Origin of the sequence: Williamsia deligens, assembly GCF_024171765.1 — a bacterium.
GTDB lineage: Bacteria > Actinomycetota > Actinomycetes > Mycobacteriales > Mycobacteriaceae > Williamsia_A > Williamsia_A deligens.
The window spans coordinates 1,309,658-1,365,248 of record NZ_JAMTCI010000001.1; the positions used below are offsets into that span (position 1 = coordinate 1,309,658).

At 70.6% G+C, this 55,591-nt stretch carries 57 protein-coding genes and 1 pseudogene (2 of these 58 cut by a window edge); 26 read left to right on the top strand and 32 right to left on the bottom strand.

All coding sequences use genetic code 11. The annotated features are described in order from the left end of the window. A protein-coding gene (locus tag LX14_RS06305; RefSeq protein WP_253646388.1) for a MarR family winged helix-turn-helix transcriptional regulator crosses the window boundary here: on the bottom strand, positions 1-220 show its start. It extends 236 nt beyond the left edge of the window; only the first 220 of its 456 coding nucleotides appear in the window; its start codon is at positions 218-220; the stop codon falls past the left edge of the window. Between the two features lie 44 nt (positions 221-264). Between LX14_RS06305 and LX14_RS06310 the strand changes: the two genes are divergently transcribed. Continuing rightward, positions 265-621 (top strand): Fe-S protein, encoded by a 357-nt coding sequence (locus tag LX14_RS06310; protein WP_253646389.1) that lies wholly within the window; start codon positions 265-267, stop codon positions 619-621. 3 nt (positions 622-624) lie between these two features. Here the strand turns inward: LX14_RS06310 and LX14_RS06315 are convergent, their stop codons facing one another. Next, entirely contained in the window at positions 625-1,449 is an 825-nt protein-coding gene (locus tag LX14_RS06315; protein ID WP_253646390.1) for an SDR family oxidoreductase, read from the bottom strand. Next, positions 1,449-1,880 carry a GtrA family protein gene (locus LX14_RS06320; RefSeq protein ID WP_253647912.1) on the bottom strand — a complete coding sequence of 144 codons (432 nt, stop codon included), beginning with the start codon at positions 1,878-1,880 and terminating at the stop codon, positions 1,449-1,451. Before LX14_RS06320 ends, LX14_RS06315 begins: the two co-directional genes overlap by 1 nt. 157 nt (positions 1,881-2,037) lie before the next feature. Here LX14_RS06320 and LX14_RS06325 point away from each other — a divergent pair, with 157 nt between their 5' ends. Beyond that, positions 2,038-2,907 (top strand): aldo/keto reductase family oxidoreductase, encoded by an 870-nt coding sequence (locus LX14_RS06325; protein WP_253646391.1) that lies wholly within the window; start codon positions 2,038-2,040, stop codon positions 2,905-2,907. Between the two features lie 86 nt (positions 2,908-2,993). On the opposite strand, the gene LX14_RS06330 is transcribed toward LX14_RS06325, so the two are convergent. Continuing rightward, positions 2,994-3,629: a LysE/ArgO family amino acid transporter gene (locus LX14_RS06330; RefSeq protein ID WP_253646392.1), complete on the bottom strand. Its 636-nt coding sequence runs from the start codon at positions 3,627-3,629 to the stop codon at positions 2,994-2,996. A gap of 70 nt (positions 3,630-3,699) precedes the next feature. Between LX14_RS06330 and LX14_RS06335 the strand changes: the two genes are divergently transcribed. After that, positions 3,700-4,608 carry a LysR family transcriptional regulator ArgP gene (locus LX14_RS06335; protein ID WP_253646393.1) on the top strand — a complete coding sequence of 303 codons (909 nt, stop codon included), beginning with the start codon at positions 3,700-3,702 and terminating at the stop codon, positions 4,606-4,608. Positions 4,609-4,615: 7 nt separating this feature from the next. Here LX14_RS06335 and LX14_RS06340 read toward each other — a convergent pair whose 3' ends face one another. Genes LX14_RS06340 through LX14_RS06350 form a run of 3 tightly spaced genes read right to left on the bottom strand, consistent with a single transcriptional unit; the run spans position 4,616 to position 7,358 of the window. Next, positions 4,616-5,455 (bottom strand): aldo/keto reductase, encoded by an 840-nt coding sequence (locus LX14_RS06340; protein WP_253646394.1) that lies wholly within the window; start codon positions 5,453-5,455, stop codon positions 4,616-4,618. Next, entirely contained in the window at positions 5,452-6,801 is a 1,350-nt protein-coding gene (locus LX14_RS06345; RefSeq protein WP_253646395.1) for a flavin monoamine oxidase family protein, read from the bottom strand. The genes LX14_RS06340 and LX14_RS06345 overlap by 4 nt, the downstream gene beginning before the upstream one ends. A gap of 23 nt (positions 6,802-6,824) precedes the next feature. After that, positions 6,825-7,358 carry a PaaI family thioesterase gene (locus LX14_RS06350; protein WP_253646396.1) on the bottom strand — a complete coding sequence of 178 codons (534 nt, stop codon included), beginning with the start codon at positions 7,356-7,358 and terminating at the stop codon, positions 6,825-6,827. A gap of 216 nt (positions 7,359-7,574) precedes the next feature. Between LX14_RS06350 and LX14_RS06355 the strand changes: the two genes are divergently transcribed. From LX14_RS06355 to LX14_RS06370, 4 genes are all read left to right on the top strand, one after another. Further along, complete coding sequence (locus LX14_RS06355; protein WP_253647913.1) at positions 7,575-8,732, top strand: alpha/beta hydrolase family protein; 1,158 nt, start codon at positions 7,575-7,577, stop codon at positions 8,730-8,732. After that, complete coding sequence (locus LX14_RS06360; protein WP_253646397.1) at positions 8,729-9,931, top strand: alpha/beta hydrolase family protein; 1,203 nt, start codon at positions 8,729-8,731, stop codon at positions 9,929-9,931. Before LX14_RS06355 ends, LX14_RS06360 begins: the two co-directional genes overlap by 4 nt. Positions 9,932-10,002: 71 nt before the next feature. Beyond that, positions 10,003-11,709 carry a dihydroxy-acid dehydratase gene (gene ilvD, locus LX14_RS06365; RefSeq protein ID WP_253646398.1) on the top strand — a complete coding sequence of 569 codons (1,707 nt, stop codon included), beginning with the start codon at positions 10,003-10,005 and terminating at the stop codon, positions 11,707-11,709. Positions 11,710-11,729: 20 nt separating this feature from the next. Further along, the gene (locus tag LX14_RS06370) at positions 11,730-12,149 is read left to right on the top strand and encodes an SRPBCC family protein (protein ID WP_253646399.1); all 420 of its coding nucleotides are present in this window, start codon (positions 11,730-11,732) and stop codon (positions 12,147-12,149) included. Here LX14_RS06370 and LX14_RS06375 read toward each other — a convergent pair. Then, on the bottom strand, positions 12,130-12,744 hold the full coding sequence (locus LX14_RS06375) for a hypothetical protein (RefSeq protein WP_253646400.1): 615 nt from the start codon (positions 12,742-12,744) through the stop codon (positions 12,130-12,132). The two genes, LX14_RS06370 and LX14_RS06375, sit on opposite strands and share 20 nt — an antisense overlap. After that, a complete protein-coding gene (locus LX14_RS06380; RefSeq protein ID WP_253646401.1) occupies positions 12,741-13,892 on the bottom strand; it encodes a zinc-dependent alcohol dehydrogenase in 1,152 nt (383 codons plus the stop codon). The genes LX14_RS06375 and LX14_RS06380 overlap by 4 nt, the downstream gene beginning before the upstream one ends. 145 nt (positions 13,893-14,037) lie before the next feature. Between LX14_RS06380 and LX14_RS06385 the strand changes: the two genes are divergently transcribed. Continuing rightward, positions 14,038-14,913: a crotonase/enoyl-CoA hydratase family protein gene (locus LX14_RS06385; protein ID WP_253647914.1), complete on the top strand. Its 876-nt coding sequence runs from the start codon at positions 14,038-14,040 to the stop codon at positions 14,911-14,913. Between the two features lie 19 nt (positions 14,914-14,932). On the opposite strand, the gene LX14_RS06390 is transcribed toward LX14_RS06385, so the two are convergent. After that, positions 14,933-15,379 (bottom strand): DoxX family protein, encoded by a 447-nt coding sequence (locus LX14_RS06390; protein WP_253646402.1) that lies wholly within the window; start codon positions 15,377-15,379, stop codon positions 14,933-14,935. 57 nt (positions 15,380-15,436) lie between these two features. Then, on the bottom strand, positions 15,437-16,741 hold the full coding sequence (locus tag LX14_RS06395; RefSeq protein WP_253646403.1) for an alpha-hydroxy-acid oxidizing protein: 1,305 nt from the start codon (positions 16,739-16,741) through the stop codon (positions 15,437-15,439). Between the two features lie 178 nt (positions 16,742-16,919). Between LX14_RS06395 and LX14_RS06400 the strand changes: the two genes are divergently transcribed. Beyond that, the gene (locus LX14_RS06400) at positions 16,920-18,149 is read left to right on the top strand and encodes an EAL domain-containing protein (protein ID WP_253646404.1); all 1,230 of its coding nucleotides are present in this window, start codon (positions 16,920-16,922) and stop codon (positions 18,147-18,149) included. Between the two features lie 58 nt (positions 18,150-18,207). Next, complete coding sequence (locus LX14_RS06405) at positions 18,208-18,717, top strand: MarR family winged helix-turn-helix transcriptional regulator (protein WP_253646405.1); 510 nt, start codon at positions 18,208-18,210, stop codon at positions 18,715-18,717. Here LX14_RS06405 and LX14_RS06410 read toward each other — a convergent pair. The 3 genes from LX14_RS06410 to LX14_RS06420 all read right to left on the bottom strand — a co-directional run bounded on the left by LX14_RS06410 (position 18,708) and on the right by LX14_RS06420 (position 20,747). Continuing rightward, positions 18,708-19,454, bottom strand: a complete 747-nt coding sequence (locus LX14_RS06410) for an SDR family NAD(P)-dependent oxidoreductase (protein WP_253646406.1) — start codon at positions 19,452-19,454, stop codon at positions 18,708-18,710. The two genes, LX14_RS06405 and LX14_RS06410, sit on opposite strands and share 10 nt — an antisense overlap. A 70-nt stretch (positions 19,455-19,524) precedes the next feature. Next, positions 19,525-20,163: a trimeric intracellular cation channel family protein gene (locus tag LX14_RS06415; protein ID WP_253646407.1), complete on the bottom strand. Its 639-nt coding sequence runs from the start codon at positions 20,161-20,163 to the stop codon at positions 19,525-19,527. Further along, positions 20,160-20,747, bottom strand: a complete 588-nt coding sequence (locus tag LX14_RS06420) for a TetR/AcrR family transcriptional regulator (RefSeq protein WP_253646408.1) — start codon at positions 20,745-20,747, stop codon at positions 20,160-20,162. The genes LX14_RS06415 and LX14_RS06420 overlap by 4 nt, the downstream gene beginning before the upstream one ends. Before the next feature lie 116 nt (positions 20,748-20,863). Between LX14_RS06420 and LX14_RS06425 the strand changes: the two genes are divergently transcribed. Further along, positions 20,864-21,928: an aldo/keto reductase gene (locus tag LX14_RS06425; protein ID WP_253646409.1), complete on the top strand. Its 1,065-nt coding sequence runs from the start codon at positions 20,864-20,866 to the stop codon at positions 21,926-21,928. 4 nt (positions 21,929-21,932) lie between these two features. Beyond that, on the top strand, positions 21,933-22,736 hold the full coding sequence (locus LX14_RS06430) for an alpha/beta fold hydrolase (RefSeq protein ID WP_253646410.1): 804 nt from the start codon (positions 21,933-21,935) through the stop codon (positions 22,734-22,736). 56 nt (positions 22,737-22,792) lie between these two features. On the opposite strand, the gene LX14_RS06435 is transcribed toward LX14_RS06430, so the two are convergent. The 4 genes from LX14_RS06435 to LX14_RS06450 all read right to left on the bottom strand — a co-directional run bounded on the left by LX14_RS06435 (position 22,793) and on the right by LX14_RS06450 (position 28,699). Continuing rightward, positions 22,793-24,301, bottom strand: coding sequence for a flavin-containing monooxygenase (locus LX14_RS06435; protein ID WP_253646411.1), 1,509 nt, complete (start codon positions 24,299-24,301; stop codon positions 22,793-22,795). Positions 24,302-24,351: 50 nt separating this feature from the next. After that, positions 24,352-27,183, bottom strand: a complete 2,832-nt coding sequence (locus LX14_RS06440; protein WP_253646412.1) for a DUF2232 domain-containing protein — start codon at positions 27,181-27,183, stop codon at positions 24,352-24,354. Between the two features lie 143 nt (positions 27,184-27,326). Further along, positions 27,327-28,118, bottom strand: a complete 792-nt coding sequence (locus LX14_RS06445; protein WP_253646413.1) for a crotonase/enoyl-CoA hydratase family protein — start codon at positions 28,116-28,118, stop codon at positions 27,327-27,329. Positions 28,119-28,141: 23 nt separating this feature from the next. Next, complete coding sequence (locus LX14_RS06450) at positions 28,142-28,699, bottom strand: dihydrofolate reductase family protein (RefSeq protein WP_253646414.1); 558 nt, start codon at positions 28,697-28,699, stop codon at positions 28,142-28,144. Positions 28,700-28,717: 18 nt separating this feature from the next. Here LX14_RS06450 and LX14_RS06455 point away from each other — a divergent pair, with 18 nt between their 5' ends. From LX14_RS06455 to LX14_RS06465, 3 genes are read left to right on the top strand one after another with little or no spacing between them, the layout of a single operon-like run. After that, entirely contained in the window at positions 28,718-29,770 is a 1,053-nt protein-coding gene (locus LX14_RS06455; protein WP_253646415.1) for a crotonase/enoyl-CoA hydratase family protein, read from the top strand. 10 nt (positions 29,771-29,780) lie between these two features. Continuing rightward, entirely contained in the window at positions 29,781-30,860 is a 1,080-nt protein-coding gene (locus LX14_RS06460; protein WP_301283169.1) for a methylenetetrahydrofolate reductase C-terminal domain-containing protein, read from the top strand. Further along, positions 30,857-31,681: a class I SAM-dependent methyltransferase gene (locus LX14_RS06465; RefSeq protein WP_253646416.1), complete on the top strand. Its 825-nt coding sequence runs from the start codon at positions 30,857-30,859 to the stop codon at positions 31,679-31,681. Before LX14_RS06460 ends, LX14_RS06465 begins: the two co-directional genes overlap by 4 nt. On the opposite strand, the gene LX14_RS20910 is transcribed toward LX14_RS06465, so the two are convergent. The 3 genes from LX14_RS20910 to LX14_RS06480 are packed head-to-tail and all read right to left on the bottom strand — an operon-like array spanning position 31,651 to position 34,652. Next, positions 31,651-32,769, bottom strand: coding sequence for a glycosyltransferase (locus LX14_RS20910; RefSeq protein ID WP_253646417.1), 1,119 nt, complete (start codon positions 32,767-32,769; stop codon positions 31,651-31,653). The genes LX14_RS06465 and LX14_RS20910 overlap by 31 nt on opposite strands. 5 nt (positions 32,770-32,774) lie before the next feature. Then, entirely contained in the window at positions 32,775-33,773 is a 999-nt protein-coding gene (ku, locus tag LX14_RS06475) for a non-homologous end joining protein Ku (protein ID WP_253646418.1), read from the bottom strand. A gap of 39 nt (positions 33,774-33,812) precedes the next feature. Continuing rightward, positions 33,813-34,652 carry a LysR family transcriptional regulator gene (locus tag LX14_RS06480; RefSeq protein WP_253646419.1) on the bottom strand — a complete coding sequence of 280 codons (840 nt, stop codon included), beginning with the start codon at positions 34,650-34,652 and terminating at the stop codon, positions 33,813-33,815. Positions 34,653-34,732: 80 nt separating this feature from the next. On the opposite strand from LX14_RS06480, the gene LX14_RS06485 reads away from it, so the two are divergent. Continuing rightward, positions 34,733-35,737, top strand: coding sequence for a DMT family transporter (locus LX14_RS06485; RefSeq protein WP_308214076.1), 1,005 nt, complete (start codon positions 34,733-34,735; stop codon positions 35,735-35,737). On the opposite strand, the pseudogene LX14_RS20915 reads toward LX14_RS06485, so the two are convergent. The 5 genes and pseudogenes from LX14_RS20915 to LX14_RS06510 form a co-directional block, all read right to left on the bottom strand. After that, positions 35,713-35,880, bottom strand: a pseudogene (locus LX14_RS20915) (ferredoxin); the annotation flags it as partial. The gene LX14_RS06485 and the pseudogene LX14_RS20915 overlap by 25 nt on opposite strands. After that, the gene (locus LX14_RS06495) at positions 35,877-37,109 is read right to left on the bottom strand and encodes an NADH-ubiquinone oxidoreductase-F iron-sulfur binding region domain-containing protein (RefSeq protein ID WP_253646421.1); all 1,233 of its coding nucleotides are present in this window, start codon (positions 37,107-37,109) and stop codon (positions 35,877-35,879) included. The pseudogene LX14_RS20915 and the gene LX14_RS06495, both read right to left, overlap by 4 nt. Then, a complete protein-coding gene (locus LX14_RS06500) occupies positions 37,106-37,684 on the bottom strand; it encodes a ferric reductase-like transmembrane domain-containing protein (RefSeq protein WP_253646422.1) in 579 nt (192 codons plus the stop codon). The genes LX14_RS06495 and LX14_RS06500 overlap by 4 nt, the downstream gene beginning before the upstream one ends. Beyond that, positions 37,681-38,622, bottom strand: a complete 942-nt coding sequence (locus tag LX14_RS06505) for an FAD:protein FMN transferase (RefSeq protein ID WP_253646423.1) — start codon at positions 38,620-38,622, stop codon at positions 37,681-37,683. The genes LX14_RS06500 and LX14_RS06505 overlap by 4 nt, the downstream gene beginning before the upstream one ends. Position 38,623: 1 nt before the next feature. Beyond that, positions 38,624-38,929, bottom strand: coding sequence for a hypothetical protein (locus tag LX14_RS06510; RefSeq protein ID WP_253646424.1), 306 nt, complete (start codon positions 38,927-38,929; stop codon positions 38,624-38,626). Positions 38,930-39,120: 191 nt separating this feature from the next. Between LX14_RS06510 and curA the strand changes: the two genes are divergently transcribed. From curA to LX14_RS06525, 3 genes are all read left to right on the top strand, one after another. Next, positions 39,121-40,146 (top strand): NADPH-dependent curcumin/dihydrocurcumin reductase, encoded by a 1,026-nt coding sequence (curA, locus tag LX14_RS06515; RefSeq protein WP_253646425.1) that lies wholly within the window; start codon positions 39,121-39,123, stop codon positions 40,144-40,146. A gap of 36 nt (positions 40,147-40,182) precedes the next feature. After that, positions 40,183-40,665 (top strand): SRPBCC family protein, encoded by a 483-nt coding sequence (locus LX14_RS06520; RefSeq protein ID WP_253646426.1) that lies wholly within the window; start codon positions 40,183-40,185, stop codon positions 40,663-40,665. Between the two features lie 84 nt (positions 40,666-40,749). Beyond that, a complete protein-coding gene (locus LX14_RS06525; protein ID WP_253646427.1) occupies positions 40,750-41,469 on the top strand; it encodes a VIT1/CCC1 transporter family protein in 720 nt (239 codons plus the stop codon). Between the two features lie 48 nt (positions 41,470-41,517). Here LX14_RS06525 and LX14_RS06530 read toward each other — a convergent pair whose 3' ends face one another. Beyond that, positions 41,518-42,729 (bottom strand): MFS transporter, encoded by a 1,212-nt coding sequence (locus tag LX14_RS06530; protein ID WP_253646428.1) that lies wholly within the window; start codon positions 42,727-42,729, stop codon positions 41,518-41,520. 142 nt (positions 42,730-42,871) lie between these two features. Next, a complete protein-coding gene (locus tag LX14_RS06535) occupies positions 42,872-43,564 on the bottom strand; it encodes a phosphatase PAP2 family protein (protein WP_253646429.1) in 693 nt (230 codons plus the stop codon). 82 nt (positions 43,565-43,646) lie between these two features. On the opposite strand from LX14_RS06535, the gene LX14_RS06540 reads away from it, so the two are divergent. After that, on the top strand, positions 43,647-45,080 hold the full coding sequence (locus LX14_RS06540; protein ID WP_253646430.1) for an ATP-binding protein: 1,434 nt from the start codon (positions 43,647-43,649) through the stop codon (positions 45,078-45,080). On the opposite strand, the gene LX14_RS06545 is transcribed toward LX14_RS06540, so the two are convergent. After that, positions 45,056-45,730: a response regulator transcription factor gene (locus LX14_RS06545; protein ID WP_253646431.1), complete on the bottom strand. Its 675-nt coding sequence runs from the start codon at positions 45,728-45,730 to the stop codon at positions 45,056-45,058. The genes LX14_RS06540 and LX14_RS06545 overlap by 25 nt on opposite strands. Positions 45,731-45,804: 74 nt before the next feature. On the opposite strand from LX14_RS06545, the gene LX14_RS06550 reads away from it, so the two are divergent. From LX14_RS06550 to LX14_RS06560, 3 genes are read left to right on the top strand one after another with little or no spacing between them, the layout of a single operon-like run. Further along, positions 45,805-46,275: a DUF2231 domain-containing protein gene (locus tag LX14_RS06550; protein WP_253646432.1), complete on the top strand. Its 471-nt coding sequence runs from the start codon at positions 45,805-45,807 to the stop codon at positions 46,273-46,275. Between the two features lie 42 nt (positions 46,276-46,317). Further along, on the top strand, positions 46,318-48,699 hold the full coding sequence (locus tag LX14_RS06555; RefSeq protein WP_253646433.1) for an ATP-dependent DNA ligase: 2,382 nt from the start codon (positions 46,318-46,320) through the stop codon (positions 48,697-48,699). 11 nt (positions 48,700-48,710) lie between these two features. After that, positions 48,711-49,451 carry a metallophosphoesterase gene (locus LX14_RS06560; RefSeq protein WP_253646434.1) on the top strand — a complete coding sequence of 247 codons (741 nt, stop codon included), beginning with the start codon at positions 48,711-48,713 and terminating at the stop codon, positions 49,449-49,451. Between the two features lie 9 nt (positions 49,452-49,460). Here LX14_RS06560 and LX14_RS06565 read toward each other — a convergent pair whose 3' ends face one another. Then, positions 49,461-50,729, bottom strand: a complete 1,269-nt coding sequence (locus LX14_RS06565) for an HNH endonuclease signature motif containing protein (protein WP_253646435.1) — start codon at positions 50,727-50,729, stop codon at positions 49,461-49,463. Between the two features lie 121 nt (positions 50,730-50,850). Next, positions 50,851-52,284: an MFS transporter gene (locus LX14_RS06570; RefSeq protein ID WP_253646436.1), complete on the bottom strand. Its 1,434-nt coding sequence runs from the start codon at positions 52,282-52,284 to the stop codon at positions 50,851-50,853. A 66-nt stretch (positions 52,285-52,350) separates the two neighbouring features. On the opposite strand from LX14_RS06570, the gene LX14_RS06575 reads away from it, so the two are divergent. After that, the gene (locus LX14_RS06575) at positions 52,351-52,875 is read left to right on the top strand and encodes a winged helix-turn-helix transcriptional regulator (protein WP_253646437.1); all 525 of its coding nucleotides are present in this window, start codon (positions 52,351-52,353) and stop codon (positions 52,873-52,875) included. Positions 52,876-52,887: 12 nt separating this feature from the next. Here LX14_RS06575 and LX14_RS06580 read toward each other — a convergent pair whose 3' ends face one another. After that, positions 52,888-54,273: a DUF2252 domain-containing protein gene (locus LX14_RS06580; protein ID WP_253646438.1), complete on the bottom strand. Its 1,386-nt coding sequence runs from the start codon at positions 54,271-54,273 to the stop codon at positions 52,888-52,890. Between the two features lie 69 nt (positions 54,274-54,342). Between LX14_RS06580 and LX14_RS06585 the strand changes: the two genes are divergently transcribed. Then, positions 54,343-54,717: a VOC family protein gene (locus tag LX14_RS06585; protein WP_253646439.1), complete on the top strand. Its 375-nt coding sequence runs from the start codon at positions 54,343-54,345 to the stop codon at positions 54,715-54,717. After that, positions 54,714-55,591 carry the 5' portion of a chloride channel protein gene (locus LX14_RS06590; RefSeq protein ID WP_253646440.1) on the top strand. Its footprint extends 847 nt past the window's final position, so the window shows 878 of its 1,725 coding nt (coding positions 1-878); its start codon is at positions 54,714-54,716; its stop codon lies beyond the right edge, outside the window. Before LX14_RS06585 ends, LX14_RS06590 begins: the two co-directional genes overlap by 4 nt.

Sequence of the window (55,591 nt, forward strand, 5' to 3'; positions counted from 1 at the left end):
GGGTGGCCTGCATGCTCTGCGGGGTGACGCCCGCACGACGGGCGAGCTCGCTGTAGGACACGCCGGGATCGCGGGAGAGATGCCCCAGCGCGGACAGGTGCCGCAGGGCGATGCCATGCACGGCAAGTCGGCTCTCGATCGACTCGCGTATGCAGCGTCCGAGGGTCATGGCCAGGAACGATGCGCTCACCGGAGGAGGGGTGGGTGATGTGTCGGCCATCGGTTACAGTCTAGCTGAAACTGACTCCGGCGAGAGGGACCCCGATGGAGACTCTGCGACACGTCGTCGTTCTGGTGCACATCGTCGGGTTCGCGGTGACGTTCGGCGGATGGACGACGCTCGCCGCCTCCGGGCGCCGCGTGTTCACCCGTCCACTCGAGTACGGATTGCTGGTCTCGCTGCTGAGCGGCGCCGCGCTGGCGTTCCCCTGGCCTGCGGGCACCGAGGTGAACTACGTGAAGGTGGGCGTCAAGCTCGCGATCCTCGTCGTCCTCGGGGCCCTGCTCGGCATGGGGCGAGCCCGCGAGCGACGCACCGGCGACACCGTCCCGACCGCGGCGTTCATCGCCGTCGGGCTGTTGTCGGTGCTGGCGGCGGGCCTCGGAGTCGTGTGGCGCTAGGAATCAGCCCTGGTCGCCCCGCAGCGACCGCTGGTACCGCCGCATCCCGGAGAGCCAGCGGTCGGGATCGGCGGCCTTCTGCGCGTACATCGTCGCGACCTGCGCGTGCGGGAGGATGAGGAACCGCTCGTCACCGATCGCCTCGATCACCACGTCGGCGACAGCATCCGGGCTGAGCACCTCTCCCGCCGATCGCACCGCGTTCGCGGCGATCTCGGCCCCGTCGCGATCGCTGCGGAAACCGGCGTTCAGCAGGTCGGTGTCGACACCCATCGGGCACAGGCAGCTGACGCGGACGCCCGCGTCCCCGTAGGTCACCGACAGCCACTCGGCGAACCCGACCGCGGCGTGCTTGCTGACCGTGTACGTCGCCGACCCGATCTGCGTGAGCAACCCGGCTGCCGACGCCGTCGACAGGAAGTAGCCGTGACCGCGCTCCACCCAGTCCGGGACGAGTGCGCGCGCAGCCCGGACATGCGCGAGCGTGTTGACCTCGAGGGCGGTGTGCCAGGCGATGTCGTCGGAGTCCAGACCCATGCCGACGGTCGTCCCCGCGTTCGCGACGTAGAGGTCGACGGGACCGAACTCGCCGCGCGCGATCTCGATGCAGCGGGAGATCAACTCCGGGTCGCTGGCGTCACCGGCGACCGCGACAGCGCGCGCACCGCCCGCCGCGTCGTTGATCTGTGCGGCGACGTCGGACACCTTGTCCGCGGCGAGGTCGGTGACGACGACGCGGGCGCCGTTGTCCACGAGTGCCCGCGCGATGGCCGCACCGATCCCGGCGCCGGCACCCGTGACGATCGCGACCGTCCCATCGATGTTCATCAGCGGATCCGGAAGATGACGGCGCGCTGGACGACGAAGTTGATGACCGTCGCCGTCCCCTGCGCGATGACGAAGGCGAACAGGCTGTACAGGACCGTCTCGTCCCACACATGCGAGAGCGCCGAGTAGATGCCGACCTGCACGGCGAACGTCACCAGGTACAGCGCCACCACTGCGATGAAGCGGGCTCGACTCGGTTCGGCGCGGAAAGTCCAGCGTCGGTTGATCAAGTACGCGGTCGTGGTGCCACAGATGAAGCCGACGGCCTTGGCCAGCCAGTACGGCGCACCGACGACGTACTGCAGCAGCAGCGTGACACCGAAGTCGAGGACGCCGGAGCCCGCGCCGGTCACGACGAAACGGATCAGCTGGGTCCGCAGATCGACGTCGGTCGACGCCTCGGCGTCGTCGAGCGGGAGTTCGATCGGCATCGGCGCATGCGGGGAGGCGAACTCCTCGTGCGAGTGATGTGGGGCGTCGGTCACGTCGATCAGGGTAGGACCCCCAGTCCCTCCTCCGGCGCGGCGTGCGCGATTAGCGTCGATGACAGCGCGGACGACCGCGACACCACGACGAAGGGAACCACCCATGTCGGACACAGCACATCCCGGCGGCACCTTCCATCTCGGCGACCTGACGGTCACGCGCGTCGGCTACGGCGCGATGCAGCTCGCGGGCCCCGGCGTCTTCGGCCCACCCGCCGACAGGGATGCGGCGATCGCCGTGTTGCGGGAGGTCGTCGAGCTCGGCATCACCCACATCGACACCTCGGACTTCTACGGCCCGTACGTCACCAACGAGATCATCAAAGAGGCGCTGCACCCCTACCCCGACGACCTGCACATCGTCACCAAGGTCGGTGCCCGTCGCGACGACGAGGGCGGGTGGCCGCACGCGCGGACACCGGACGAACTGCGACAGCAGGTGCACGAGAACCTGCAGCATCTCGGTCTCGACGCTCTCGACGTCGTGAACATGCGCGTCGGTGCGGTCGACGGGCCCGAGGCGGGATCGATCGCCGAGCAGATCGAGACCCTCGCGGAGCTGCAGAAGGCAGGCGACATCCGGCACATCGGCGTCAGCAACGTGTCCGCCGACCAGCTGGCGGAGGCGCAGGGGATCGCGTCGATCGTCTGCGTCCAGAACAACTACAACCTCGTGCACCGCGCCGACGACGCGCTCGTGGACAGCACGGCCGAGCAGGGGATCGCCTTCGTGCCGTTCTTCCCGCTCGGCGGGTTCTCGCCGCTGCAGTCGGACAAGCTGTCGGACATCGCGCAGCGACTCGACGCCACTGCGCTGTCGGTGGCGCTGGCCTGGCTGCTGCACCGCTCACCCAACATGCTGCTCATCCCGGGCACCTCGTCCGTCGCGCACCTGAGGGAGAACGTCGCCGGGGCAGGACTCGAGCTGAGCCCGGAGATCCTGACCGAGCTCGACGGCGTCGCCGCGAGCTGACATCCGTCACGAACGTCCGCTCCGCGCGGGTGGAGGGCACAGTGCCCTCTGCTCGCCTGGAGCGGACGTTGGTGACTGCGACGGGCTCACCCGGCCAGCGACGCGATCAGCACGGCACCGAAGGTGATCATGACGACGGCGATCACGGCGTCGAGGATCTGCCAGGCCCGCGGACGCGCGAACCGCGGGGCGAGACGCCCTGCACCGAAGCCCAGCGCAACGAACCACAGGACACTCGCGGCGCACGCACCGAGGCCGAACGCCCACCGCCCCGACGGTCCATGGGCGTTGGCGACGGCACCGAGCGTCAGCACCGTGTCGAGATAGACGTGCGGGTTGCCGAAGGTGAGCAGCAGCGCGGTCGCGACGACAGCAGTGCGTGTCACCTGCCGCCCCTCGTCGGTGACAGTCAGCGCCTCCCCGCCGCCGCGCCAGGCGCGAAACGATCGTCGCGCAGCGAGCAGTCCGAGGACGATGACGTAGCCGCCGCCGAGGACGGTCGCCACGACGACGAGCGACGGGTGCCCGCTGACGACCGTCCCGAGGCCGGCGACGCCACCGAGGATCAGGACGATGTCCGACGTCGCGCACACCGCGACCACCGACCGCACGTGGGTGCGGGCCACCCCGGTGCGGAGCACCATCACGTTCTGGGGACCGATCGCGACGATGAGTCCCGCGCCTGTGAGCAGGCCGGCGAGTGCGGTGGAGAACCAGGTCATGCCGACGACGTTAGGGACGGATCCACGAACAGACCAGCGAATGATTTTCACGTTTCATTAGACTTTCTTCATGTCGATCTCGAGCGACGGTCTCGCCACCCTCGTCGCGGTGGTGCGCGAGGGGACCTTCGACGCCGCGGCCGGCGCGCTGCACATCACCCCGTCGGCGGTGAGTCAGCGCATCAAGTCGCTGGAGTCCGAGACGGGTCGACTGCTCGTCCGCCGGACTCGCCCCTGCTCCCCGACCGCCGACGGCGAAGTGCTCCTGCGGCTCGCCGAGCAGTGGGATCTGTTGCGCACCAGCGCTCTCGCCGAACTTGCCGGCGAACCGGAGGAGCAGTCGACCGATTCCCGGGATCAGCCGAGGGTGTCGTTGCCGATCGCCTCCAACGCCGACTCGCTGGCCATCTGGCTGCTGCCGGTGATCGCCGAGATGCAGCGACGCCATCCCGTGAGCATCGAGGTGCTCCGGGACGACGAGAGCCGCAACACCGATCTGCTCCGGTCTGGTCGTGTGGTCGGGGCGCTGACCTCCGAACCCGGTCGCGTCCGTGGGTGCATCGCGCATCGACTCGGCGCGACACGGTATCTGCCGGTCGCCACACCGGAGTTCGCGTCGTACTGGTTCCCCGACGGTCTCCGTGGTGCCGACCTCGCGCGCGCACCGATGGTCGCGTTCGACCGCGCCGACACGATCATGGCCACGCTGATCCGGCGTCACACCCGTCGCTCCGTCGATCCGCCGACGACCTACATCCCGGCGTCGACCGAGTACCACCGGGCCGTCGAGCTCGGTGCGGGATGGGGAACGGTGCCGGAGGCGCAGATCGCGCCGGCCCTGGCCCGGGGGACGGTGCAGCTGCTCTCCGACAGCCACATCGACGTCGAGTTGTACTGGCAGCACTGGGCTGTCGAGTCACCGCTCGTCAGGGCGCTCACCGAGATGATCCTCACCACCGCCCCCGACCACCTCGTGTGATCCGCGTCTAGAACTCCTCGTCCACGTGGGAGTCGCGCGCGGCGGCCTCGCCGAGGTCGAGGCCCTCCAGCTCGGTCATGTCCTCGTCGGTGAGGACGAAGTCGAACAGCGACGCGTTGTGGACCTGCCGCTCGGCGTCCGCGGACTTCGGGATCACCCCGATCCCCTGCTGTACCGCCCATCGCAGCACGACGTGGATGGGACTGCGGCCGTGGGCCTTCGCGATCCCGGCGACACGCTCGTCGTCGAGCACACCCTCGGTCCGGCCGGTCGGACTCCACGCCTGGGCGTGGATCCCGCGCTCGGTCATGAAGGCGCGCAACTCTCGGCGGGGCAGCGCCGGCGAGCACTGGATCTGGTTGAGCACCGGCCACCGGCCGGTCTCGTCGAACAGCATCTGCAACTGGTCGACGGTGAAGTTCGAGACACCGGCGGCACCGACGAGTCCGTCATCGACGAGGGACAGCATCGCGCGCCACGTCTCCACCGTCAGTCCGAGGCTCGGGCACGGCCAGTGGATGAGATAGACGTCGATGCGGTCGACGCCGAGTCGACGTGCGGACTCGCGGGCCGCGACGATCGTCGGGTCGAATCCGTGGTCGCCGCCACCGAGCTTGGTGATCACGGTGACGTCATCGCGGTCCACGCCCGAGTCGGCGATCCCGATACCCACGCATTTCTCGTTGCTGTATCGGGTCGCGGTGTCGATGAGGCGATATCCGGAGCGGATCGCGGTGGCCACGGCGTCGGCTCCAGGACGCCCCAGGAGTTTGTAGGTGCCCAGTCCGACCAGCGGGATCGGCGGGGCGTCGGTCAGCGGGGCGGTCGGGATCGCGAGAGCGCTCATCGACCCATCATCGTCGACGCGCCGCCCGCCCAGAGCGCCTCGACCGCCACCGGGTGTCCGAGGACCCGGCAGGCCGCCCGATGCCCGGACAGCAGCGCGGCGGGAACGGTGGCCGGATCATCGGTCCACGTCGCCTCACCGGCGACGTGCAGCACGTCGCCGATCGGAGTCGCCAGGTCGTCGTGGTCGGCGGTGGTCGCGCCCACCGCCATGTACGCATAGGAGCCGCGGGCATACGGGTCGCCCAGCCAGTCCGTCCGATGCACCGCGACCGGAGCGGGCACGACGTCGCCGTGCAGGTGACGCAGCTGCGCGAGGATCGACTCGACCAGTCCCGCGTCGTCCCACGATCGCGTCTCCAGCGCGGTCGGCCCCGCCGCGAACGTCAGCAGGGTGGGTTCGCCGTGCAACCGGGTGAGGTCGTACCAGGAGTGCCATCGCCGGCCGTCCGGACCCTGCCGGCGGATCGCGTAGAAGTCATCCGGCCAGAACCGGTGCGGGAATCGCAGGACGACCTTCTCGAAGGCGTTCATCCGCAGGCGATCCAGTGCGCGCGCGTTCGTCGACGGCAGGGGCGGGTCGATCATCAGATCGGAGGACCGCAGGACGCCGACGGGCACCGTGAGGATCGCGGTGCGGCCCTCGAACCGGCCGCGGTCGGTGGTCACGACGACACCGTCGGCGCCCCACCGGATGTGTGTCACGACGTGGGAGAGCCGGATGTCGAGACCGTCGGCGAGGTGCGACGGAAGGGCGTCGTATCCGTCCGGGAAGACCACCTCGTCGCCGGCGACGGAATCGTCGTCGAGACCGTGCGCCGCGAGATCGTCGATACACACGCCGTACTGCTCCTCTGCGCGGTGCTCGAGGTACTCCCGCACGCGAGCCGCGCGGTGGGTGTCCCACCCCTGCTGGGCGAGAGCCTGCTCGGTGACGTCGCGGTAGGAGGCGTCCGGTGGCGACGCGGCGATGACACCGACCAGGGCCGCGTCGAGGGCGTGGATGTCGGCGGCGTGCGCTCGCGACTCGTCCTGCGTCAGACGTCGGCCGTCGGGGCCGTGGAGTGCGATGGGGCGGCTGTCGGGCTGGTAGGCGCCGACGGTGAACTCGACAGTCGCCATCCCGAACGCATCAGCCGCCGCGGCGACCGGACACCCGTCGACGCCGTGGATCCACGACGCCCCGAGGTCGGTGACCCGGCCGTCGGACCGATCGGTGACGACGCGACCGCCGACGCGGTCCCGCGCCTCGAGCACGACGACGTCGCGTCCGTGCTGCGACAGCAACCGGGCGGCGGCGAGCCCCGACACCCCGGCCCCGATCACGACGGTGTCCGGCCGGGCCATCGGCGTCCTCCTCCGGGCAGGTGTCAGACCAGGATCATGCAACTGCTCGTCGCCGACGCGAGAAGTGCCCCGTCGGCGTCGCGGAGCTCGGCCTGCGCGAGAACGGTCCGGCGACCCGCGTGGACGACCGTGCCGGTGCAGACCACAGGACCCGTCTCGACCCGGACCGCGCGGAGGTACTTCACCGACAGGTCCAGGGTCGTGTAGCGGACGCCGGCGGGCAACGTCGTGTGGACGGCGCACCCGGCCGCCGAGTCCAGAAGGGTGGCGATGATCCCGCCGTGTACGGAGCCGATCGGGTTGTAGTGGTACTCGGCCGGCTCGAGGGTGAACGCTGCGACACCCTCGTCGACCCGGGTGAGCTCGGCACCGGTGAGCGCCATGATCGGCGGCGCCGGGATGTCACCCGCGGCCAACGCTCGCATGAACTCGATCCCCGTCCGCCCCACCGCGCCGGACGCCGTCTCCGAGGGGTCCCGCCAGGTGAACGTGCGACGTCGGGCGTCGTCCGCGAGGGCGGAGTCGCCGGTGCGGGGGGTGGTCATGTCTGCGGTCATCGATCCGCTCCTCGGCGATCGCGATGGATTCTCATCCACCGTGGACGGTCAGCACTTGCTGGCTATATGAAACCATAGTCAACCAGTGGGCGAAACCGGAGAGATGGCCACGAGCTGAGGCGGTCGACTCGCCGACCGCGGGCTTAGAGTCACGAGGTGATCGTGTCCGTGCGTCAGCATCTCCGCGTCCTCGTCGTCGGACTCGCCGTCGCGGCCATGACGACGCTCGTCGTCCCGGCGGCGTCGGCCGACGAGCCGCCGCCGACCGCCGCACCGGCGTGGTCCGGTCTCGACGTCCGCGACTACGCCGGCCCGATCCCGACGACGCCGGGGACGGTCATCCGGTCGGTGCCGCTCGACAGGTCGCTGTGGGTGCGATCGGCCGGTGACGCCCGCCGGTTCCTCTACTCCTCGGTCGACCAGCACGGCCGGATGGCGGTCAGCACCGCCGCCGTCTTCCTCCCGCGGTCCGCGCCTCCGGCCGGCGGGTGGCCCGTCGTGGCATGGGCGCACGGCACGGTCGGGATCGGCGACTCGTGCACACCGTCGGCGCAGAAGCGCTCGCCCCGCGACGACGACTACATCTCGCACTGGCTCGACCAGGGCTACGCCGTGGTCGGCACCGACTACACCGGACTGGGCACACCCGGACTCATGAGTTATCTGAACGGCGAGGTCGAGGCCCGATCTGTCGTCGACTCCGTCGTCGCGCTGCGGCAGCTCGGTCTCCGGACCGCATCGAGGTGGGCCATCGTCGGGCAGTCGCAGGGGGCGGGGGCCGCGATGAACGCCGCGCGACGCGCCACCGAGTTCAGCCGCGGTCGTGGTCTGGACTACCGCGGCGTCGTCGCCACCGGCACGCCCGCGAACATCGAGTCGATCATCGCGCTCGGTGGTCCGTCGTTCCCGCCGGTCCGGCTCCCGGTCGGTCTGACGACGTACCTGACCTACATCCTCGCTGCGGTCCGCGACGCACGTCCCGACGTCGGGATCGATCGGATCCTCACCCCGACCGGACGCGCCATGGCCGATCTCTCCGAGACCGTCTGCTACCCCGAGCTCGCGCAGCGGCTGACGGGCGTCGACGTGCGGTCGTACTTCTCCCACCCGATCTCGTCTCTTCCGAACGCCTACCGGGAGCTGAACCGCTTCCTGGGCATCCCGGCGTCCGGCTACGACCGACCGATCTTCCTGGGCCAGGGCCTGCGGGATATCGACGTCCCGGCACCGTTCGCGCTGTCGTTGGCCGCACAGCTGTCCGCGGCCCGCCAATCGTTCGAGCTGCACGTGTATCCCACCGACCACTCGGGCACCGTGTACGCGTCGCAGCGTGACTCGACGCCGTTCCTCGCGCGGATCATGGCGCCCCGGTGATCTCGCCCCACCGCTGGGTCACGGCTGCCCTCGCCGTCGCCGCGACGTTCGCGGTGGTCTCGCCGGCCGCGGCCGAGCCCGACGTCCTCCCGACACCGCCACCGATCTGGTCGGGTCTCGATGCCCGCGACCACACAGGGCCGATCCCCCAGCGGGCGGGCACACTCATCGAGCAGCGTCCGCTCGATCGGCGCCTCTGGCTGCCGGACGCCGGCAGTGCAACCCGGATCCTGTACTCGACCACCGACGGTCTCGGGCGGCGGGCCGTCAGCACCGGGTCGATCACGGTGCCGCGCGGCACCCCGCCCGCGGGCGGGTGGCCGATGCTGGCGTGGGCGCACGGCACCGTCGGGATGGGGGACGACTGCGCCCCCTCGGCGCAGAGGCCCTCCGCCGACGACATCGGCTACCTCGGCCACTGGCTGCGGCGCGGATACGCGATCGTCGCGACCGACTATGTGGGACAGGGCACCCCGGGCCCGCTCTACTATCTCGACAGCACCACGGCCGCGCATTCCGTGGTGGACTCGGTGGTCGCCGCGCGGGCCGGCGGTCTCCCGTTGGCGAGACGCTGGGCGACCCTCGGGCACTCGCAGGGCGGCGCCGCCGCCCTCGCCGCAGCACGCAACGCCCCGGACTTCTCCGCCGGCAGCGGCCTGGACTTCCGTGGCGGTCTCGCCACCGGCGTACCCGCCGACCTCGAGAGCATCCTGCCGACCCTCGGTCCGCAGTTCCCGCCCGTCGTGCTGCCGCGGGCGCTCAACGCCTACGTCCTGTACATCCTGGCCGGGTTCCGTTCCGCCCGCCCGGATCTGCGGATCGACGACCTGCTGACCGTGAGAGGCAGGTCGTTGGTCGACCGCGCGAACAGCGCCTGCGGACGCGAACTCCGTCCGTTCACGCAGGGTCTCGACCTGCGCACGCTCTTCCGCCGACCGCTGGCCTCGATCCCGGACGCCTACGGTGCGATCCGTCGCTACCTGGGCACGCCCGACTCGGGCTACACGCGACCGGTGTTCATCGGCCAGGGACTCGCCGACGTGAACGTCCCGGCCCCGTCGGCGCTGTCGCTCGCGACCCAGATGACGGCCCACCGACAACCGCTGGAACTGCACGTGTACCCCGCCGCCGATCACCCCGGGGTGCTCACCGCCGTCCTCCCCGACGCCGACCGATTCCTCGCTCGCATCCTGCGGTGATCGCGCCGCGATGACCCCGTCCTAGGCTCGACACCGAGCCCGCGTTCCCGCCCCAGCAGTCAGGAGACGACATGTCGACCGAGAACCCCTCCCCCGACGTGAAGCCCCGCAGCCGCGACGTCACCGACGGCCTCGAGAAGACCGCTGCGCGCGGCATGCTGCGCGCGGTCGGGATGGGCGACGACGACTGGGGCAAGTCCCAGATCGGCGTCGCCTCGTCGTGGAACGAGATCACGCCGTGCAACCTCTCGCTGGAACGTCTCGCGAAGGCGGTGAAGGGCGGCGTGAGCGCGGCCGGCGGGTTCCCGCTCGAGTTCGGCACCATCTCCGTCTCCGACGGGATCTCCATGGGCCACGAGGGCATGCACTTCTCGCTGGTGTCGCGCGAGGTGATTGCCGACAGCGTCGAGACCGTGATGAGCGCCGAGCGCCTCGACGGGTCGGTGCTGCTCGCCGGCTGCGACAAGTCGCTGCCCGGAATGCTCATGGCCGCAGCGCGTCTGGACCTCGCGAGCGTCTTCCTGTATGCCGGGTCGACCCTGCCCGGTTTCGCGACGTTGTCCGACGGCAGCGAGCACCAGGTCACGATCATCGACGCCTTCGAGGCCGTCGGCGCCTGCTCACGCGGCCTGATGTCGCGCGAGGACGTGGACACCATCGAGCGCGCGATCTGTCCCGGTGAGGGCGCCTGCGGCGGCATGTACACCGCCAACACGATGGCCAGCGCCGCCGAGGCGCTCGGCATGTCCTTGCCGGGCAGCGCGTCCCCGCCCGCACCGGACCGTCGTCGCGACCAGTTCGCCCACGCCAGCGGCGAGGCCGTCGTCGAACTGCTGCGGCGCGGGATCACCGCGCGCGACATCCTCACCAAGGAGGCGTTCGAGAACGCCATCGCGGTCGTCATGGCGTTCGGCGGGTCCACCAACGCGGTGCTGCACCTGCTCGCGATCGCCAACGAGGCCGAGGTGGAGCTCACCCTCGACGACTTCACCCGCGTCGGTTCCCGGGTCCCGCACCTCGCCGACGTGAAGCCGTTCGGCAAGCACGTCATGACGGATGTCGACCAGATCGGCGGCGTCCCCGTGGTGATGAAGGCCCTGCTCGACGCCGGGCTGGTCCACGGCGACTGCCTCACCGTCACCGGCAGGACCATGGCCGAGAACCTCGCCCACATCGCCCCGCCCGACCCCGACGGCAAGGTGCTGCGCGCGATGTCCGAGCCGATCCACCCGACCGGCGGCATCACCATCCTCCAGGGGTCACTCGCCCCCGGCGGCGCCGTGGTCAAGTCGGCCGGCTTCGACTCCGACGTGTTCGAGGGCACCGCGCGGGTCTTCGAACGCGAGCGTGCCGCGATGGACGCGCTCGAGGACGGGACCATCTCCGCCGGCGACGTCGTCGTCATCCGCTACGAGGGCCCCAAGGGTGGCCCGGGGATGCGGGAGATGCTCGCCATCACCGGAGCCATCAAGGGCGCCGGCCTCGGCAAAGACGTCCTGTTGCTCACCGACGGTCGGTTCTCCGGTGGCACCACCGGGCTGTGCGTCGGGCACGTCGCCCCGGAGGCGGTCGACGGCGGCCCGGTCGCGTTCGTGCGTGACGGCGACCGCATCCGGCTCGACGTCGGGAAGGGGACACTCGACCTGCTGGTCGACGACGCCGAGCTCGAAACCCGCCGTCAGGACTGGGCCCCGCTGCCGCCGCGCTACACCCGCGGGGTGCTCGCGAAGTACACGAAGCTCGTCGGTTCGGCGTCGCAGGGGGCCGTGCTCGCCTGAGCGCCCGTAGGGTCGAGGGCATGCGTCTCGGACTGCACGATCGGATGCCGACGGTGGACCGGGCCATGTCCGTGCCCGCCGAATCGGTCTGGGACGTCATCGTCGACCTCGACGCCTGGCCGGTGTGGGGTCCGACCGTCGTCGGGGCCCAGCTCGACACCCCCGGCCCCTTCACCCTGTCCTCGCGCGGGAAGGTGTGGACACCGGTCGGCGTGCCGCTGCCCTTCGAGATCACCGAGTTCGTCGACGGTCGGGTCTGGGCATGGCGCGTCCTCGGTGTGCCCGCGACCAGGCATGAGGTCATCCCGACGGAGGCCGGCTGCGTCCTGCGCTTCGGTGTGCCGCTGTGGGCCCCGGCCTACCTCACCGTGATGGCACTGGCGTTGCCGCGTATCGAGCGTCTCACGCGACGGCGGATGATCACCGGCGGCGACCGCTGAGGGACCGCGCGATCCGGACGACCGCGACGGTGCCCAGCACCCACGGCCCGCCCACGATCACCGGATCGATCCAGGCGTGATGGGTGTCGGCACGCCGGCGTCCCACGCGTGACCGCCACCCACCGCGGGTGATCTCCGTGCGTATCCCCGTCTGGGTGATCGGGTTGTCCGGTCTCGTCGTCGCGAAGGACCGGAGGTGGTGCTCCGCCGCGTCGACCCGGTCGGCGCCGAGCAGGATGAGCCAGTGCGCGGCGCGCGCCTCGCTGAAGCGGTCGTAGGCGATGCGGCGCAGGCGGCCCGCCATCCCGCCGAGCGGTTGCGCGGTCCCGAACACCGGTGTCAGGAAGCGGTGTTCGATCGATCGCTCTCGGTACCCGTTCTCGGGCTGACGATCCGGGAAACGCCAGTGGGCGCCGGTCTCCAGCCTCTGCAGCTTGGGCACCGACGGGCGGTCGGCCGGGTCGAGGTCGACACCCCAGCCCGGGATCCTCGCCCGGAGTTCGTCGGCCGACGGGACCTGTGGACGGTCGGCGGTGTAGGCCGGGAGGTGCTCCGGCGACCCTGTGACGGCATCTCCTGTCCGGTCGTCGGTCATGCGGCACCACCGAAGGTGATGACGGGCTTGATGATGCCGTCGAGCTTGGCAGAGAACATGTGGTATCCGTCCGCTATGTGTTCCAACGGGATCCGGTGGGTGACCACATCCCTCGGCGTGAGGTGACCGTTCTGGATGTGCGAGAACAACCGGGGCCATTGCCTTTTCACCGGGGCCTGGTTGCCGTGGATGGTGAGGCCCTTGTTGAGGGCGTCCCCGTACTTGATGGCGCTGAACATCGGGCCGTATGCGCCCACCACCGAGACGGTCCCGCCCTTGCGGACGGAGTCGATCGCCCAGTTCAGGGCGATGGGAGATCCGCCCTGCAGCTTGAACTTCGCTGCGCTGACGTGCTGGATGAGATTGCCGTCGGCCTCGGCTCCCACCGCATCGATGGCCACGTCCGCCCCGAGGAAGTCGGTGGTCTTCTTCATCTGCACGACGATGTCGTCGCACTCGGCGAAGTTGATGGTCTCGGCGTGCGCGAACGTGCGCGCCTTCTCCAGGCGGAAGTCGAGGTGGTCGACGACGATCACCCGTCCTGCGCCCATCAACCACGACGAGGCGGCGGCGTAGAGCCCGACCGGCCCCGCGCCGAACACGACGACCGTGTCGCCCTCGACGATGTCACCGAGCTGCGCGCCGAAGTACCCCGTGGACAACGCATCCGTGCACATCAACGCGTCGGTGTCGTCCATCCAGTCGGGGATGATCGAGGGTCCGACGTCGGCGAACGGCACCCGCACGTATTCCGCCTGTCCGCCGTCGAATCCGCCGCACGTGTGGGAGTACCCGTAGATCCCGCCGACGGCGGTCGCGTTCGGGTTCACGTTGTGGCAGTTGGAGAACAGGCCACGCGAGCAGAACCAGCACGACCCGCAGTAGATGTTGAACGGCACCATCACCCGGTCACCGACCGAGAGGTTCTGCACCGACGGTCCGACCTGCTCGACGACGCCGATGAACTCGTGACCGAACGTGTGCCCGACCCGGGTGTCGGGCATCATCCCGTGGTAGAGGTGCAGGTCGGATCCGCAGATGGCGGCCAACTGGACCCGCACGATGGCGTCGTTGGGGTGTTCGATCGTCGGCATCGGTTTGTCCTCGACGCGGATCTTGTACGGACCGCGGTATGTCATCGCCTTCATGGGGCCGCGATACCCGGGCCCGCCAGGTCCAAACTGCCCCGCGACACGATGGGTGAATCCGGGGGCCGAGTCGGTCGGTCCGTGTGGGACCGTGGAGCGCGTCGGGCACACCAGCGTCGCCCGCGTGAGCGCCCAGGAGTTCTCCATGCACCGTGAGACCGTCCGCTACGACGTGACCGACGGGATCGCCGTCCTCACCCTCGACCGGCCCGACGCGCTCAACGCGTTCACCGTGCAGATGGCCGACGATCTCGAGGCCGCGTTCGACGAGGTCTCCGCCGACCCCGCCGTCGCGGCGGTCGTCCTCACCGGCTCCGGGCGCGCGTTCTGCGCCGGGATGGACCTCAGCAGCGAGGGCAACGTCTTCGGTCTCGACGAGACGCTCACCCCGACACTGACCGACCTCGTCGACCACTTCGACGACCCCGCGATCGTCAGCGGCGTCCGCGACACCGGCGGCCGGGTGTCGCTGGCCATCTACCGGTGCACCAAGCCGACCATCGCCGCGATCAACGGTGCCGCGGTGGGCATCGGGGCCACGATGACCCTGCCCATGGACTTCCGGCTGGCGTCGGAGAAGGCGCGGATCGGTTTCGTGTTCGGACGTCTGGGGATCGTCCCCGAGGCCGCCTCGTCGTGGTTCCTCCCGCGGGTCGTCGGGATGCAGAACGCGCTCGAACTCGTGTACTCCGCCGATATCGTCGACGCGGCGACCGCGAAGGACATGAACCTGGTCCGCAGTGTCCACGCCCCGGACGACCTGATGGACGCCGCCCTCGCGCTCGCCCATCGGTTCTCCGACGGCCGTTCTCGCGTCTCGACGGCCCTCACGCGCCAGATGATGTACCGCAACAGCGCCGCCCGGTCGCCGGTGGAGGCCCACCGCGTCGACTCGCTCGCGATGTTCTACACGAGCATCGCCGACGGGAAGGAGGGCGTCGCCGCCTTCCTCGAGAAGCGCCCGGCGCAGTTCACCTCTCGCGTGCCCGAGGACATGCCGGACGCCCTGCGCGACTTCTGACCTCCCCGGGCATCGCCGATCAGCGGTCGGAACGCAGTCCGAACACCGACAGCAGCGCCGGGCGGCGGAGGAACATCGCCACCCACAGCAGCACGCCGAGGTACACGGCGAACAGCGTGGTGCTCACGAGCGGGGCGTCGTCGTTCCAGTTCGCGGTGACCGCGCCACCGAGGTAGGCGGTGATCCCGACAGCGCCGAGCACGGCGGTCCGCGGGATCAACCAGACGATGGTGCACAGGGCCAGGACGATGCCCATCACCGTGGCCTGATCGGCCGTGAAACCGAGTTTCGCCGTGCCCTCGACCACGGAGTCGGGCTGGAACAGCTTGCCCAGGACGTCGACCACGAGGAACGCGGCGATCAGAACGGTGAGCACCGTCCCGGCGATCCAGGTGCGGGGTCGACGCGACGTGGCCGAGACGGCCGGCGAATCGGTGGTGTGCGCTGTGCTGGTGGTGTCGGTCATGGTGACTCCTGGGTCCGAGGGGATGACATCAGGACAGACCCCGCCGATCACCGGAACTCATCGGCGGTGGTGCAGGACCTCCGGAGTCAGCTCGCCGACCGACGTCTGACCGGCCAACCCGAGGGTGAGGTCGAACTCGGCGATGATGTTCGCGACCGCGTCCCGGGCACCGTCACGCCCGTCGATCGCGAGGCCGTACATGTGCGGGCGTCCGACGCACACCGCGTCCGCGCCCAGCGCAAGCGCCTTGTAGACGTCCGACCCGGTCCGCACCCCCGAGTCGAGCAGGACGTGCGCCCGGCCACCGACCTTCTCGGCGATACCCGGCAGCGCGTCGATGGCGGCGATGGACCCGTCGACCTGTCGGCCCCCGTGGTTGCTGACGATGATGCCGCCGACGCCGAGATCGACTGCGCGGGCGGCGTCGTCGGGATGCAGGATGCCCTTGAGCACGACGGGGAGATCGGTGCGGTCGCGCAATCCTGCGATGTCGTCCCAGTTCAGGGACGGCCGTGAATAGATGTCGAGGAAGGTCTGCACCGACTCGCGCGGCACCGGCGACCGCAGGTTCGCCAGGAACGGTCCCGGGACGCGTCGGGCCATGGACGCCAGGGCCGCGACCGCCGACCGCGTGACGCGGACCTTCGGTCCGGCCGGACGGTCCGGGGCGGCGAGGCGGTCGGCGACGATCTGCCGGAACCGGGGGTCGGAGGTGTACTGCGCGATGCCCTCGGCGCGCGCGAACGGCAGCGACCCGATGTTGAGATCCTGCGGGCGCCAGCCCAGCATCGTCGTGTCGAGCGTGACGACGATGGCCTGCGCGCCCATCGCCTCCGCCCGGTGCACGAGGCTGGTCACGAGGTCGTCGTCGGTGGACCAGTAGAGCTGGAACCACCGCGGGGCACCCGGGCGGACCGCCTCCATCGCTGCGGCCGTCTCCTCCATCGGGGAACACCCCTGGTTCGAGAAGATGTAGGGCACACCGAGATCGGCGGCGGCGCGACCGATGAGCACGTCGGAGTCGGGACGGGCCAGCTCGCCCGCACCGACGGGCGCGAACAACACCGGCGCCGGCAACCGGGACCCGAACAACTCCACCGACAGGTCGCGTCGCGAGACGTCACGCAGCACGCGGGGCACGATCTCCCACCGATCGAACGCCGCACGGTTCGCCGCCATCGTCGATCCCTCGCCGGCCCCACCGGCGATGTATGCCCACGCGCGTTCCGACATCGTTGCTTTCGCGCGTCGTTCCAGCTCGGCGAAGTCCGCGGGGATGCGCGGACGGTCACCGAACACACCCGCCGTGTAGATCGCGTTCTGACGAGCCCGTCCCGGGGACAGCGGCTGATCGGTGGTCATCGACGATCCTCTCGACGGACTGCGCTGTGATCGGTACCACGCACGACCAGCACGCTACCTGCACGCGCCTCGTCACGATCGCGCAGCACATTCGCTGGCACGGAGCCGGATTCGGCCTGCATTAGACTGGCAGTTGTAGTGGTTTCGGGGGACACCGCTCATACGATTCGGGGGAGTCATGCGTTCAGTGGGATCCGGGGTGTCTGCCATCCTGCGCGATCCGTCCGGTGTGCAGCCCGTCTTCCAGCCCGTCGTGGAGCTGGCGACCGGGCGAACGGTGGGACATGAGGCGCTGGCGCGCTGGCCGGGATCACCCGAGGTGTCGCCGCTGGAGGCCTTCGACGCCGCCCGCCGTGGCGGTTCGGCGGCGGCGATGGACTGGTGGTGCCGGCGACGGGCCGTGGAGGGCGCGCACCGTCACGGCCGCGGTCACCACCTGTTCGTCAACGTGGAACCCGACTGCCTCGGAACCACCCCTCCGTGGGGACCGACGCCGAGCCTCGCCGACCTCGACGGGTCGCGCAGTGGCATCCAACTCGTCCTCGAGCTGACGGAACGCACACTGATGCACGACCCGGTGGCCGTGATCGCCGGTGTCGAGCGGGCGCGCGCCCTCGGCTTCGGCATCGCCCTCGACGACGTCGGGGCCATCCCCGAGTGCCTCGGCCTCCTCGACCTCGTCGCGCCCGACGTGGTCAAGCTGGACCGGTCGATCACCCAGATGTCAGGGCACGGTGTGGACGCCGCACAGGCGATCAGCGCCGCGGGCGACCTCGCGCGTCGGCGCGGCACGACGATCCTCGCGGAGGGCGTCGAGACCCTGGAGCACGAGATGACCGCCCGCGCGATGGGGGCGACCCTGGCCCAGGGGTACCGCTACGGGCGCCCCACGAAGTCGCGGTCGGCGCCCTCGCGTCTCGCGAGGACGACGGTGGTCGACCCGACGCGCGGTCGGATGCGGTCACTCATGACCATCCTGGACGACGCCCCGAGTGCCGTCGGCGACGCCCACGAGGCTCTCGCCGCCTGTGACCTCGTCGAGTCGATGGCCGCGACCGAACATCACGACGGGTGCGTCGTCACCGCCATGCACGGGGCGCGCCACCTCTCCGCCGAACTCGCACGGCGATACCGACTCCTGGGCGATCGACATGTCCTCGTCGGGATCAGTGCGCCCGGGCTCGGTCGAGCACCGCGACCGGGCGTGCGGGGACCGCGGACGCCCGAGCTCGCCCACCACGACGCGTTCGCCGTGGCATCGATCGGTGTGGCGCATGCGATCGCGGTCATCGCCGCCCCCATCGATCCCGATCAGCCGACCCAGCGGGTCCGCTGGTGCGTGACCACCGACCGCGACGTCGTCGCCGACGCCGCCCGGCGGATCACCGCGGACCTCGCGCCACGCTGAGAGCCCGTCACCCTGGCCTACTCTGGGACCGGATGGTGTCGTGCTGAGCGGAGACGGTGTGTCACAGCGAGAAGACGCCGGGAGTCGGCCCGAGCACGCGCTCGACGAGACGCAACAGCAGACGTGGCTTGCGTACATGCGTGTCCACCATCGCCTCGAATACGAGATGAACCGCCAGTTGCTGTGCGACAGCGGCCTGTCGTTGGGTGACTACACCGTCCTCACCGCACTGTCGCAGCGTCCGGACGACCGCGCCCGGCTCGGCGTCCTCGCCACCACGATCGGGTGGGAACGGAGCCGACTCTCGCACCACCTGAAGCGGATGGGCCGTCGTGACCTCGTCGTGCTCGAGGTGTGCGAATCCGACCGTCGGGCAACCGAAGTCGCCCTGACCGACGTCGGGCGGCGGGAGCTGGACGCCGCCGCACCCGGGCACGCGGCCTGGGTGCGGTCGGCGTTCTTCGCCGATCTCGACACCGACCGGACGCGACAGCTGGGCGGGACCCTGGAGATCGTCCACGAGACCCTGCTGCGCGCGGGGACGCTCCCCCACCCGGATCAGACCTGAATCGACCCGCCGTCGACGAACACCTCGCTGCCGGTCATGAACGTGCTCGCGTCGGACCCGAGGAAGGCGACGACACCGGCGATCTCGTCGGGTCGCCCCACCCGACCGACGGGGAGCGCCGAACCCAGTCCGTCGAGGAACTCCCGCTGCTGCCCGTCCGGTACGAGACCCGTGAGCCCCGGCGTCTCGGTCGGACCGGGGACCACCGTGTTGACGCGGATCCCACGGCCGGCGAGCTCCGCGGCCCAGGTGCGTCCCAGGGATCGGACCGCGGCCTTCGACGCCGCGTAGGCGCCGAACGCCGGAACGCCCTCCGACGCCGCCGTCGACCCGGCGAGCACGACCGATGCACCCTCGTTGAGCAGCGGCAACACCGCCTGCACGGTGAAGACCGTGCCTCCGACGTTGCGGGTCAGGACGTCGAAGAGGTGCTCGCGGGTCTCGTCCTGGAGGGTCGCGAACTCGCCGCCCCCGGCGTTGGTGAACACGACGTCGAGCCCTCGCCCGCGTGCGGCGATGGCCTCGACGAGACGCTCGAGATCCGCGGGGTCGGTGACGTCCCCGACCACCCCGGTCGCGGTGTCGCCGATGGTTGCGACAGCCTCCTCCACCGCGTGGGCGCGCCTGCCGGTGATGAACACATGGGCGCCCTCCGCGGCCAGTCGTTGCGCGGTGGCCAGGCCTATGCCCGAGGTCCCGCCGGTGACCAGAGCCGTCTTGTCGTCGAGCTGATGCATGGTGACCCTCCTGGGTGTCTCGCGCGTCGGCATGTCCGGCGCCCTTGAGTTAACTAGGTGACATGTCACGTTATTCCGAAGCGCGTGTCCCCTTCGGCGGACCCGGCGCGTTCACACCGAAGTGCACGCCGGCCATGCGGATGACGAGGCAGAGCGCGGCACCGATGAGGGCTGACGGGAGGGCGGCGATCCCGATCTGGGTCCCGGCGACCACGACGAGAGCACCGACCATGGCCGGGATGGCGTAGAGCCCGCTGGTGAGCACGGCCGGGATCTGGCGGATCAGGACGTCGCGCAGCGTGCCGCCTCCCACCGCGGTGATGACCCCGAGGATCACCGCCTGTGCCACACCGACCTCGAAGCCGACACCCTTCAGCGCCCCGCTGACGGCGAACAGGCTCAGTCCCATCGCATCCAGCACCAGGATCGGCATCGCGAGCCGGTCGGCGAACTGACCGGACACGAACGCGACGAGCGCACCCGCGGCGGCGACCGCGAGATACCGCCAGTCGGTGAAGGTGGCCGGCGGGAGCGCGTCGAGGATGGTGTCCCGGATGAACCCGCCGCCGAGCGCGGCCATCATCCCCAGCGTCACCACCCCGACGATGTCGAGGCGGGCCATCCGCATCGCCGTCCACGACCCGTTCAGCGCGAACGCGAACGTTCCGGCCAGGTCGAGAGCGAGGAACGTCGGTGAGGCCGAGTTCACGACCGCGCCCCGGCATTCTCCGGGATGGCCGCATCCAGCAGGGTTCGGGCGATCGCGGCCGCCGTGGGGATGGACTCGTCACCCAGGGCACGGGTCCGTGCCGCGGCCCCGTCGAGCAGCAGTGCCAGTTGCTCGCCCAGTGCGCCGGGGTCCTCTGCCCCTGCAGCGCGGGCCAGCTCCCGGAAGCGGTCGGCCACGCCGACCTTGTATCGCCGCACGACGTCCCGGGCGGGGTGGCCGTCGTCGCTGATCTCCACCGCGGCGCGGACGAACGGGCACATCGGGGTGAGGCCTCCGGGTGTTTCCGGCTCCGCGGTGAACACGGCCAGGATCTGTTCGCGCGGGCCCAGCGACGGGTCGAGGTCCCACGGTTCCTGGTCCAGGTCCCGCGTCGCGAGGTACGCGACGAGAAGGTCGCCCTTCGTCGGGAAGTGTTGGTAGACGGTGCGTTTCGAGACCCCCGCCTCGCGCGCCACCGCGTCCATCCCCGACCGTGTCATGCCGTCGCTCTCGAAGAGCCGTCGAGCCGCCCCGAGGATCTGCTCGCGTGCACCTCGCCCCCGGCGCCGCCCTGTGGGACCCATCGCCCTGTCCGTCATCGTCCCGCCTCTCAAGTACACGCAGGAGTGTACTTAGCTTGCGCACCGCCGCGGCAGTGCCTACCTTTTTGTAAACACACTCGTTTACATAAAGGGAGCACATGACCACCACGCTCGACACGTACCGCACTCTGGGCCGCTCGGGACTGCGCGTCTCACGGCTGGCCCTCGGGACCGCGACCTTCGGAACGGAGTGGGGGTGGGGTGCGGACCGCGAGGACGCACGCCGCCTGTTCGACCGCTACGTCGACGCCGGCGGGAACTTCCTCGACACGGCCTCGACCTACACCGAGGGCACCTCGGAGCGGTACCTCGGCGAGTTCGCCCGCGGTCGTCGCGACAGCCTGGTCATCGCGACGAAGTACTCGACCCTTCGTCGACCCGGTGACCCGAACTCCGGTGGCGGTCACCGCAAGAACCTTCTCGCCTCCGTCGACGCGAGCCTCGATCGTCTCGGCACCGATCACGTCGACCTGCTCCACCTGCATGTATGGGACGACTCGACCCCGGTCGACGAGATCCTGCGGGGCATGGACGACCTCGTCCGCCAGGGCAAGGTCCTCCACTGCGGCATCTCCAGTGCCCCGGCGTGGCAGATCGCACGCATGCAGACCATCGCCGATCTGCGCGGATGGCGACCGCTCATCGCCTTGCAGGTCGAGCACAACCTCATCGAGCGACGCGGCGAGCTGGACCTGTTCCCGATGGCACGCGAACTCGGTCTCGGCGTGGTCCCGTTCTCCCCGTTGGCCGGCGGCGTGCTGACGGGCCGATATCGGACCCGGTCCGCGGGGGCCGCGCCGCAGGACGGCACCCGCACCGCGTTCAACGTCGGCCTCGGTGCCGTGACCGACCGCTCGCTGTCCATCGCCGACGTCGTCGGCGAGGTCGCCGAGGATCTCGGCGTGACGCCCTCGCAGGTGGCCCTGGCCTGGAGCATCCAGAACCCCCACGTCACCGCCCCGATCATCGGTGCGCGGACACCCGCCCAACTCGAGGAGAACCTGGCCGCGCTGGCCGTGGACCTCGACACCAGCCACCTGACGCGCCTGGAGGGAGGCGACAGCGCCGGACCCGGGCTTCCCGCATGCCCTGCTGGGCAGCGACCACATCCGCCGACAGACCCGCGGCGACATGGTGATCGAGAGCGCGCGATGACATCCTGACGCGATGGACCGCGTGCACAACCCCGCCGACGGTGTCGCCGTCGCCTTTCGGGCCGTCGGCGAGGGCTCGCCGGTCGTCCTGCTCCACCCGACGGGCCTGTCGCAGGCGGTGTGGCGATCGTTCGGCTACGTCGACGGCCTCGACGGGCATCGCCTGGTGCTGCCCGACTTCCGCGGCCACGGTCGCAGCGACAAGCCGCATGACGTCGGGTCCTACGCGATGGACCGTCTCGTCGGGGACGTCGTCGCCGTGCTCGACGAGTGCGGGATCGATCGCACCTCGGTCGTCGGGTACTCCCTCGGATCCCGTGTCGCGCTGGCCCTCGCGACATCGGTCCCGGACCGCATCGACCGGCTCGTGCTCGGCGGCACCAGTTCTCGTGCACTGCACGGCGCGTTCGACGAGTTGTTCTTCCCGGGATGCGCCGCGGTGCTCGCCGACGAGGGCATGGATGCCTTCATCACGCGGTGGGAGCGACAGCGCGGGACCGACCTCGATCCCGCGACGCGGGCGGCGTTCGACCGCAACGACGCCGCTGCACTGTCCGCCTACATGACGAGCGTGGACGCGGAGCCGGGAGTTCCCGACGACGCTCTGGCCGGGATCGCCGCGCCGACACTGGCGTTCGTCGGGTCGGCCGACGGAGGTCGACTGGAGGACACACGGCATGTGGCCGCGACCATCCCCGACTGCGGACTCGTCGTCGTGGACGGTACCGACCACGCGACGACGTTGGCGGCGACGTCGACGGTGCTCCCGGCGATCCGGGAGCACCTGGCGACAGGCGGTCAGACGACTGTGGACTGATCCGACTCAGACGACTGTGGTCCGATCCGACTCAGACGACTGTGGTCCGATCCGACTCAGACGTCGGCGGTCTGACGGACCTTCCCGAAGGTCATCGCGTCGGTCACCTTGGAGCGCTTCTCGTCGATCGTGTCGAGCACGACGTTGGCCCGCACCCGCCACGGCTGCTCCGGTGCCGAGCGCGGCAGCGCGGCCGCCGACCGGGCGATGTAGCCCGACGACAGGTCGACCATCGGCTCGTCCGGCAAGGGCGCGTCGCCGCGATCGGGGAAGGCGTGGGTGTACTCGTGCTCGCCCATGTAGGCGACGAGCTCGGCCACGGCCTTCGACGTGAGGTCGGCGCGCAGCGTCCACGACGCGTTCGTGTAGCCGAAGGTCCACGCGAAGTTCGGGACGCCGTCGAGCATGCGTCCGCGGTACAGGACGTGCTCGTTGGGCTTCATCTCCTCGCCGTCGATCGACAGCTGGATGCCGCCGAAGACGAGCAACTGCAATCCCGTTGCGGTGACGACGATGTCGGCGTCGAGGTAATCCCCGGAGGACAGACGGACCCCGGTCTCGTCGAACGACGCGATGGTGTCGGTCACGATGTCGGCCCTGCCGGACTTGATGGCCCGGTAGAGGTCACCGTCGGGGATGACACACAGCCGCTGATCCCACGGGTTGTAGGTGGGGTTGAAGTGCGTGTCGACGTCATAGTCCTTCGGCAGCACGCGCTTGGCGAGACCGCGCAGACGGGCACGCGCCGAGTCGGGGTACTTGCGGCAGTACAGGTAGAACGCCAGCGCGATGCCCGCGTTCTTGAACCGCACGATCCGGTGGGCGAGACTCGCCGGCAACCGCTTGCGCAGCGCCAGGGCGATCTTGTCCTTCGAGGGCAGGATGGTGATGTAGGTCGGCGACCGCTGCAGCATGGTCACCTTCTCCGCGTCGCGCGACATAGACGGGATCAGGGTGATCGCCGTTGCGCCGCTGCCGATCACGACGACCTTCTTGCCGCTGTGGTCGAGATCCTCGGGCCACTTCTGCGGGTGCACCACCGTGCCCGCGAAGTCCTCGATACCGGGGAACTCCGGGGTGTACCCGCCGGAGTAGTCGTAGTAACCGGTGCACAGGAACAGGAAGCGGCACCGCACGGTCCGGGTCACGCCACCCGCCTCGGTGACGACGGTCCACTCGTCGGTGGTCGAGTCGAAGTCCGCCGAGCGCACCGAGACGCCGAAGCGGATCTTCTCGGTGATGCCGTACTCGTCGGCGGCGTCGGCGATGTACTGCCGGATGTCGGCGCCGTCGGCGATGCTCTTCTCGCCGTCCCAGGGGCGGAACGGGTAGCTCAGCGTGTAGATGTCGCTGTCGGAACGGATCCCGGGGTAGCGGAACAGGTCCCACGTGCCGCCGATCCGGTCGCGCTGCTCCAGCAGGGCGTAGCGCACATTCGGGTTGCGCTCGACGAGGCGGTAGGCGGCGTCGATCCCCGACAAACCGGCACCGACGATCACCACATCGAGGAACTCCGTCGCACCGTCACCGGCGTCGTCGGCCGGGCGGTCCTGCACCTGGGTCATGGCATTCCTTTCGGTCTGTGGACCACGGTACCCGCGCTATTGACGGATCGTCAATAACGAGCTCCGACGACCACGCCGCAGCCCACCGTGAGCGCGAGGATCGCCAGGATCACGACGATGTCGAGGACACCGGGGCGACGATCGCGACGCGCCACGGTGCCCACGCCACCGCGGTTGTCCAGCGAGGTCGCGACCTCCCGGGCGTTCTGCACCGCGAGGCTGCACACGATCGGCAGGCAGGCACTCCACTGCTGCGCGCGCTGCGTGAACGACTGCGGGCCCGGGGTGCGACGCTGCGCGATGGTCTGCAGCAGTGCGCGGAAGTCGGTGAGCATGAACGGCAGCAGACGCAGCGCGACGGTCACCCCGACCGCCACCGGCTGCACCGGGATCCGGAGACGGGCGAACCACCCGACCATCCGCTGCAGGAACGCGGGGACCTCCACCATCGGCGTGGTCCAGCAGAACAGCAGCGAGAGGTAGAGCGACACCACGGTGATGGAGATGAGGATCCCAAACGTGCTGGCGCCGCCGAGCCCGAGCCGTACGTCGGCGACGGTGACGTAGGGCGCCCCGCCGCCCATCGCGGTCACCGTGCCGCCGGCGAGAGCCACGACGGGGACCCACCAGGGCAGTCTCGGCAACGCGGAGAACGACACCCGCCCGGCCAGGGTCCACACGACCGCGAGCGCCGCTGCTGCGCCGACGGTCGTCCAGGACGGGTTCCACCCCAGCATGGCCGCGGTCGCGACGATCGCGAACACCTTGGTACCCACCCAGAGTCGCTTCGCCGGCGACGTCTGCGGCAGCACCCGACCCACCGCGGACACGAGCGAGGCGCGGGATGCCTTGCCGGTGGGGCGGGCGTCGGGCAGGGCCGGGAGCGGGGACACCTCGACGACACGGTCCGCGATCTGGGTGAGCTCGGTCTCGTCGTGGGTGACGATTACGAGGGTCGTCCCGGACGCCCGCACCCGGTACAGCGCGGCCACCATCGCGTGGCGTGACGCCGTGTCGAGACCGGCGAGCGGCTCGTCGAGGACCAACACGCGGGGGCGGGCGGCCAGCAACCCCGCGAGCGCGACGCGCCGCTGCTGTCCGACGCTGAGGTGGTCGATGCGTGCCTCGGCCACCTGCGCCGGGTCGAGGCCGAGTTCCCGCAGCGCCTGCCAGACGAGTCGACCCTGGGCATGGTCGACGCCGGCGGCGTCGCAGATGTCGTCGCGGACGCGGGAGCGCACCAGCGACAGGCGCGCGAACTGCTGTCCGTAGAGGGCGCAGGTGCGGTCGTTGCGGACCGGTTCGCCGTCGACGGTGACCGTCCCGTGCACCGGCTTCTCGATGCCGGCGAGGAGCCGCGCCAGCGTGGTCTTGCCCGATCCGTTGGCCCCGGTCACCAGGACGGTCTGTCCGGGCGCGACCGTCATGGACACGTCCCGGAGCACCTCGCGGTCCCACGGGGTGCCACTGTCGTGGGCGAAGCTCAGGTTCTCGACGCGGACCTCACCGCCGCGCAGCCACCGACCGCCCTGATCCGGCACCGGGACGGCGGGCTCCGAGGTGCCGCCGGGTAACGCGATCACCGCGTCCGCACCGCGCATCTCGACCGGGTCGTGGGTGACGTGCACGACGGCGGTCCCGTCGTTCGCCAGCCCCCGGTACAGCCCCATCAGATCCGCACGACCCCGGCCGTCGATCATGGCGGTGCTCTCGTCGCTCACCAGCAGCCCGGGCGCGCGCACGAGGGCCGACGCCACGGCGAGGCGCTGCAGCTGACCCCCCGACAGGCGCGCGGTCTCGGCGTCGAGATCGAGGTCCAGACCGACGCGGTCGAGGACCTCCCGCGACCGTTCGGGGGTCATGTCCGGCACACCCCAGGCGAGGTCGTCACCGACGGCGAGCGCCAGGACGCTGGTCTCGGGGCGTTGGCCGATCATGGCCGTCCCGCCGGGCATGCCCAACCCGGCGGAACCGGGGCGCCACACGTCGCCGTGTGTCGGGGCGCGCCCGGACACCACCCGCGCCAGCGTCGACTTTCCGGCGCCGTTGTGTCCGACGACCGCGACGAGCGAGCCGGGGAGCACGTCGAGATCCACCCCCGCGATCGTCGGCGTCGTTGACCCCGGATGGACGACGGTGACGCCGCGCGCGTGCAGGGGCACGGGCGCGACGGCGCCGGCGTCGGCGACCGTGTCGTCGGTGGCGATGTCGCCGAGCCGACGGGCGATCGACTGGGCGGGTCGCCACACGAAGACCGCCGTCAACAGCGCGCCGCCGGCTGCGCCGACCAAGCCGACGACGGCGATGGTGATGGGCCAGACCTCCAGTGCGCGACGCACGCCCGCGTCGAAGTCCTCGACCTGGGCGATCCCGGCGTTGGCGAAGATCCGGGCGGTGCCCGCGGTGCCGTTGCGGATGTTCTCGAACACGAACTCGCGGTAGCTCGCGAACACGGCGAGCAGTCCTGTCGTCAGTGCGGCCGACGGGATGCCGATGACGACGATGCCGCGGACGACGACCGACAGCGGCGACCAGCGGCGTCGGATCGCGATGCCGGCGAAGCACCCGGCGATCGCCGCGGCGCCCACCATGTTCGCGGCGGTGTACCCGCCGAAGAGCAGACCGACGATCCACCCGATGACGGTCGCGAGAACGCAGACCCGGAGCCGTCGGCGGATGCCCAGGACGGCGAACGGGATCGACGCGACCAACATGGCTGCGCCGGCGATGGGGAGGATGCGACTCAGGACGCAGATGGCGGCGGCGACGTCGGCGAGAGCGGCGGCCTCCGCCACCTCCATCGCCGTCAGCGACCGCTTGCGACGCGGCGGCGGGACGGGGGCGGTCGCGTGGTCACCGGGGTGCAGGGTCGGCTGCGCCATCCACCTCTCCCCTCTTCTGGTGCGCCCTCGTCGCCGGCACTGCCGGTGTCCTCGGGCGATGTCCGAATCCAGGGTGCCAGAGGGGGTGACACCGCCTGCGGGTCGTCGACCGCGCAGGCACCCGCGGAGTGGGTGGACGCCGGTCAGGCGTGGTCGTGCGGCGCGTCGGGCGCACCGTGGCGTCCTGCCCCCGACGCGAAGCGGGTCGCGCCCTCGACCGTGCCGCTGACCAGCGACGTCGCCCCGTGGCGGGTCTCGTTGAGCAGTGCCTGCTGCAGCGACAGGCCGTGCTGTTCGCGTGCCGACAACCGGTCCTGTCGCAGGCAAGTCTGAGGAAACGCTGCGAGTTCCCGTGCGAGCGTCTGAGCTGCCTCGACAGCGGTCCCCGCGGGCACGACGCGGTTCGCCAGCCCCATCGCCAGCGCCTCGTCGGCATGCACCGCCCGGCCGGTGAGGATCAGGTCCATCGCGCGGCTCTCCCCGATCAGTCGCGGCAACCGCACCGTGCCGCCGTCGATGAGCGGGACGCCCCAGCGGCGGCAGAAGACACCGAGGACGGCGTCGTCGGCGACGACCCTCAGGTCGGCCCACACGGCGAGTTCGAGACCCCCGGCGACCGCGTACCCCTCGATCGCGGCGATCACCGGCTTCGACAGCTCCATCCGCGAGACCCCCATCGGGGCGTCACCGTCGGGGGCGAAGCGGTTGACCCGCGCGGGATCGTTCGCGATCGCGCCCAGGTCGGCACCGGAGCAGAAGGTCGACCCGGCGCCAGCGAGGACCGCGACGGCCGCCTCGTCGTCGGCGTCGACAGCCCGGAACGCCTCCGCCAGCGCCTCCGCGGTGGGTCGGTCGACCGCGTTGCGGACATCGGGCCTGTCGATGGTGACGGTGGTGACCGGGCCGTCGCGGTGGACGTGGACGAGCTCACTCATGCAGCGAGGCTAGGCCCCGGCGCTCAGCGCTCGACCATGTAGCGCAGATAGGTCCACCCCGACGCGCGGAAGACGCGGGCCTCGGCGAGCGACAGGTCCCACCGGTGGCCGCTCGGATAGAACGGCGTGCCGCCGCCCAGGACCGTCGGGAGCAGGTACGGGTCCACCTGGTCGACGAGATCGGCGACGGACGCGGCCAGTCGTGGCCCGCCGATGCTGAGGATGCCGTCGGTCTCCGCTTTGAGGCGGACGACCTCGTCCCTCGCATCACTGCTGCGCACGAGCCGGCATCCGTCGGGCACCGACTCCAGCGAGTCGGAGAAGACGATCCGCGGGGTCGCCCGGTAGATCTCGGCGAACTCCGCCTCGACCCGCTCGCCGTCGGCGCGCTCCGGCGACGTCCAGAAGTCCTCCATCACCTTGTAGAGGCGGCGCCCGAACAGGAACGCCGCGGTGTCGCGGGCCTGGACGTTCGACGCCTTGTGCATCTCCTCGTCGGGGACGCCGAAGGCGATACTCCCGGTCTGGTCCTCGATGTACCCGTCGAGGGAGATGTGCATGCCGTAGGTCAGGATCCCCATGTCGCCTAGTGTCGGCCCATGAGCCACGACGCGGGTCTGAACACACCGACCGAGGGCGGGGACCATCCCGCCGGCTGGCGTGACGACTGGACCTCCGGCCCGCCGGTCTCCGCCGCACGCCACCGCACCCCGCCGGACGCACTGGACTTCCCGACCCTGACCTACGAGGTCACCGGCCGCGTCGCCCGCATCACCTTCAACCGGCCCGCACACGGCAACGCCATCACCGCCGACACCCCGCGAGACATCGCGGCGGCCGTCGAACACGCCGACCTCGATCCGCGGGTGCACGTCATCCTGCTGTCCGGTCGCGGCAAGGGATTCTGCGGGGGATACGACCTCGGCATGTTCGCCGAACGCTGGGAGGACCCGGGCGCCGACGAGACCGGGAAGGCCACCCACCAGGTGAGTGTCGACGGCACCGTCCTCGATCCGCTGGTGCAGGCGACCAACCACGACCCGGCCGGCCAGTGGGACCCGATGGTCGACTACGCGATGATGAGCCGCAACGGACGCGGCTTCGCGAGCCTGCTGCACGCCGACAAGCCGGTCGTCGCCAAACTGCACGGGTTCTGCATCGCCGGTGGCACCGACATCGCCCTGCACTGCGACCAGATCATCACCGCCGACGACGTGCGGATCGGCTATCCGCCCGTGCGGGTGTGGGGCGTGCCGTCGACCGGACTGTGGGCGCACCGGATCGGCGACCAACGGGCCAAGCGGATGTTGTTCACCGGCGACAGCATCGACGGGAAGACCGCGTTGGACTGGGGTCTCGCGGTCGAGTCGGTTCCGGCCGAGCGCCTCGACGAGGTCGTCGAGGACTACGTCGCCCGCATCGCCCGCATGCCGATCAACCAGCTGATGATGATCAAACTCGCGCTGAACAGCGCACTCCTGTCGCAGGGTGTCGCGACGTCGGCGATGGTGAGCACCGTGTTCGACGGGGTGTCACGGCACACCCGCGAGGGCTACGCCTTCCAGACCCGTTCGGCGACAGCGGGGTTCAAGCAGGCCGTTCGGGAGCGCGACGAACCGTTCGGGGATTGGCGGGGTACGCCGAAGCAGTAGACGGACGGCGATGACTGCGTTCCGCGACCAGGGCGGGCTCCACGAGCGACAGCAGGATCCCACAGGTCATCCGCGGCCGGGGTGCCCCAAGCGGATGGTCTACGGCCCCTGCGGCGGTGTCCACGACGACGGCTCCTGCGAGGTCGACTCCGAACCGTGCCCGTTCGCGGCCATGACCGAAGCCCTTCCCTGGCCGACCCCCGCGGTCGGTCCGACCTCCCGCAGTGACCTCCTGCGCCGCGCCCAGGACGGGCCCGTGGTCCTGGCCGACTTCAGCGCACCGGCCTTCGACGTCGAGACGCTTGCCCGGGTGTGCGCGATCATGGCGGGATCGAGCGACGCCGTGCTGGTCGGCGAACACCAGAGCAGACCCGACTTCCCGCCCACGCTGATGGCGCAGTTCATATCGGAGACCGGGTGCCGGCCGTGGATCACCCTCACGTGTCGCGACCGCAACCGTGTCGTCCTCGAACAGGAACTGGCGGGCCTGCGCTCGTCGGGTGCCGACGGCGTCTTCTGTGCCACCGGGGACGGTCGCGCGCCGGGGGTCCGGGCCGGGGTGACGCAGGTGTTCGACCTCGACGGGACACGACTGGCGGCACTGGCCGCGGCCGCCGGTCTCCCGGTCGGTGTGCCCGAGGCGCCACAGGCGGTTCCGACCGCGGTCCGGCCCGGCCGTCTCCTGCAGAAGCAGCGAGCCGGTGCACAGCTCGCCGTGCTCAATCACGTCGGTACCGCAGCACAGTTGAGCGACTTCGTCGCGGCCGCGCAGGGCCTCGGGGTCGACATCCCGATCATCGCGGGGGTGGCTGTGTACTCCGACGAACGGTCCGCGAATGTTTTGGCTGCGTTCCCCGGGTTACACCTGTCTCGTCAGGTGATCGACCGGGTGCTCTCCGCACCCGATCCGGTGGAGGCGGGTATCGCCGCCGCCGTCGAGGAGGCGAATGAGGTGTTGAGCATCGACGGAGTCGTCGGAGTCAATCTGTCGGGCATGGCCGCCGGTACCGGAGCCATCGACGGAGCCCGGATCAAGGCCGAGGTGGGGACACGGATCCGCGACGGCCACAGGGGGGCGCGCAGACGGTGACCGGGCCCGACGCCATGGTCGACGAATTCGACACCGTGGCGGGATGGACGGCCACAGCCATCGCGGAGCTCGGAGAGGACCACGCGATCGCCGGTGCATGCCGGGGCAGTGGCGTGCCCTCGGCGCTGGCGTGGTTCGTCGAGCAGCTCGGCCTGCGAGCCGGCCAGACCCTCCTCGACGTCGGCGCGGGTGTGGGTGGTGCGGCCGAGTTCGCCGCGCGTACCCGCGAGGTGGACGTGGTGCTGATGGATCCGATGTTCGAGGCGTGCCGTGCCGCCCGGCGTGTCTTCGGTCGACGTGCCGTGGTCGCGGACGGCGCCGTTCTCCCGTTCGCGGACAGCACCTTCGACGCCGTGTGGGCGTTGGGGGTGCTGTGCACGGTCCCCGACCAGCCCGGGCTGCTCCGGGAACTCCGCAGGGTGGTGGCGACCGGTACAGGGCGCATCGGACTGCTGGTCTTCGTCGCCACCAGCGACGACGTGCGGGGCGGGCCGGAGGGGAACGACTTCCCGACCGAGCGGAAGTTGCAGCGGATGCTGGACGACGCAGGTCTCCGGGTGGACGCACGGACGACCCTGGCGGACCTCCCCGGCCCGCCGGAGGCGTGGCGGGAGCAGGTCCGGCGGGTCGAGGCACTCGTCGCCCGCGACCACGGGGACGATCCGCGGTGGCAGAGCGCGCGCGACCAGGAGTCGGCCATATCGGGGCTCATCGGTGACGGAGGGGTGGTCGGCGTATTGCTCAGCCTCCGCCTCTCGGGACAGGAGCCACGCCCCGGCGGTGATCGACGTCAGGTGCGCGTGACGTCGGCGACCACCTGAGCCACCGTGCGACGGAACACCGACGGTGAGCAGGCCGTCTCGATGTGCCCCCACCCCGCTTCCCGAGTTCTCCCCCACGCCTGCTCGTCGGTGTGCAGGCGCGCGCACTCTCGTGCGAAACCCTCGGCGTCGTCGGCGATCCCGCAGGCGGAGTCGTCGACGTCGAGTTGGTCCGCGAGCAGTCGGGTGATCACACAGGGGATGCCCTCGCTCATCGCCTCGGTCACCTTGTGCGGGATCCCCGCCGCGAATCGCGTCGGTGCCACGAACACCCGGCACCGGTCGTAGAACGGTGTGAGGTCGTCGACGACACCGTGCACGAGGACACGGTCCGAGGCCAGAGCCGCCACCTCGTCCGAGTCGACGACGCCGACGAGGTGCACCCGGATCGTATGTCCCAGAACCGTGTCCAGGATCGGCAGCACCTCGGACGTGAACCACACGACCGAGTCGACGTTGGGGAAACGGTCGGGGGTGCCCTCGAGCCTCCCGACGAACAGGAGGTCGTCGCGCTCCGCGAAACCCGGGCCGTCCCTGCGGGCGACGTCGGAGTGGGCCAGCACGTAGGTGGGCACGTCGAGGGCCGACTCGATCAGTGCGCGGTCGCCGGGGCCCACCGTCGTGATCGCGTCGACCCCCCGCATGCGACCGAGTTCGTCGTCGAGGGCGCGGCGGTACTCGGTGTCGGACATCGCCGGTGGGTGGAGTTGCCGCCGTAGTCGGTCGCGGGGCGCCTCGACCGCCTCCGCGTCGTGGACGATGGCCGGACGCCGGCGCCGGCGCGGGGTCCATCCGGTGTCGCGGAACATCTGCAGTGGCCCGGGGCGACTGAGGACGACCACATCCGGGGCTCGGAACCGCCTGCGCAGCAGTCGACGGAGGCCGTGGACGCCCGCCGGCCGGTGGAAGCGGACCGCACCGCCGAACTCCGCGGTCATCGTGTCCCGTTCCGAGGACGACGCCGTGACCGGGTACATCTCCACACGATGGCCGTGGTCCACCAGGGCCCGGACGATCTCGTGGGCGCGCGGGAACCCCGCACCACGACGCGGATCCGGCACCCTCTCGTCGACGATGAGGATCCGCACCGACGTCAGCCGGCCTTCTTCGCCGGCGCCTTCTTCGCGGGGGACTTCTTCGCGGCACTCGACGACGCCTTCTTCGCGGCCGTCTTCGCCGGCGCCTTCTTCGCAGCCGTCTTCGTGGCGGTCGTCGACGTGGTCTTCTTGGCAGCGGCCTTCTTCGCAGGCGCCTTCTTCGCCGGGGCCTTCTCCTCGGAGGACGTCGACGAGTCACCCGACGATCCCGACGACTCCCCGCGGCTCTTCACCGAAGCACGCAGCGCGGCGAGCAGATCGGCCACCTCCGAGTCGTCGTCGGTGTCCGCCGACTCCTCCGTCGTCGGGAACGCCTCGGCGCCCGACGCTTTCGCCTCGATCAGCTTGCCCAGCTCGAGCTGATAGGTGTCCTCGTACTCGTCCGGGTCGAAATCGGTGGCCATGCTCTCGATGAGCGATGCCGCCATCGACAGCTCCTGCGGACGGATCTCCGGTTCGTCCTCCAGCGAGGCGAACTCCGGTGCACGCACCTCGTCGGGCCAGAGCAGGGTCTGCAGGGTCATCACGTTCTCGTAGACGCGCAGTGCGGCGAGACGCGTGCGGTTGCGCAGGGTGAACGTCGCGATCGCGAGGCGCTCGGTGTCGGCGAGCGCCTGGCGCAGCAGGACATACGCCTTCGGCGACTTCGACGCCGGTTCGAGGTAGTACGGCTTGTCGAAGAAGATCGGGTCGATCTGGTCCTCGGGGACGAAACCGGTGATCGAGATCTCCGGACTGCGCTGCACCGGGAGCTCGGAGAGATCGGACTTGGTGAGGATGACGGTCTCCCCGGAGTCGGCCTCGTAGGCGCTCGCGATGTCGGAGAACTCGACCTCGGTGTCCGTTCCCTCGCGCACCTTGCGGTACCGGATCCGCGTCCCGTCCTTGGCGTCGACCTGATGCGACGTCCGGTCGTGTGACTCCGTCGCCGAGTAGACCTTGACCGGGACGTTCACCAGGCCAAAGCTCAGATCGCCTTTCCAGATCGAGCGCATCTGCTCATTGTGCCCACCCGGTGACCCGGACGCAGCCCCTTACGACGCGCGGCGTGCCGCCGGTTCACCCAGTCGTGACCGCAGTGCCGCGACCACCGCGGCCCGCGTCGCGGCCTGTACCCGATCCCCGAACATCGCGTACAGCGGGACGTGCGGGATGGCAGGGAGATCCCGCACGCGTCGCAGACCGTCCGGAAGGGGTCCGATCCGCGGCAGGGGCGTCATCCCGGCGCCTCCCCGCGCGGTGGCGAGAACCGTGCTCAGGTCCGCACATTCGCGCGCGACGTGGTGTGCCCGTCCGGCGATCGACGCCAGCGCGCGATGCCGCACCGCGCAGGGGTTCGCGAACAGCACCAGGGCCTCCGACGAGGACCCGTCGGCGCTGAGCCAGTGCAGCGGGATGTCGGCGATGTGCACGCTCCCCCGCGCGGGCCGGGTCAGCATGAGCGCGACGTCGGCACGGTCGTCGTCGGCGAGCTGCCGCACCCGCTCGCTGCGCGTGAGCCGCACGCGGACATCGACCTCCGGGTGGAGACCGTCCAGGGTCGCGACGACCACCGGCACCAGGAACTCAGCGGCGTGCTCGGTTGCCGCGACCAGCAGCTCGCCGTCACCGGGCGGCGCGAGGGCGCGGACCGCGGCGTCGTGGACGTCGAGCAGGGTCCGCGCCCGTTCGACGAGCTCCTCACCGTCGCTGGTCAGACCGATCCCGCGACCCTGTGCCATCAGCAGGCGACATCCCAGCTCGGTCTCCAGCTTGCGGATGTGGCCGCTCACCGCGGCCGGCGACAGGTGCAGCGCCTCGGCGGCCGGACGTACCCCGGAGACCGACGCGACGGTCACGAGGCTGCGCAGTCGGGGGATGTCGAGGGTGGCCACCCCACGATCATGCCACCACGACCATTCACGATCTGTGAACGATCTTGCGGGGCGTCACCCGACCGGCGAACCGTGAGGGCATGACATCGCCACCCGCCTCGCCGACGACCGCCCGCTCGACCGCGGCCCTCGCCGTCCCGACTGTGGTGCTGTACGCGGCGGGGTACCCCATCGGTGCGGCGACCATTGCCGTGATGTCGCCGTTCCTGGTGATCCTGCTGCGCTTCGTGGCCTCCGCGGTGCTCCTGTGGGCGATCGTCGCCGCGCGCGGCATCAGCCTGCCGCCGCGCAGACAGCTCATCCATGCGGTCATCGCGGGGCTGCTCACGCAGGGCGTGCAGTTCATCGGGTGCTACTGGGGCCTGTCCCACGGGGTGCCCGCCGGACTCGCGGCGCTGATCGTGGCGCTCAACCCCGTGGCGACGGCGGCGATCATGACGCTCGCTCTCGGCCATCGGGAGTCGCGGTGGGGGATCCTCGCGCTGGTCCTCGCCACGGTGTCGGTGGTCCTCGCATGCGCGCCGTCGCTGATCGCCGACCACCACCTCGGCGCCGGCATCGTCGCGGTCGTGGTCGGCATGCTCGGTCTGTCGGTGGGCGGCATCCATCAGGCGCGGCGGTGCGCGGGGATGGACCCGATGCTCTTGACGGCCATCGGCGTCACCGCGTCCACCCCGCTCGCGGCGGTGATCGCCGCCGTCAGCCCGATGCAGGTGACCGACTGGCCCCGCGCGGCGGTGCTGCTCGCGGTGATGGTCGTGTTCAGCTCGATCGGCGCCACCACCCTGTACGCCGCATGTGTCGCACGGTCAGGGGCGCGTGGGGCCTCGATCCTGTTCGCGGTCATCCCGTCGGTCGCGGGGGTGATGGCGTGGATCGGATTGGGGGAGAGCCTGTCTCCCCTCGCCGTCGTCGGACTCGTGCTCGGTGCGGCTGCCTGCGTGGTGCAGGCTCGCACTGGTCAACGACCGGACGTCGGGGATGGCGGTGCGACCTCCACGACGGACAGTGCCGATCGAGGACACGCACGCACTGCGCGGGCGACACGACGCGCGTCGGAGTCGGCCACCTCCGGCTCCCGCTGACCCCGCGTCCGCGGATCGGTGACGGCGATCGGGTATCCCCAGGGGTCGCGGGCGAACGTCGCCGGCAGCAGTTCCGCGCACAGGCCTCGGCCGTCGCAGCGGGTCCAGTCGACGTGCAGGGCGACCCTGTCCGGCGTGCTCATCCACGACCTCCTCGAGTGCTCCGGCACCGTCCGCGCGCGTGTGCCGCGATGTCGTCGGCGAACACCCGCAGAGCGGATCGCACGAGTCGCGCGGTGCCGTCGGGATGGGCGCAGGCTCCTCGCCCGTCGACCGTGGACGCCAGTCGCGCGACACGGTCGGCGCTCTCCGGACCACCGCCGGCGCTCAGCGCACGGAACGCCTGCGCCAGGGCCGGCAGCCCGAACATGCACGGTCCGCACTGTCCTGCGCTCTGTCCCGCGAGGTGGTCGACGATCTCGGCGGTGGCCTCCAGACCGCATGTTCCGGGGCTCAGCGAGTGCACGATGCCGGCTCCGGGTGCGGCGCCGACGGCCCGCAGCGACCGCGCCGACAGTGCGAGCGAGTCCACCTCGCCACCCGCGATCCAGGTGCCGTGGTACCCACCCACCAGGACGGCGTGCGCCCCGGGTTCGACGAACGCGGCCAGCGGAGCCCCGAGGTCGCACTCCGCGACCCCGCGGATCCCGCGATCCGACGACACGGTCACGAGCATCGACCCGGACTCCGCGTCGGTGCCACGGTCACGGAACCAGGCGGCACCGTGACGGGCGATCACCGCGATGTGCGCGAGGGTCTCGACGTTGTGCACCACCGTCGGTCGACCGCGCAGCCCGGAGACCGCGGTCGGGACACGACGGTCGGCGGGGAGACCGGGCCCACCGGCGATCCGGTCGACGACCGCTGTCGTCTCACCCGCGACGAAGCGATCGGGGGCGGCGACGACCTGCGGCACCGCGACGTCCCATCCGGCGTCGACACGCTGCCGCACGACGGACTCGACCGCGGCGACCGAACTGTCGGGGACACAGATGTACGTGTCGGTGGCGCCCACGGCGGCCGCGACCGCGGACAGGCCGTCCAGGACGAGGTGCGGGGCCTGCGCGAGCAGGACCGCGTCCTTGCGGGAGAGGGGTTCTCCCTCCGCCCCGTTCGCGATGACCACGGCGGCCCGACCACGGGTCATGGCGTCCCGGGCGACAGCCATCTTGTCCGCGACCGGGAACGCCGCGCCACCACGACCGGTCAGGCCCGCGGCAGCGATCTCGTCGATCAGCGCGGGGCCGGAATGACCGCGTGCGCCGTGCGTCTGCGCATGTGTCGCGAGGTCCTCCCCCACGTCGAGGAGCATCCGACGCCGCCCGCCGGGCGGGATCGCCGTGCGTCGCCCGCACGTGGTCGCGGCCGTCACGGCGTCCCCACCAGCACGTCGTCGCGGGCGATGCGTCGGGTGCGGTCGAACTCGCCCGGTACGAGGAATCGCGCCGTGACGGCAGCGCCCACCGTCAGCGCACAGATCACGCAGACCGCGATCATCCACACGTGTCCGACGTCGGTGCCGCTGCCCAGAGCGTGCGCGAACGCCACGGGCCACAACGCATGGGTCGCGAGGTGGATCACCCGGAACGTTCTCGGCGACATGAGGTGTCGCAGGAGTGCGGTCGCGACGACGACCACCAGCAGGTCGAGCGCCAGGGTGCCGAGACCCACCCAGATCGGGGCGTACCCGGCACGGAAGGGGACGACGACGTCGACGAGACGGATCTGTGCGTAGGGATCGATCACCATCGTCGTGATGTGCAGCGCGATCAGCAGGGTCGCCCCGAGCGCGACCCACCGGTGCAGGGACGACAGGGCGAAGCGCGGCAACCCCACCACAGGACGGCCGGACCGGGCGGCGACGCCCAGGACGATCGACAGCGTGAGCAGCAGCAACGCCGTGACACCGGTGCCACGCCCGAGCGCCCAGAGCGCCTCGTCGCTCATGCCGCCACCGCGCGATCGTGGGGCCATCCGCCGATCAGCGTGACGGACCCGTCCGCAGCGACCAGGCGGGCGGGCAGCCCTGTGCCGCGGACGAGATCTGCTCCGCGGGAACCGTTCACGATGCACGCCGTCGACGCGGTGTTGGCGTCGACGCACCGCCGCGCGACCACCGTCACGGTCCGCCACACCTCGTCGGCGGGGAACCCCGTCCGGGGGTCGATGATGTGGTGCCGCTCGATCCCGTCGCCGTCCCGCCACCGACGGTGCAGCGTGCTGGACGTCGCAATCCCGCAGTCCCCGCCGACGGCGATCTGCGCGGTGGGTTGGCCCGGTCCGTCGTCGACGACGACCTGCCAGCCGCCGACAGGGGCGACCCCCCGGGTGGCGATGTCACCGCCGAGATCCACCAGGACCCCACTCTGCAACTGCCGCGCAGCGACATCGGCGGCGAGGTCCGCGGCAACGGCCTTCGCGGTGGCCCCGAGATCGAGCGAGATCCCCTCCGGGACCGTGAGGACGTCACCCCTGCGGCTGATCATCCCCGCGTGCGCGCGGTGCGCGGCGAAGCGAGCAGTCCCGGCGGGCGACGTCGGTCCGCCCCGTGTCCCGGGATCCTTGACCGCCGCCAGGTCCCGGTCGTACCCGAGCGCCACCAGTCGACGACCGATGGTCGGGTCCACCGCGCCCCCGGACATCCGCGCCGCCCGCAGTCCTGCATCGACGAGGGCGGCCAGCATCGGCGAGATGCGGGTGGGGCGCCCGCGACGCAGCGACGCGCTCGTGATCTCCGAGTCGGGACGGAACCGACTGCAGGCGCGGTCGACGTCGGCGAGCACGGTCTCCACGATCGCTCGGGCGTCGGCGCGCAGACCCGGGTCGGTCACGGTGACCGACGCGTCGAGACACCACACCTGCCACTCGGATGTCGCGGTGCGCATGTCAGCTCCCGTTCGTCTGGGCATGGCTGTCGCCGCTCCCGGCGGAGACGGTGGGTGCGGTACCCCAGTCGGTCGAGGAGTTGCCGGTGCCGGTCGAGGCGTCCGGCGAGGACTGGTCCGACCCGGTCGACTGGTCTGTCCCCGCCTCCGTCGACGAGGGCGTCGCGGTGGACGCGGGCGACGTGCTCGACTGGTGTGTATCCGCATAGGCGAGGCTTGATGTGACGCCGATCGCGCCGAGTGCCGCGACCCCGAGGCCGACCGCCACCGCCCTCGCCCGTCGGATGCCCCGTTCCGGTGTGGTCATCAGTACTGCTCCCTCGTGTTCTCGCGATCCGCAGACCTCTGCGTCGACGTCGAGGATGCGCAGCGACCCTGTGGGCAGGCTGGCAGGGCGATGTGAGGTGAGCGAGAGGTGCACGAGGCGGCACGGAACATCGACGGCGCGCCAGGACGTTGACCCGGGGTTCGCACCATGTCCGACACGACAGGAGAGTCATGACCACCCACACGACCCGACGCATCGTCCTCGCCGCCCGACCCCACGGGGAGCCGACCGACGACGACTTCCGGTTCGAGGAGGTGGAGCTGCCGGCGCCCACCGACGGGCAGGCGGTCCTGCAGACGCTGGATCTGTCCCTGGACCCCTACATGCGCGGCCGGATGAGCGCCGCGAAGTCCTACGCGCCGCCGGTGGAGATCGGCGACCCGATGGTGGGTGCCACGGTCTCCCGCGTGCTCGAGTCCACCGACCCGGCGTTCGCCGAGGGCGACGTCGTCCTCGGCTACGGCGGATGGCAGACGCACTCGGTGGAGCCGACGAAGCACCTGCGCAAGGTCGACACGTCCGTGGCGCCGGCGAGCACCGCGCTCGGCGTCCTCGGGATGCCCGGGTTCACCGCCTACTCGGGGTTGCTCACCATCGGTGACCCGAAGCCGGGTGAGACGGTCGTCGTCGCGGCCGCCGTCGGCCCCGTCGGATCGGCTGTCGGCCAGATCGCGAAGCTCAGGGGCGCGCGGGCCGTCGGGATCGCGGGTGGTCCCGACAAGGTCGCGCACCTCCGCGACGAGTTCGGCTTCGACGCTGCGGTCGATCACCGCGCGGACGACTTCGCCGACCGGTTGGCGGCCGCGACCCCCGATGGGATCGACGTCTACTTCGAGAACGTGGGCGGTCACGTGTTCGACGCGGTGCTCCCCCGGATGAACACCTACGGCCGGATCCCGGTCTGCGGCCTCGTCGCCAACTACAACCGCACCTCGCTGCCGGAGGGGCCTGACCGCAGTGGTGCGCTCATGGGTCAGATCCTGACGCGCAGTCTCACCGTGCGCGGGTTCATCCAGACCGAGTTCGTCGCGACCCAGCAGGAGGCGTTCCTGCGGGAGGCGACGCAGTGGGTCGCCGACGGGAAGCTCAAGTACGTCGAGGACGTCACCGACGGTTTCGACAACACCCTGGACGCATTCCGGGCCATGCTCGCGGGCCGGACCTTCGGCAAGACCGTCGTGCACGTCGCCGACTAGGGTCCGACGGCTCGTCCGCCGACTACTGTCGGAGGCATGGTCGCCGTCCACTCGCACTCGGATTCCGTTGTCGTCGCCGCTGATCCGAACACCGTCTACGACGTCGTCGCGGATGTGACGCGCACCGGCGAGTGGAGTCCGATCTGCGAGGCCTGTTGGTGGGACGCCGGCGACGAGCCGGGTCCCGACGGGCCTCGCGTGGGGGCGTGGTTCACCGGTCGGAACGTCACCCCCGACCGCACCTGGGAGACCCGCTCTCTCGTGGTCGCGGCCGACCGTGGGCGCGAGTTCGCCTGGCTGGTCTGGGGGAAGTACGCCCGCTGGGGGTACACCCTGCGGGCGACCGACGGCGGGACCGAACTCACCGAGTCGTGGCAGTTCCTCGACGAGGGCATCGAGTACTTCCACGGGAAGTACGGCGACGAGGCCCAGGCGCAGATCCAGAACCGGATCGACGCCGCGCACAGTGGGATCCCCGCCACACTCGCGCGCGTGAAGGACAGCGTCGAGGGTTCCTGAAGTCGGTTTTCGCAGGACACAGCCCTTCTCAGGCTTGCCTGGGCTTGCTGGACGGCCGCGGGACCCGCGTGTTGGATCGTCGCCATGACCGAGACGCCGACACAGCACGGAGCCGAGCCGCACGCCGGCGCGACCGCCAGCAAGCTGAACTGGCTGCGCGCCGGCGTGCTGGGCGCGAACGACGGGATCGTCTCCGTCGCAGGCATCGTCATCGGTGTCGCGGCGGCGACCGCGTCCCGCGAACCCATCCTCACCGCCGGGATCGCCGGCCTCACCGCCGGAGCGGTGTCGATGGCGTTGGGCGAGTACGTCTCCGTGTCCACGCAGCGCGACACCGAGAAGGCACTGCTGGCCAAGGAGCGCACCGAACTCGACGAGCAGCCGGAGGAGGAGCTCGAGGAACTGGCCGCGATCTACGAGGCGAAGGGGCTGTCCGCCGAGACCGCCTGGCAGGTGGCCACCGAGCTCACCGAGAAGGACGCGTTCGCCGCGCACGTCGAGGCCGAACTGGGCATCGATCCCGACGAGCTCACCAACCCGTGGCATGCGGCGTTCTCCTCGGCCGTCTCCTTCACGCTGGGCGCCCTGCTCCCGTTGCTCGCGATCGTCCTGCTCCCGGCGCACCTGCGGATCCCGCTGACCTTCGTCGTCGTCGCGCTTGCCCTCGCGCTCGCCGGCTACATCAGCGCCGTCGTCGGTGACGCCGACCGCGGCACCGCGGTACTCCGGGTCACCGTCGGCGGCGTGATCGCGATGGCGGTCACCTACCTGATCGGCACACTGGTCGGCACAGCAGTCGGCTGACGTCCCCACGGCGGGTGAGCCCGCACCGACGGAGACGACCGACGCCCATCACGCAGTCAGCGTCGACCCCGACCGTGGACCGCGGGTGATCGCGAGGAGGAGACCTGCGGCGGCGATCTGTGTGGCCGCGGTGTAGCCGATGACGGTCGGCACCGAGCGCTCGTAGAGGGCTCCGATGAGCACCGACCCACCCAGCCATGCCACCCCATACACAGCCGCGAACACACCGAACCCGGTGCCCCGTCGTGTCGCGGGTACGAGATCGGCGACGGCTGCGCGGAACGTCGACTCGTGGACACCCATCGACGCGCCCCACACCACGGCACCGATCACCACGAGCGCCGCAGACGTCGTGAAGACCAGCACGGGGACCGCGGCCGCGAGGGGCAGGGCGATCATCAGCGCTCGCATCCCGACGGCGTCGTAGAGCCGGCCCGACACGATCGCGGCGGCCGCGGCGGCTGCCATCGCACCCGCGTAGACCACCGGGATCAGCGCGTCGGGGATCACGTGACGGGCATGCATGTGGAATGCGAGCACCGCGAACGTCGACGATCCCGCCATGGCGACGGCGGTGAAGACCGCGTATCGCCAGAACTCGGCGGGCAACCGCGTCGGCGACACCCCGGTCGACGGTCGCTGGACCGACTCCTCGTAGGAGGCCGGCGCGGGAACCGCGCGGCGGAGCCAAAGGAGAGCGACGAGGGCCAGTGCGCCGGGGATCGCCAACACCCCGAAGCCCGCGCGGTACCCGATCCACGCCACGGCCCCGGCCACCAGCAGCGGTCCGATCAGGGCACCCGACTGGTCGAGCGCCTCGTGCACCGCGAACACCCGGCCCCGTCGACGTCCGGCACTCGCCTGGGCCAGCATCGTGTCGCGCGCCGGGGTGCGTACCGCCTTGCCGAACCGCTCGACGATCACCAGCGCCGAGGCCGACCACAACGCCCCGGTGAGAGCGATGAGAGGGGCGGCGATCGCGGTCATCGCGTAGCCGAGCATCGACTGGTCCCACTGGCGCCCCACGCGGTCGGAGATCGGTCCGGTCACCATCCGCAGGATGAGGGCCACCGCCTCTCCGACACCGGTGATCAGGCCCACCACGGCCGCCGAGGCACCCAGTGCCGCGAGATAGGGGCCGGTGATCGACCGCGCACCCTCGTAGACCATGTCGGTCAGCATGCTGACCACGCCGAACCCCACCACGAAGCCCATGGGGCTCAGCCGGTTCGACCGTCGTCGTACCCGCGACGCACTCATCGGACGGACTGGGCCGTTCGGCGTCGGACGCGGTGCTCATGACGTTCTGCCGTGCGGATCGCGCGGGCGACGACCAGAGCAGTCACGACGGAGAAGCCGACCCACAGCAGACCCGCCGCGGCGGCCACCAGCGCGACAACCGTCACCGCGTCGCCCCTGCCGGCGTCGATCCGCCGACCATCGTCCGCAACCGGACCGGGAGGTGCGGGCGGATCGCGGTCAGGATCGCGTCGACCAGCAGCGGCGCGGCGAGGACCGCCGCCACCGCGACGGCCACCGAGGCGACGACGTCGGTGAGCCAATGGGCTCCGAGGTACAGGCGTGACGCGCCGACTGCGACCGAGACCACCGCCGCCACCGCGACGGCGATGACGCGGGCGCGGCGACGTGCGGTCACGATCACCGCGAGCCCGAGCACGAGAGCGCAGGTCCCGGTGACATGGCCCGACGGGAACGACATCGCCGCCTCGGGTGATCCCACCTGATCCATCTCCGGAGGTCGCAGCCGGTCGACCGCCACCTTGAGCACCTCGGCGAGTGCTCCGGCGATCGCGACGACACCGAGGACACGGGCGCCACGGTCAAGGCGTCGGTCGCGTCGGATCAGCACGACGGCGACGACAACGGCAGCGACGGCCACCCACGTCGGCGAGAACACGTCGCTGAGGGCGGTCGCGAGATGGGTCACCCACGGCGTGCGGTGATCGAGAACCCAACGCAGCGTCGACCTGTCGGCCCCGGCTGCCGGGTCGTGATGCACCGCGATGGCCAGACCGAGCCCGAGGACCGCGGCGACCAGCACGAGGGTGACCGCACCCCGGGCACGAGAAGACATGCGAGCACAGTGCACCAGCACCGCTGAGAGGACGCTGAAGGAGCATGCGTTCCGATCACCGCACCGCGCCTACCCTGCTGACGTGCCCCTTCCGACGCGCCTCGACCTCACGGTCGCACGCGGCAGGATGGCGAGCGTCCGCGTACGCCTCACCGTCGTCGCCACGGTGCTGATGGCGATCGGCCTGGCGGTGGCGGCCGCGATCATGCTGCTGATCCTGCACCGTTCGCTGCTCGACACCGCCGACGGCGCGACCCGCGCCCGCGCCACCGAGATCGCCGCCGCGCTCCGTTCGGCCCCTCCGTCCGACCTCGACCCCACCGTGCTCGCCCCGACGACGGGAATCGATCTCGTCCAGGTCGTCGACGCCGACGGCCGGATCGTCGCATCGTCGCCGGGCGGCCGCGGAGCGCTGAGCGGCCCGTTGGTGGCTGGGCGTTCGGAGACACTCGACGACGCGCGCGTCCCCGGCAGTGACGACGACGCGAAATACCGGGCGACTGCCCGCGCCCTGACCACGCCGACCGGAACCCTGACGGTCGTGGTGGGCGCGGCCGAGGGCCCCATCGATGACGTGGTGCTCACCGTGGCCCTGTTGCTCACCGTGGTGTTCCCCGTCATCCTCGCGCTGCTGGCGGTGGCCACGTACGTCCTGAGTGGCCGCACCCTGGCGCCGGTCGAGCGGATCCGTTCGCAGGTCGCCGATCTCGGTGGGCGGGACCTCGGTCGGCGGATCCCCGTGCCCGCGACCCGCGACGAGATCGCCCGGCTCGCCGACACCATGAACGCGATGCTCGAACGCCTCGACACGGCACAGCGCCGGCAGGTGCAGTTCGTCGGGGACGCCTCCCACGAGCTGCGCAGCCCGCTCGTGACCCTGCTGGGTCTCATGGAACTGGCTGCTGCGCAGGGTGAGTCGATCGACCCCGAGACCGTCTCGACCGTTCTGCTGCCCGAGACGCAACGGCTGCACACCATGATCGACGACCTGCTGCTGTTGGCGCGATCCGACGAACAGGGCCTGTCGCTGCGACGCGACGACGTCGATCTCGACGACGTCGTCGACTTCACCCTCCGACATCTCCGCGCGACAACGGATCTCACCGTCACCGGCGAGGTGACGGCTGTCCGGGTGACCGGGGATCGCGACGCACTCGCTCGCGCCGTCCGGAACATCACCGACAACGCCGTGCGTCACGCGCACTCGACCGTCCGGGTGTCCATGGCGGTCGACTCCCCCGGCGCAGTGTGCATCCACGTCGACGACGACGGCCCGGGCATCCCACCCGAGGATCGGGGACGGGTGGTCGAGCGGTTCGTCCGCCTCGACGACGCCCGTGCCCGCGGTGGCGGTCACGGCAGCGGGCTGGGTTTGGCGATCGTGGGCGAGATCATCGCGGCGCACGGCGGTGAGCTGACCCTCGACGAGTCACCGCTCGGAGGGACCCGCGCGACGCTGTCGGCGCCGACCGCGGATCGACCGACCACGGATCAGTCGACGGCGACCAACCGGTAACCGACACCCCGAACGGTCTCGATGGACGCGCACCCGAACGGCCTGTCGATGCGGCGCCGGAGATACCCGATGTAGACCTCGACGACGTTGTCGTCGCCGTCGAAGTGGTCGTCCCAGACCGCGCGCAGGATCTCGGCCTTGCTGACCACGGCCCCGACGTTGCGCATGAGGAACTCCAGCACCGCGAACTCCCTCGGCGTCGGGGAGAGCGTCGTCCCCCGCCGGGCGACGACGTGTGCCGCGGGATCCAGGGTCAGCGATCCGGCGGTGAGCACCGCCGGACGCTCGGGTGCGCCGCGTCGGACCAGGGCACGCAGACGTGCGACGAGGACCCCGACCGAGACCGGCTTCACCAGATAGTCGTCGGCCCCGAGATCGAACGCGTCGATCTGGTCGAAGTCGCCGTCCTTCGCGGTCAGCATCACCACGGGCGTCCAGACGCCCTCGCGCCGTAGGGCGCGGACCACCTCGTAGCCGTTCTTGCCCGGCATCATGATGTCGAGAACGATCGCCTGGTAGTCGCCGTGCGTCGCGTGGGCGAGGCCGCCGATCCCGTCGTGTGCGAGGTCGACCACCCACCCCTGTGCGACCAACGCCCGCCGCAGCGTCTCGGCGGCATTCCTGTCGTCGTCGACCACGAGAACACGCACGGGTGGCCACCTCCCTCAGGTGTGCCTCACCTGTTTCAGCGAATTCTCAACGAGTCTCTGCTTGCATCACGCGTATGGATTCCATCAACGGGATACCCGCCCACCCGCTCTTCGTCCACCTCGCGGTGGTCGCGATCCCTCTGCTCGCCGTCCTCGGCATCCTCACCGTGGTGTGGCCGGCGGCCCGGCGCAAGCTCGGGATCATCGTCCCGATCGTCGGCCTGGTCGCCGTGGTGATCACGCCGCTGACCACGTCCGCCGGCGAATCGCTGGAGAAGGTCACCCGCCCGAATCCCGTGCTCGAGCGCCACACCGAACTCGGTGACCAGATGATCTACTTCGTCGCACCGCTGTTCGTCGCGGTGGTCCTCTACTGGGCCCTGTCCAGTCCCGTGGTGATGGACCGTCTTCCGTCCGCACCGGCAGGAGCGGTACGCGTGGGGTCCATCGTGCTGGCCGTGGCCACGGTGATCCTGGCCGTCGGCGCGATCATCTGGGTCTATCGCATCGGCGACACCGGCGCGGAGTCCGTCTGGCTCCACTGATCGGCGGCCCCCGGCTCCGACGGACCTGGGACACTGGAGTGCATGGCTGACACGCTCGACGTCGACGGCCGGTCGGTGTCCGTGACGCACCTGGACAAGGTGCTGTATCCGGCGACGGGTACCCGCAAGGCGGAGGTCATCGAGTACTACGACCACGTCGCCTCCCTGATGCTGCCGCACCTGTGGTGGCGTCCGGTCACGCGCAAACGCTGGCCGGACGGGACGGGCTCACAACCCTTCTTCGAGAAGAACCTGCCCCAGGGAACCCCGGACTGGGTGACCCGTCGCGTGATCGAACACAGTGACCGGAGCGCCTCCTACCCGCTGGCCACCTCGCGGGCCGATCTCATCTGGTTCGCCCAGCAGGCGGCACTGGAACTGCACGTCCCGCAGTGGACGTTCCCCGCCGACGACGACGGGCCCCTGCCGAAGGACCAGCGCCGTGCGAACCGTCTCGTGCTCGACCTCGATCCCGGCCCCGGTGTGCCGCTGACCCACACGGCCGAGATCGCGCTGATGGTCCGCGACGTCCTCGCCGGCGCCGGCCTGACCGGGTACCCGGTGACCAGCGGCAGCAAGGGGATCCACGTCTACGCGCCGCTTCCTGCCGCGGTCACCTCGGACAACGCGCGCACCGTCGCCAAGCAGATCGCGACCGCGCTGGCCGCCGAACGGCCGCACGACGTGACGGCGGTGATGTCGAAGGCCGTGCGCGCCGGGAAGGTGTTCATCGACTGGAGTCAGAACAGCAGCGCCAAGACCACGCTCTCGCCGTATTCGTTACGGGGGCGGGACGAGCCGATGGTGGCCGCACCCCGGACCTGGGACGAACTCGAGGACCCCGACCTGGCGCACGTGACGTTGTCCGAGATGCATTCGCGCGTCGAGGATCTCGGTGACCTCCTCGCCGATCTCGATCGCGCGATCCTGTCTCCGGACGCGGATCCGGTGCAGGCGTCGACCGCCGAGCCCGGCGTCGTCGACCTCTCCGAGTACCGCCGCAAACGCGACGAGACCCGCACCCCCGAACCGTTCGGTGACAGCGGGGATCGGGCGGCGACCGACGACACCGACGACGACGCGTCATCGCCCGACGACACCCCGGCAGGCCCCATCTTCGTCATCCAGGAGCACCACGCCCGTCGGCTCCACTACGACTTCCGCCTCGAACGCAACGGGGTGCTCGTGTCGTGGGCGGTTCCCAAGAACCTCCCTGTCGACCCCGGCCAGAACCGCCTCGCGGTGCACACCGAGGACCACCCCATGGACTACGCCGGTTTCGCCGGCGACATCCCTGCGGGGGAGTACGGCGGAGGGCATGTCGAGATCTGGGACCGCGGCACCTTCGAGACCGAGAAGTGGCGCGATGACGAGGTCATCGTCCGGTTGCACGGGGAGCGCATCCAGGGTCGCTACGCGCTGATCAGGACCGGGGACAAGAACTGGCTCGCGCACCTCATGTCCGACGAACCACGGCCGATCGTCCCCGACAGCCTCCGGGACCCGCATCCCATGTTGGCGACCCTTGAGCCGGTCGAATCCCTCGACGCGCAGACCTGGGCGTTCGAGGGCAAGTGGGACGGCTATCGCATCCTCGCGCAGTACACCGACGGGACGCTGCGCCTGCGGAGTCGATCCGGCATCGACATGACCGCCGACTTCCCCGAGTTGGGATCTCTCGCCGACGACCTCGGTCTGCTGGACGTCATCCTCGACGGTGAGGTCGTCGCGATCGACTCGACCGGCCGGAGCAACTTCACGCTGCTGGCCAGCCGCGGCGCGACGGAGGAGCCGTTCGAGATCCGATACCTGGTGTTCGACGTGCTGTTCCTCAACGGGACCTCCTTGCTACGGCGCCCCTGGCACGATCGCCGCGCGGTCCTGGAGGAGATCGCCCCCTTGTTCGCCCGCGACCCCGTCGTCGACGTCCCGCCCGTGCTCGAGGGGTCGGGTGCCGAGGCAATGGCGCACAGCCGCGACCGCAATTGGGAGGGTGTCGTCGCGAAGCGCCGCGACTCGGTCTATCAGCAGGGACGGCGCTCGACGACGTGGCGCAAGCAGAAGAACTGGCAGGACGTGGAGGTCGTCGTCGGCGGGTGGCGCCCCGGCAAGGGGAACCGCTCGTCGACCATCGGATCGCTGCTCGTCGGTCTGCCGGAGGAGACCGGGCTGCGGTATGTCGGCCGCGTGGGGACCGGTCTCACCGACCGCCAACTCGCGGAGCTGACCGCCGAGCTCGCCCCACTGCGTCGCAAGACCTCACCCTTCCTCGACCGTCTCGACCGGCCCATCGAGCGGGACGCGGTCTGGGTCCTCCCGCAGGTGGTCGCGGAGGTCCGTTTCATGGACTGGACGACGGCCGGTCATCTGCGCCACCCCAGTTGGCGGGGCATCCGGCGGGACAAGCTTCCGGGCGATCTGTGACCATGGTCGGCGTGACCGTCGTCGCCCACATCAGTGACCTCCACTTCACCGGCGACCCTGCACGACGCGATCGGATCCGCAGGGTCATCGATCACGTGAACGCCCGGGCGGATGGGATCGACGTGTTGGTCGTGACGGGGGACATCACCGACAGCGGCACGCCCGCGCAGTACGCCGAGGCCGCCGAGACGCTCGGTGCCGCCGCGGTCCCGACCCTGGTCATCCCGGGCAACCACGACAGGCGGGCCGAGTTCTCCCACGCGCTGCTGCGTACCGAACGCACCGACCTGCCGCTCAACCGCTCCGCCGTCATCGGCGACGTGCTGTACCTCATGTGCGACAGCACCATCCCCGGCCGCGACGACGGCTGGATGTCGGACGCGAGCATCGCGTGGATGGAGGGCGAGATCGACGCCGTCGACGCCTCGACCCCCGTCGTCGTGTCCTTCCACCATCCGCCCGCGACGCTGCTGATGCCCTTCATGGACTCGATCCGACAGATCGGCGAGGACCGGGTCGCCGAGATGACGGCGCGTCACCCCAACGTCGTCGGGTTCCTCTGCGGTCACGCGCACACGGGCGCGGTGACGACGTTCGCCGGGCGCCCGCTCGTGATCGCACCCGGGGTCTCGGCCACCTTGAAGCTCTCGTTCGAGGGCGAGGGAATCGTCGACGAGTCGCAGCCAGCGGGACTGACTTTCCACCAACTCGACGGCTTCCGGCTCATCAGCCACTTCCGTTCGGTGGTGTGATCGGTTTCGTCACGCTGCATCGGCGCCTCGATCCGGCGCACGAGATCGGTGTTCGTGTCCGGTGGGTGTGGTGATCAGCGCTTCGTGGGTGCCGTCGCCGCCGATGCAGGTGGTGACCTGCCACCCGGCGGCTTCTTTCTGCCGGTTGTGGGTTCGGCACTCCCCGAGACCGTTCAGTGCGTCTGTCGGTCCGCCGTCGTGGTGGGGGTGGGCGTGGTCGATCTCGGCGATCGGGGCGTCGCAGTACGGGATCCGACACGAGATGTCGCGGCGGGTGATGAAGCGCCGCAACCCTGACGGGAAAATACGAGCGCGGGATTCCATCGCCACCAGGGGCCCGCTGTCGGGGGTGGCGAACAGTCGCCGCAGCGTCACCAGTGCGTCTGCATCCAGGGCGTCGGCGATGATGCCGCGGGCGGTGCCGGCTGGGACGGGTCCGTAGCCCGCGACCTCCGCGGCGGCGTCGGTGCCGCCGACGAGTACGTCCGCCGACACGATGACGTCGACTGCGACGGCCACATCCTCAGCCCTGGCTTTGCCGGTGAGGCGTTCGAGCAGGGTGTCGGCCATGACCTGGGCGTGGGTGCGGTCGTCGTCTCCGACGAGGCCGTCGGCGTGCTGCTTGAGCGCGGCGTAGGCGGCGATGCCTGCGGTCATCGGGAGCAGCGCCGACAGTTGCACCATGGCGTCGGGTTTCGGACGCATCGACACCCGGCGGTCCTTGGGGGCGGATGCGTTGCGGTCGACCACGGCGTGCGGGTCACGCTGATAGGCGATCTGCTTGGCCAGTGCTTCGAGCGCCCGGTCCCCGATACCGTCGAGCGTCGCGGCGTCTGCACACAGGGCGTGGTCGATCGCGGCGCGGTCCTCGAGCTGCAGGTAGCCGGTCTCGCGAACCAGGATGGTGGCCCGCCACTCCGAGAGCGCGCCTTCGCGCAGCCGCGCGAAGGCGTTGGGCATCTCCCCCATCGCCCGGGCGAACCCCAGATGCCGGCGACCGGCGTTCCCCGACACTCGCCGCGCCAGTGCCACTTCCGCCGACAATCCGCGACACCGCCGCTCCAACGGAACACCGCGTTCCGCCTCGGCCGCTGACCGCAACTCCTGCAGTCGTAGCGTCTGTTCCGACTGCACCGCAGCGCAAGTGGCCTTCACCGACTCGGCGAGCGAGATCAGGTCAATGGCCTCCGCCTCGTCACCGGCAGCGGGGAGCGCAGCGAGCACAGCCATCACATCGCGCAGCGCCTCCCGCGCGTCGACGGTGCGGCTGGTCTCCATACGGACATGTGTACACGAGGGGTCTGACAATCCCGTCAGGCGAGAAGCCCTGTGTCACAACCGCCCAACAGACGGTTCCTACCGCCCAACGAACGGTTCCTGGTGCCCAACAGACGGGGCGCTACGCGTCGGCGGTCGTGAGTGCGGACGGAGCGCCTGCCGTCGGCTGCCCGGGGACGGCGCGCTGCGGCGTCATCAGCAGGGCGGCGAGAGCGGCAGCGACAGCGACGGCCGCTGCGGCCCACCATGCGTGCTGAAAAGCGTTGTGAGCGGCCGCGTATCCGATCGGCGCACCGATCGCGGCGACGACCAGGCTGACGCCCAGCACGGTTCCGACCTGACGGAACATGTTGACCGTCGCGCTGCCCGCCGCAGCCTGGGAGTTGGGCAGATCGACCGTGGCCGACGACAGGATCGACGGCAGGGCGAGACCGACGCCGACGCCACCGATCAGCCAGCCCGGCAACATGTCTCCGGCGTAGTCGGCCGTGGGCCCGACCGACAGCGACACGAGGACCGACCCGGTGGCCGCCAGCAGACACCCGACCGCGACGACGACACCGACAGGCACCCTCTGCGCGAGGCGATGTGCGACGGCGGCGAAGACCGGCACCATCAGCGGCCCCGGCGCCACGGCGAACCCGGTCGCGATGGCCGAGTATCCCCAGACCTGTTGCATCCACAGGATGTTGATCAGCAGCGCCGCCGCGAACGGGACGGCGAACAACAACGAGGTCGCGTTGGACCATGCGAAGGCCCGCACCCGGAAGAGCGATGCCGCGAGCAACGGCGAGCGGTGGCGGGCGTTGCTCACCGCGAACACGGCGAGCGCGGCCACCGTGACCACCCAGACAACCGCGGATCGGGTCGACGTCCATCCCCAGTCCGGCCCCTCGACCAGGGCCAGCGTCAGACCGCCGATGCCGACGACCACCGCGACCGCGCCGAGCACGTCGGGGAACGGGGTCGCGACCTCCTCCCGCGACGACGGGACGACGAGCGCCGCCCCCACCATCGCGGCGATCCCGATCGGGACGTTGACGAGGAACACCCAGCGCCAGTCCAGCGTGACCAGCAGACCGCCGGCGACGGGACCGAACGCCGCGGCCAGGGCACCCGTCGCCGCCCAGATCCGCACCGACCGTTCGCGGTGTTCAGGCCGCGCGGCGGCGACGACCAGGCCCAGACTCGCCGGGGTGAGGATCGCGGCGCCGAGGGCCTGCACCACCCGGAAGGCCACCAGCCACCAGACGCCGGGACTGAGTGCACAGGCCACCGAGGCGGCCGTGAACACGCCGAGTCCGAGGAGGAACCCCCCTTTGCGTCCGAACCGGTCGTTCAGTCGACCCGCGGGGATCAGGAAGGCGGCGAACACGATCGCGTAGGCGTTGAGCACCCACGACAGCGTCGTGAGATCTGTTCCGCCGAAGTCCTTCCCGATCGCGTCGAAGGCGACGTTGACGATGAACACGTCCAGACTGGCCATGAAGGCCGCCAGGCAGAGAACCGCGAGAGCGATCGGTTCCCTGCGGCCGCCCAGACTTGTGTTTGCCATAGTCAGGAACTACAGACCCTGGCCGTGGTTTTGTCAAGCTAGACTCGGACCATGACCGTCGAACCCATGAGCTCAGGAACCGTGGCCTCAGGACACGACGCCGATGCCGACGGCGCAGTCCTCGCCCCGACGGGACCGCTGGCCCACCGGTCGGCCTGGAGGGCCGACGCATGCCCCGCGGCGGCCACGCTCGGGGTCGTCGGCACCCGGTCGGCGCTGCTCATCATGCGTGAGGCCCTCTATGGCACAACACGGTTCGACGACTTCGTCGAGCGGGTCGGCATCACCGACGCCGTCGCGTCGGCGCGACTGAAGGAACTGACCGCCGCGGGACTGCTGCACAAGGTCCCCTACCGCGAGCCCGGGCGGCGTACCCGCCACGAGTACCGTCCGACGCCGGCCGGGACGGATTTCGCGCCCGTCATCCTCGCCCTCTACGACTGGGGTGCGAAACACCTCACCTCCGACGGGCGCGCTCCGCTGGACTTCCGGCACGTCGGGTGCGAGGCCCCCGTCCATGTCGACGTCGTCTGCGACGAGGGCCACCGCGTATCGATCGACGAGGTCCACGTGGTGCGGCCGCGTCGCTGAGTCCCGGGGGGCCTACACCGCTCCGTCGGCGACCGCGTCCAGGAACGCGCGGTAGTCGGCATCGACCCGGTCGGCATAGTCCACCGACCACCGCGCGACCGCGGACTGGGCAGAGTCGTTCTTGCCGAGGTAGCCCGCGATCTGCCCGAACGCGGGACTCTGACTGTGCGCGCGGGCGAGCGACCGCGCGCACAGCTGGCCGTAGCGCCGCAGCTCCTTCGCCGACAGGTCGGAGGCGTCGATGGACCCCTTCATGTCCCGGAACTGCCGCCAGTAGAACGCACCCTCCGGTGACGCCGTCCACCCCAGGAACGGATCCGAGTTCGCCTGCAACACATGTGCGCTCGCGACCACCCGTACCGCATCCCGCGCAGCGACCGGGGTGCCCTCGGTCTCGGGGATCACGTCGACAAGACCCCCGTTGGTCTCCAGCACCGACGGCGCCGCCTGCTTGAGCTGCAGGACCATGGGCTCACCCGACGGCCCCTCGAGCAGCACGATGAGCGCGATGTTCCCGACCGATCCCACTCCGACCACCCGGCGGGCGACGTCGACGATCTCGAACTGCGACAGCAGCAGCGCGACGTCGGTCCGCAACGATCCGAGGTAGTGGGCGAAGATCTCGTCGACCCGCTGTCCTGCCAGTTCGACGGTGGCCGGCTCCTGCGCCGAGAGCGGCACGACGATCGGCGGATCCGGGACGATGCGGCGACGACCGTCCGGTCCGACCTCGGTCATCCTGTCGACGATGGTCGCCGCGGTCCGCCGCCGCGCCTTCGCCAACGCCTCCTCGATCACCTCCGCGACGGCGCCCGGTCCCGAGTCGGCGAGTTCCTCGGCGTCGACGGAGGTGTAGTACCGCTCCAGCACCGACTCGCCGGCGGCCCGCCGGATCGCCCGCCGATACGCCTCGCCGACCTGCTCGCCGAGGTCGCGTTGCTCGTCACGATCAGCGCCGTCAGCGCGAGCACACACCACCGCACTGGTCACCAGACGCTTGAGGTCCCATTCCCACGGGCCCACACCGGATTCGTCGAAGTCGTTCAGGTCGAACAGGATCCGACGCTCGGGGCTCGCGTACAGGCCGAAGTTCCCGATGTGCGCGTCGCCGCTGATGACGACGTCGACGCCAGTGACGGGCGTCGCGGCCAGGTCGGTGGCCATGATGTCGGCGGTCGCCCGGAAGAACGTGAACGGCGACTCGCTCATCCGGGCCAGGCGCAGCGGGATCAGTTCCGGGATCCGGCCCTCGTGCTGGCGACGCACCAGGTCGACGACATCGCGTTGCGCAGCCGACGGCTCGGCGAGCGCAGACCGGGGGACGTCGTCGCGGCGGGCCTTGCCCATCGCGACGGCCTCGTCGTGGACATGGCGTTCGAGGAACCGGTGGAACGGCACGCGCAGATGGTAGCGATGCGGACGCCGCCTGGCCGCCCCGTGTCGGTGGCCGCGGTCTACCGTCACCCCATGCCCAGTCGGCTCGCCGTCATCGCCATCGACTGTCACGACTCGCGGACGCTGTCCGATTTCTGGTGTTCGGCACTGGGGTGGGCCGTTCGCGACATCGACGGCCCCGACATCGGCATCGGCCCCGACGACCCCGATCTCCCCGGTATCGACCTGCTGACGGTGCCCGAGGCGAAGACGGTCAAGAACCGACTGCACCTCGATCTCCGCGCCGACGAGACCACCACAGCCGCCGACGAGGTCCGACGGCTCCTGTCCCTCGGCGCCCGCCACGTCGACGTCGGCCAGCCCGCCGACGCCCGCTGGGTGACCCTCGTCGACCCGGAGGGCAATGAGTTCTGCGTCCTGGGTGTGAGCCGCCGGGAGGTCGGGTGACCACCACAGGGGTCGCGGACTGGCTCCGCACCGGACGGTCCGCGCTGGTGCCGCTCGCCGTCGTCATCGGTCTCGGCACCGGGCTGGGCGCCGTCGGTTTTCGCTACCTCATCGAGGCGATCACCTGGCTGTTCACCGGGACGTTCGACTTCTCCGACGCCGGACGCATCGGGAGTCCGCACTTCCCGGGGCTCGGCATCTGGTTCCTGCTGATCGCACCGGTGATCGCCGGCGCGCTCTACGGCCCGCTCGTCTACCGGTTCGCGCCGGAGGCCAAGGGCCACGGCGTTCCCGAGGTCATGTTCGCCGTCGCCGAGCGCGGCGGGCGCATCGCGCCGCGGGTCGCGATCGTCAAGGCAGTCGCCTCCGCGCTGTGCATCGGCGGTGGCGGGTCGGTCGGTCGGGAGGGTCCGATCGTGCAGATCGGATCGGCGCTGGGGTCGACCCTCGGGCAGTGGACGCGACTCGACGCCGAACGCCTCAAGGTGATGGTGGCGTGCGGTGCGGCGGCGGGGATCTCCGCGACGTTCAACGCGCCGCTGGCCGGCCCGTTCTTCGCCCTCGAGCTCATCCTGCGGACCTTCGCGGCCGAGTCCTTCGGCGCGGTCGTCCTGGCCAGCGTGACGGCGAGCATCGTGGCCCGCGCGATCCTCGGGGACGAGACGTTCCTGCAACTCCCCCACTTCACCGTCGACCACCCGGCCGAGTACCTCCTCTACATCGCGCTGGGCCTCATCGTCGGCGTTCTGGGCGTGTCCTTCTCGCGTGTGCTCTACCTGATCGAGGACCTCTGCGACTGGGCGTGGCGCTGGCCGGAGTGGGCGCGCCCGATCGTGGGAGGTGTCCTGCTCGGTGGCCTGCTGCTCGGGGTGCC

Excerpts from the sequence above, each read along its gene's own strand:
- LX14_RS06310 (WP_253646389.1), top strand. The coding sequence starts at position 265 with ATGGAGACTCTGCGACACGTCGTCGTTCTGGTGCACATCGTCGGGTTC.
- LX14_RS06315 (WP_253646390.1), bottom strand. The coding sequence starts at position 1,449 with ATGAACATCGATGGGACGGTCGCGATCGTCACGGGTGCCGGCGCCGGG.
- LX14_RS06320 (WP_253647912.1), bottom strand. The coding sequence starts at position 1,880 with ATGCCGATCGAACTCCCGCTCGACGACGCCGAGGCGTCGACCGACGTC.
- LX14_RS06325 (WP_253646391.1), top strand. The coding sequence starts at position 2,038 with ATGTCGGACACAGCACATCCCGGCGGCACCTTCCATCTCGGCGACCTG.
- LX14_RS06330 (WP_253646392.1), bottom strand. The coding sequence starts at position 3,629 with ATGACCTGGTTCTCCACCGCACTCGCCGGCCTGCTCACAGGCGCGGGA.
- LX14_RS06335 (WP_253646393.1), top strand. The coding sequence starts at position 3,700 with ATGTCGATCTCGAGCGACGGTCTCGCCACCCTCGTCGCGGTGGTGCGC.
- LX14_RS06340 (WP_253646394.1), bottom strand. The coding sequence starts at position 5,455 with ATGAGCGCTCTCGCGATCCCGACCGCCCCGCTGACCGACGCCCCGCCG.
- LX14_RS06345 (WP_253646395.1), bottom strand. The coding sequence starts at position 6,801 with ATGGCCCGGCCGGACACCGTCGTGATCGGGGCCGGGGTGTCGGGGCTC.
- LX14_RS06350 (WP_253646396.1), bottom strand. The coding sequence starts at position 7,358 with ATGACCGCAGACATGACCACCCCCCGCACCGGCGACTCCGCCCTCGCG.
- LX14_RS06355 (WP_253647913.1), top strand. The coding sequence starts at position 7,575 with ATGACGACGCTCGTCGTCCCGGCGGCGTCGGCCGACGAGCCGCCGCCG.
- ilvD (WP_253646398.1), top strand. The coding sequence starts at position 10,003 with ATGTCGACCGAGAACCCCTCCCCCGACGTGAAGCCCCGCAGCCGCGAC.
- LX14_RS06370 (WP_253646399.1), top strand. The coding sequence starts at position 11,730 with ATGCGTCTCGGACTGCACGATCGGATGCCGACGGTGGACCGGGCCATG.
- LX14_RS06375 (WP_253646400.1), bottom strand. The coding sequence starts at position 12,744 with ATGACCGACGACCGGACAGGAGATGCCGTCACAGGGTCGCCGGAGCAC.
- LX14_RS06380 (WP_253646401.1), bottom strand. The coding sequence starts at position 13,892 with ATGAAGGCGATGACATACCGCGGTCCGTACAAGATCCGCGTCGAGGAC.
- LX14_RS06385 (WP_253647914.1), top strand. The coding sequence starts at position 14,038 with ATGCACCGTGAGACCGTCCGCTACGACGTGACCGACGGGATCGCCGTC.
- LX14_RS06390 (WP_253646402.1), bottom strand. The coding sequence starts at position 15,379 with ATGACCGACACCACCAGCACAGCGCACACCACCGATTCGCCGGCCGTC.
- LX14_RS06395 (WP_253646403.1), bottom strand. The coding sequence starts at position 16,741 with ATGACCACCGATCAGCCGCTGTCCCCGGGACGGGCTCGTCAGAACGCG.
- LX14_RS06400 (WP_253646404.1), top strand. The coding sequence starts at position 16,920 with ATGCGTTCAGTGGGATCCGGGGTGTCTGCCATCCTGCGCGATCCGTCC.
- LX14_RS06410 (WP_253646406.1), bottom strand. The coding sequence starts at position 19,454 with ATGCATCAGCTCGACGACAAGACGGCTCTGGTCACCGGCGGGACCTCG.
- LX14_RS06420 (WP_253646408.1), bottom strand. The coding sequence starts at position 20,747 with ATGGGTCCCACAGGGCGGCGCCGGGGGCGAGGTGCACGCGAGCAGATC.
- LX14_RS06425 (WP_253646409.1), top strand. The coding sequence starts at position 20,864 with ATGACCACCACGCTCGACACGTACCGCACTCTGGGCCGCTCGGGACTG.
- LX14_RS06430 (WP_253646410.1), top strand. The coding sequence starts at position 21,933 with ATGGACCGCGTGCACAACCCCGCCGACGGTGTCGCCGTCGCCTTTCGG.
- LX14_RS06435 (WP_253646411.1), bottom strand. The coding sequence starts at position 24,301 with ATGACCCAGGTGCAGGACCGCCCGGCCGACGACGCCGGTGACGGTGCG.
- LX14_RS06440 (WP_253646412.1), bottom strand. The coding sequence starts at position 27,183 with ATGGCGCAGCCGACCCTGCACCCCGGTGACCACGCGACCGCCCCCGTC.
- LX14_RS06445 (WP_253646413.1), bottom strand. The coding sequence starts at position 28,118 with ATGAGTGAGCTCGTCCACGTCCACCGCGACGGCCCGGTCACCACCGTC.
- LX14_RS06450 (WP_253646414.1), bottom strand. The coding sequence starts at position 28,699 with ATGGGGATCCTGACCTACGGCATGCACATCTCCCTCGACGGGTACATC.
- LX14_RS06455 (WP_253646415.1), top strand. The coding sequence starts at position 28,718 with ATGAGCCACGACGCGGGTCTGAACACACCGACCGAGGGCGGGGACCAT.
- LX14_RS06460 (WP_301283169.1), top strand. The coding sequence starts at position 29,781 with ATGACTGCGTTCCGCGACCAGGGCGGGCTCCACGAGCGACAGCAGGAT.
- ku (WP_253646418.1), bottom strand. The coding sequence starts at position 33,773 with ATGCGCTCGATCTGGAAAGGCGATCTGAGCTTTGGCCTGGTGAACGTC.
- LX14_RS06485 (WP_308214076.1), top strand. The coding sequence starts at position 34,733 with ATGACATCGCCACCCGCCTCGCCGACGACCGCCCGCTCGACCGCGGCC.
- LX14_RS06500 (WP_253646422.1), bottom strand. The coding sequence starts at position 37,684 with ATGAGCGACGAGGCGCTCTGGGCGCTCGGGCGTGGCACCGGTGTCACG.
- LX14_RS06505 (WP_253646423.1), bottom strand. The coding sequence starts at position 38,622 with ATGCGCACCGCGACATCCGAGTGGCAGGTGTGGTGTCTCGACGCGTCG.
- LX14_RS06510 (WP_253646424.1), bottom strand. The coding sequence starts at position 38,929 with ATGACCACACCGGAACGGGGCATCCGACGGGCGAGGGCGGTGGCGGTC.
- curA (WP_253646425.1), top strand. The coding sequence starts at position 39,121 with ATGACCACCCACACGACCCGACGCATCGTCCTCGCCGCCCGACCCCAC.
- LX14_RS06520 (WP_253646426.1), top strand. The coding sequence starts at position 40,183 with ATGGTCGCCGTCCACTCGCACTCGGATTCCGTTGTCGTCGCCGCTGAT.
- LX14_RS06525 (WP_253646427.1), top strand. The coding sequence starts at position 40,750 with ATGACCGAGACGCCGACACAGCACGGAGCCGAGCCGCACGCCGGCGCG.
- LX14_RS06530 (WP_253646428.1), bottom strand. The coding sequence starts at position 42,729 with ATGAGTGCGTCGCGGGTACGACGACGGTCGAACCGGCTGAGCCCCATG.
- LX14_RS06535 (WP_253646429.1), bottom strand. The coding sequence starts at position 43,564 with ATGTCTTCTCGTGCCCGGGGTGCGGTCACCCTCGTGCTGGTCGCCGCG.
- LX14_RS06550 (WP_253646432.1), top strand. The coding sequence starts at position 45,805 with ATGGATTCCATCAACGGGATACCCGCCCACCCGCTCTTCGTCCACCTC.
- LX14_RS06555 (WP_253646433.1), top strand. The coding sequence starts at position 46,318 with ATGGCTGACACGCTCGACGTCGACGGCCGGTCGGTGTCCGTGACGCAC.
- LX14_RS06565 (WP_253646435.1), bottom strand. The coding sequence starts at position 50,729 with ATGGAGACCAGCCGCACCGTCGACGCGCGGGAGGCGCTGCGCGATGTG.
- LX14_RS06570 (WP_253646436.1), bottom strand. The coding sequence starts at position 52,284 with ATGGCAAACACAAGTCTGGGCGGCCGCAGGGAACCGATCGCTCTCGCG.
- LX14_RS06575 (WP_253646437.1), top strand. The coding sequence starts at position 52,351 with ATGAGCTCAGGAACCGTGGCCTCAGGACACGACGCCGATGCCGACGGC.
- LX14_RS06585 (WP_253646439.1), top strand. The coding sequence starts at position 54,343 with ATGCCCAGTCGGCTCGCCGTCATCGCCATCGACTGTCACGACTCGCGG.